At 63.7% G+C, this 57,099-nt stretch carries 49 protein-coding genes and 1 tRNA gene (2 of these 50 running past the window's edge); 19 read left to right on the plus strand and 31 right to left on the minus strand.

Annotation, left to right across the window (positions count from 1 at the left end; genetic code table 11):
* From ACDK93_RS09045 to ACDK93_RS09070, 6 genes are all read right to left on the minus strand, one after another.
* Positions 1–1,089, minus strand: the start of a protein-coding gene (locus ACDK93_RS09045; protein ID WP_458072407.1) for a M1 family metallopeptidase. The gene continues 1,551 nt to the left of window position 1, outside the view; 1,089 of the gene's 2,640 nt are visible here — the first part of the coding sequence; the start codon lies at positions 1,087–1,089; its stop codon lies off the left edge, out of view.
* Between the two features lie 104 nt (positions 1,090–1,193).
* Complete coding sequence (locus ACDK93_RS09050) at positions 1,194–2,966, minus strand: ABC transporter transmembrane domain-containing protein (RefSeq protein WP_458072243.1); 1,773 nt, start codon at positions 2,964–2,966, stop codon at positions 1,194–1,196.
* Between the two features lie 191 nt (positions 2,967–3,157).
* Complete coding sequence (locus ACDK93_RS09055; protein ID WP_458072244.1) at positions 3,158–3,754, minus strand: IMPACT family protein; 597 nt, start codon at positions 3,752–3,754, stop codon at positions 3,158–3,160.
* Positions 3,751–4,983: a hypothetical protein gene (locus tag ACDK93_RS09060; protein ID WP_458072245.1), complete on the minus strand. Its 1,233-nt coding sequence runs from the start codon at positions 4,981–4,983 to the stop codon at positions 3,751–3,753. Before ACDK93_RS09060 ends, ACDK93_RS09055 begins: the two co-directional genes overlap by 4 nt.
* Positions 4,980–5,534 (minus strand): RNA polymerase sigma factor, encoded by a 555-nt coding sequence (locus ACDK93_RS09065; protein ID WP_458072409.1) that lies wholly within the window; start codon positions 5,532–5,534, stop codon positions 4,980–4,982. Before ACDK93_RS09065 ends, ACDK93_RS09060 begins: the two co-directional genes overlap by 4 nt.
* A 132-nt stretch (positions 5,535–5,666) precedes the next feature.
* Positions 5,667–7,520, minus strand: coding sequence for a vWA domain-containing protein (locus tag ACDK93_RS09070; RefSeq protein WP_458072246.1), 1,854 nt, complete (start codon positions 7,518–7,520; stop codon positions 5,667–5,669).
* A 145-nt stretch (positions 7,521–7,665) separates the two neighbouring features.
* On the opposite strand from ACDK93_RS09070, the gene ACDK93_RS09075 reads away from it, so the two are divergent.
* A complete protein-coding gene (locus ACDK93_RS09075; protein WP_458072247.1) occupies positions 7,666–8,136 on the plus strand; it encodes a DUF1456 family protein in 471 nt (156 codons plus the stop codon).
* Between the two features lie 42 nt (positions 8,137–8,178).
* On the opposite strand, the gene ACDK93_RS09080 is transcribed toward ACDK93_RS09075, so the two are convergent.
* Entirely contained in the window at positions 8,179–8,652 is a 474-nt protein-coding gene (locus ACDK93_RS09080; protein ID WP_458072248.1) for a hypothetical protein, read from the minus strand.
* A 341-nt stretch (positions 8,653–8,993) separates the two neighbouring features.
* Between ACDK93_RS09080 and ACDK93_RS09085 the strand changes: the two genes are divergently transcribed.
* On the plus strand, positions 8,994–10,520 hold the full coding sequence (locus ACDK93_RS09085; protein WP_458072249.1) for a DHA2 family efflux MFS transporter permease subunit: 1,527 nt from the start codon (positions 8,994–8,996) through the stop codon (positions 10,518–10,520).
* Between the two features lie 71 nt (positions 10,521–10,591).
* Here ACDK93_RS09085 and ACDK93_RS09090 read toward each other — a convergent pair whose 3' ends face one another.
* Entirely contained in the window at positions 10,592–11,506 is a 915-nt protein-coding gene (locus tag ACDK93_RS09090; protein WP_458072250.1) for an SPFH domain-containing protein, read from the minus strand.
* Between the two features lie 367 nt (positions 11,507–11,873).
* Between ACDK93_RS09090 and ACDK93_RS09095 the strand changes: the two genes are divergently transcribed.
* A complete protein-coding gene (locus ACDK93_RS09095; RefSeq protein WP_458072251.1) occupies positions 11,874–12,239 on the plus strand; it encodes a response regulator in 366 nt (121 codons plus the stop codon).
* Between the two features lie 96 nt (positions 12,240–12,335).
* Here the strand turns inward: ACDK93_RS09095 and ACDK93_RS09100 are convergent, their stop codons facing one another.
* Positions 12,336–13,172: an alpha/beta fold hydrolase gene (locus ACDK93_RS09100; protein ID WP_458072252.1), complete on the minus strand. Its 837-nt coding sequence runs from the start codon at positions 13,170–13,172 to the stop codon at positions 12,336–12,338.
* A 149-nt stretch (positions 13,173–13,321) separates the two neighbouring features.
* A complete protein-coding gene (locus tag ACDK93_RS09105) occupies positions 13,322–13,873 on the minus strand; it encodes a VOC family protein (RefSeq protein WP_458072253.1) in 552 nt (183 codons plus the stop codon).
* A 137-nt stretch (positions 13,874–14,010) separates the two neighbouring features.
* On the opposite strand from ACDK93_RS09105, the gene ACDK93_RS09110 reads away from it, so the two are divergent.
* On the plus strand, positions 14,011–14,787 hold the full coding sequence (locus ACDK93_RS09110) for a YdcF family protein (protein WP_458072254.1): 777 nt from the start codon (positions 14,011–14,013) through the stop codon (positions 14,785–14,787).
* A 40-nt stretch (positions 14,788–14,827) separates the two neighbouring features.
* On the opposite strand, the gene ACDK93_RS09115 is transcribed toward ACDK93_RS09110, so the two are convergent.
* Positions 14,828–16,258, minus strand: coding sequence for an aldehyde dehydrogenase family protein (locus ACDK93_RS09115; RefSeq protein WP_458072255.1), 1,431 nt, complete (start codon positions 16,256–16,258; stop codon positions 14,828–14,830).
* Between the two features lie 168 nt (positions 16,259–16,426).
* Here ACDK93_RS09115 and ACDK93_RS09120 point away from each other — a divergent pair, with 168 nt between their 5' ends.
* The gene (locus tag ACDK93_RS09120; RefSeq protein WP_458072256.1) at positions 16,427–17,197 is read left to right on the plus strand and encodes an SPFH domain-containing protein; all 771 of its coding nucleotides are present in this window, start codon (positions 16,427–16,429) and stop codon (positions 17,195–17,197) included.
* A 49-nt stretch (positions 17,198–17,246) separates the two neighbouring features.
* Here the strand turns inward: ACDK93_RS09120 and xseA are convergent, their stop codons facing one another.
* The 6 genes from xseA to ACDK93_RS09150 form a co-directional block, all read right to left on the minus strand.
* Positions 17,247–18,593 (minus strand): exodeoxyribonuclease VII large subunit, encoded by a 1,347-nt coding sequence (gene xseA, locus ACDK93_RS09125; RefSeq protein WP_458072257.1) that lies wholly within the window; start codon positions 18,591–18,593, stop codon positions 17,247–17,249.
* Between the two features lie 180 nt (positions 18,594–18,773).
* On the minus strand, positions 18,774–19,475 hold the full coding sequence (locus tag ACDK93_RS09130; protein WP_458072258.1) for a PspA/IM30 family protein: 702 nt from the start codon (positions 19,473–19,475) through the stop codon (positions 18,774–18,776).
* Between the two features lie 25 nt (positions 19,476–19,500).
* Complete coding sequence (locus ACDK93_RS09135) at positions 19,501–20,322, minus strand: heavy metal-binding domain-containing protein (RefSeq protein ID WP_458072259.1); 822 nt, start codon at positions 20,320–20,322, stop codon at positions 19,501–19,503.
* Entirely contained in the window at positions 20,319–21,284 is a 966-nt protein-coding gene (locus tag ACDK93_RS09140; RefSeq protein WP_458072260.1) for a heavy metal-binding domain-containing protein, read from the minus strand. Before ACDK93_RS09140 ends, ACDK93_RS09135 begins: the two co-directional genes overlap by 4 nt.
* A gap of 52 nt (positions 21,285–21,336) precedes the next feature.
* A complete protein-coding gene (locus ACDK93_RS09145; RefSeq protein ID WP_458072261.1) occupies positions 21,337–21,723 on the minus strand; it encodes a hypothetical protein in 387 nt (128 codons plus the stop codon).
* 317 nt (positions 21,724–22,040) lie between these two features.
* Positions 22,041–23,492, minus strand: coding sequence for a phospholipase D-like domain-containing protein (locus ACDK93_RS09150; RefSeq protein WP_458072262.1), 1,452 nt, complete (start codon positions 23,490–23,492; stop codon positions 22,041–22,043).
* Positions 23,493–23,608: 116 nt separating this feature from the next.
* On the opposite strand from ACDK93_RS09150, the gene ACDK93_RS09155 reads away from it, so the two are divergent.
* The gene (locus tag ACDK93_RS09155) at positions 23,609–25,561 is read left to right on the plus strand and encodes an acetyl-CoA hydrolase/transferase C-terminal domain-containing protein (RefSeq protein ID WP_458072263.1); all 1,953 of its coding nucleotides are present in this window, start codon (positions 23,609–23,611) and stop codon (positions 25,559–25,561) included.
* A 16-nt stretch (positions 25,562–25,577) separates the two neighbouring features.
* On the opposite strand, the gene ACDK93_RS09160 is transcribed toward ACDK93_RS09155, so the two are convergent.
* Positions 25,578–26,783: a sensor histidine kinase gene (locus ACDK93_RS09160; RefSeq protein ID WP_458072264.1), complete on the minus strand. Its 1,206-nt coding sequence runs from the start codon at positions 26,781–26,783 to the stop codon at positions 25,578–25,580.
* Between the two features lie 156 nt (positions 26,784–26,939).
* Here ACDK93_RS09160 and ispG point away from each other — a divergent pair, with 156 nt between their 5' ends.
* A complete protein-coding gene (ispG, locus tag ACDK93_RS09165) occupies positions 26,940–28,199 on the plus strand; it encodes a flavodoxin-dependent (E)-4-hydroxy-3-methylbut-2-enyl-diphosphate synthase (RefSeq protein ID WP_458072265.1) in 1,260 nt (419 codons plus the stop codon).
* 73 nt (positions 28,200–28,272) lie between these two features.
* Entirely contained in the window at positions 28,273–29,103 is an 831-nt protein-coding gene (locus tag ACDK93_RS09170) for an aldo/keto reductase (RefSeq protein ID WP_458072266.1), read from the plus strand.
* Positions 29,104–29,110: 7 nt separating this feature from the next.
* Here the strand turns inward: ACDK93_RS09170 and aat are convergent, their stop codons facing one another.
* The 3 genes from aat to trxB all read right to left on the minus strand — a co-directional run bounded on the left by aat (position 29,111) and on the right by trxB (position 31,994).
* Positions 29,111–29,824: a leucyl/phenylalanyl-tRNA--protein transferase gene (aat, locus tag ACDK93_RS09175; RefSeq protein WP_458072267.1), complete on the minus strand. Its 714-nt coding sequence runs from the start codon at positions 29,822–29,824 to the stop codon at positions 29,111–29,113.
* Positions 29,821–30,954, minus strand: a complete 1,134-nt coding sequence (locus ACDK93_RS09180) for a GNAT family N-acetyltransferase (protein WP_458072268.1) — start codon at positions 30,952–30,954, stop codon at positions 29,821–29,823. The genes aat and ACDK93_RS09180 overlap by 4 nt, the downstream gene beginning before the upstream one ends.
* A gap of 74 nt (positions 30,955–31,028) precedes the next feature.
* On the minus strand, positions 31,029–31,994 hold the full coding sequence (gene trxB / locus ACDK93_RS09185; RefSeq protein WP_458072269.1) for a thioredoxin-disulfide reductase: 966 nt from the start codon (positions 31,992–31,994) through the stop codon (positions 31,029–31,031).
* 230 nt (positions 31,995–32,224) lie between these two features.
* Here trxB and ald point away from each other — a divergent pair, with 230 nt between their 5' ends.
* The 3 genes from ald to ACDK93_RS09200 all read left to right on the plus strand — a co-directional run bounded on the left by ald (position 32,225) and on the right by ACDK93_RS09200 (position 36,730).
* The gene (ald, locus tag ACDK93_RS09190) at positions 32,225–33,289 is read left to right on the plus strand and encodes an alanine dehydrogenase (protein WP_458072270.1); all 1,065 of its coding nucleotides are present in this window, start codon (positions 32,225–32,227) and stop codon (positions 33,287–33,289) included.
* Between the two features lie 122 nt (positions 33,290–33,411).
* On the plus strand, positions 33,412–35,643 hold the full coding sequence (locus ACDK93_RS09195) for a DNA translocase FtsK (RefSeq protein WP_458072410.1): 2,232 nt from the start codon (positions 33,412–33,414) through the stop codon (positions 35,641–35,643).
* A gap of 22 nt (positions 35,644–35,665) precedes the next feature.
* The gene (locus ACDK93_RS09200) at positions 35,666–36,730 is read left to right on the plus strand and encodes a hypothetical protein (protein WP_458072271.1); all 1,065 of its coding nucleotides are present in this window, start codon (positions 35,666–35,668) and stop codon (positions 36,728–36,730) included.
* A 39-nt stretch (positions 36,731–36,769) separates the two neighbouring features.
* Here ACDK93_RS09200 and ACDK93_RS09205 read toward each other — a convergent pair whose 3' ends face one another.
* Complete coding sequence (locus tag ACDK93_RS09205; RefSeq protein ID WP_458072272.1) at positions 36,770–37,798, minus strand: oxidoreductase; 1,029 nt, start codon at positions 37,796–37,798, stop codon at positions 36,770–36,772.
* 37 nt (positions 37,799–37,835) lie between these two features.
* Positions 37,836–38,426 carry a histidine phosphatase family protein gene (locus ACDK93_RS09210; protein ID WP_458072273.1) on the minus strand — a complete coding sequence of 197 codons (591 nt, stop codon included), beginning with the start codon at positions 38,424–38,426 and terminating at the stop codon, positions 37,836–37,838.
* Between the two features lie 226 nt (positions 38,427–38,652).
* Between ACDK93_RS09210 and lolA the strand changes: the two genes are divergently transcribed.
* The 8 genes from lolA (at position 38,653) to ACDK93_RS09250 (ending at position 47,561) form a co-directional block, all read left to right on the plus strand.
* Entirely contained in the window at positions 38,653–39,321 is a 669-nt protein-coding gene (lolA, locus tag ACDK93_RS09215) for an outer membrane lipoprotein chaperone LolA (RefSeq protein ID WP_458072274.1), read from the plus strand.
* A 27-nt stretch (positions 39,322–39,348) separates the two neighbouring features.
* Positions 39,349–40,017, plus strand: coding sequence for a YoaK family protein (locus ACDK93_RS09220; RefSeq protein WP_458072275.1), 669 nt, complete (start codon positions 39,349–39,351; stop codon positions 40,015–40,017).
* 127 nt (positions 40,018–40,144) lie between these two features.
* Positions 40,145–42,856, plus strand: coding sequence for a DUF2339 domain-containing protein (locus ACDK93_RS09225; protein WP_458072276.1), 2,712 nt, complete (start codon positions 40,145–40,147; stop codon positions 42,854–42,856).
* On the plus strand, positions 42,846–44,234 hold the full coding sequence (locus tag ACDK93_RS09230; RefSeq protein WP_458072277.1) for a DUF3999 family protein: 1,389 nt from the start codon (positions 42,846–42,848) through the stop codon (positions 44,232–44,234). The genes ACDK93_RS09225 and ACDK93_RS09230 overlap by 11 nt, the downstream gene beginning before the upstream one ends.
* A 48-nt stretch (positions 44,235–44,282) precedes the next feature.
* Positions 44,283–45,611 carry a replication-associated recombination protein A gene (locus tag ACDK93_RS09235; RefSeq protein ID WP_458072278.1) on the plus strand — a complete coding sequence of 443 codons (1,329 nt, stop codon included), beginning with the start codon at positions 44,283–44,285 and terminating at the stop codon, positions 45,609–45,611.
* Between the two features lie 84 nt (positions 45,612–45,695).
* Positions 45,696–46,976 (plus strand): serine--tRNA ligase, encoded by a 1,281-nt coding sequence (gene serS, locus ACDK93_RS09240; RefSeq protein WP_458072279.1) that lies wholly within the window; start codon positions 45,696–45,698, stop codon positions 46,974–46,976.
* Positions 46,973–47,395 (plus strand): LrgA, encoded by a 423-nt coding sequence (locus ACDK93_RS09245; RefSeq protein ID WP_458072280.1) that lies wholly within the window; start codon positions 46,973–46,975, stop codon positions 47,393–47,395. The genes serS and ACDK93_RS09245 overlap by 4 nt, the downstream gene beginning before the upstream one ends.
* A gap of 76 nt (positions 47,396–47,471) precedes the next feature.
* A tRNA-Ser gene (locus ACDK93_RS09250) sits at positions 47,472–47,561 on the plus strand.
* A 292-nt stretch (positions 47,562–47,853) separates the two neighbouring features.
* On the opposite strand, the gene ACDK93_RS09255 is transcribed toward ACDK93_RS09250, so the two are convergent.
* The 8 genes from ACDK93_RS09255 to ACDK93_RS09290 all read right to left on the minus strand — a co-directional run.
* Positions 47,854–49,488, minus strand: coding sequence for an FGGY-family carbohydrate kinase (locus ACDK93_RS09255; protein WP_458072281.1), 1,635 nt, complete (start codon positions 49,486–49,488; stop codon positions 47,854–47,856).
* Between the two features lie 92 nt (positions 49,489–49,580).
* Positions 49,581–50,309: an SDR family oxidoreductase gene (locus ACDK93_RS09260; protein WP_458072282.1), complete on the minus strand. Its 729-nt coding sequence runs from the start codon at positions 50,307–50,309 to the stop codon at positions 49,581–49,583.
* A gap of 24 nt (positions 50,310–50,333) precedes the next feature.
* Positions 50,334–51,593 (minus strand): sugar ABC transporter permease, encoded by a 1,260-nt coding sequence (locus tag ACDK93_RS09265; RefSeq protein WP_458072283.1) that lies wholly within the window; start codon positions 51,591–51,593, stop codon positions 50,334–50,336.
* Entirely contained in the window at positions 51,590–52,369 is a 780-nt protein-coding gene (locus ACDK93_RS09270; protein ID WP_458072284.1) for an ATP-binding cassette domain-containing protein, read from the minus strand. Before ACDK93_RS09270 ends, ACDK93_RS09265 begins: the two co-directional genes overlap by 4 nt.
* 109 nt (positions 52,370–52,478) lie before the next feature.
* Positions 52,479–53,432, minus strand: coding sequence for a substrate-binding domain-containing protein (locus ACDK93_RS09275; protein ID WP_458072285.1), 954 nt, complete (start codon positions 53,430–53,432; stop codon positions 52,479–52,481).
* Between the two features lie 256 nt (positions 53,433–53,688).
* Positions 53,689–54,585, minus strand: a complete 897-nt coding sequence (locus ACDK93_RS09280; RefSeq protein WP_458072286.1) for an AraC family transcriptional regulator — start codon at positions 54,583–54,585, stop codon at positions 53,689–53,691.
* A 740-nt stretch (positions 54,586–55,325) separates the two neighbouring features.
* Positions 55,326–55,766: a MarR family winged helix-turn-helix transcriptional regulator gene (locus ACDK93_RS09285; RefSeq protein ID WP_458072287.1), complete on the minus strand. Its 441-nt coding sequence runs from the start codon at positions 55,764–55,766 to the stop codon at positions 55,326–55,328.
* Positions 55,763–57,099 carry the 3' portion of an MFS transporter gene (locus ACDK93_RS09290; protein WP_458072288.1) on the minus strand. Its footprint extends 106 nt past the window's final position, so 1,337 of the gene's 1,443 nt are visible here — the last part of the coding sequence; its start codon lies off the right edge, out of view — the gene reads right to left on this strand; it ends in the stop codon at positions 55,763–55,765. The genes ACDK93_RS09285 and ACDK93_RS09290 overlap by 4 nt, the downstream gene beginning before the upstream one ends.

Consider the following 57,099-nt stretch of genomic DNA (forward strand, 5'->3'; position numbering starts at 1 on the left):
CCACGAGGCAAAGCCTTCGTTGAGCCACAGGTTGTCCCACCAGCGCATGGTCACCAGATCGCCAAACCACTGATGCGCCATTTCGTGGGCGGCGGTATTGAAAACTTCCTGTTTGTCGGTCTGCGTGGCGATGGCTGGATTCAGCAGCAGGCTGTATTCGAAGGTAAAGATCGCGCCCCAGTTTTCCATCGCGCTGAAGAACTGGCTCTGACCCGGCGCGGCGATATTGTCCAGCTTGGGCAGCGGGTAGGGCACGCCGAAATACTGGTTGTATTCGTGCAGCACGTCCTTGGCGGACTTCAAGGCGAAATCGGCCTGACCCACCGAGCCCTTCTGCGCGATCACGCCGATCTCGGTGCCATCGGACGTGGTGGTGGCACGATCGAACTGGCCGGTGCCGAAAAACAGCAGATAGGTCGACATCTTCGGCGACGGCTGGAACGTCACGCGGCTCAGGCCGTTGGCCAGCTTGGTGGTGGAGGCCGCCGGCATGTTGCTTACTGCCATCTGATCCGAAGGCACGGTCACGTCGAGGTTGAAGGTGGCCTTGTAGGCGGGCTCATCCCACGAGGGAATGAAGCGGCGTGCGTCGGAGTTCTCGAACTGCGTGTAGAGCGCACGCTGCTTGCCGGCCTTGGTGTCGTAGTCCAGCGCAAACAGGCCGTTGGCCTGGGTGCCGATCTTGCCGGTGTAGGTCATCGCCAGCTTGTAGCTGCCGGTGGCCAGCGGCTTGGCGAAGGTGAAGGTGGCGGTCTGTGCGTCGGCATCGATGCTCACCTTCGGCGTCGCCACCGGCTTGCCGTCGACCGAGGTCAGGCTGACTTTCGAGAACGCCATATCCTCGGCATTGAGGGTGATGCTGGCGGTCGGCTGCTGCACGTCGATGGTGACGGTGACCTGACCATCGAAATTCATCGCCGCCGCGTGCGGCACGATGGAGACGTCGTAATGGCTCGGCACCACGCCTCGCGGCAGCTGGGTGGGTGCCAGCGCGGATGCGTCGACTGGTGTTTTAGTCGGCGCTGCGATGCCAGCAAGGCTGGCGCCGCTCAGGGCCAGGGCAATACCCGATACCAGCAACCGGCGCATATAGAGTCTCCGCATGACGATCTGCTCTCCCCAAAACCGTTGATGCTGGAGGGGATGCGCTCCGGCTGACACTGCCGAAAGTCATGCCTGCGGCGCTGGCGGCCTCAGGCGACGAACTGCAGCTTCGCGAGTTCCGAATACAGCCCACCCTCGGCCAGCAGGTCGTCGTGCGTGCCTTGCGCCACAATCCGGCCGCCGTCCATCACCACGATGCGGTCGGCTCGTTTGACGGTGGCCAGGCGATGGGCGATGACCAGCGTCGTGCGGCCCTTCTCGAGCCGCTCCAGCGCCTGCTGGATGGCCGCTTCGGACTGCGCATCCAGCGCGGAGGTGGCTTCGTCGAGCAGCAGCAGCGGCGCGTCGCGCAGGATCGCGCGGGCAATCGCGATGCGCTGGCGCTGGCCGCCGGAAAGGCGCACGCCGCGCTCGCCCATTTCGGCCGCGTAACCGTCGTTAAGTGCGCTGATGAAACCGTCTGCTTCCGCGGAGCGCGCGGCCTCGCGTACTTCCTCGTCGCTGGCCTCCTGTCGGCCGAAGCGGATATTGTCCGCCGCGCTGCCGCTGAAGATGATGGTTTCCTGCGGCACCAGCGCAATGGTTTTGCGCAGGTCGTCCAGCGCCAGCGCGCGCAGGTCGACACCGTCGATGCAGATGCGTCCGGCCTGCGGGTCGTAGAAACGCAGCAGCATCGACAGCACCGTGCTCTTGCCGGCGCCCGATGGGCCGACCAGCGCGACCGTCTCGCCCGGGTTGATGACGAGGGTGAAGTCATGCAGTGCCGCAGCGTCCGGGCGGCTGGGGTAGTTGAACGTGACGCCTTCGAAGCGGATTTCGCCGCGCACGGGCTGGGCCAGCCGTGTCGGGTTGGCCGGTGCGGTGATGCTGGCGCGCTCGGCCAGCAGTTCGCCGATGCGCTCCATCGCGCCGGCCGCACGCAGCACGTCGCCCCAGACTTCAGACAGCCCGGCAACCGAACCGGCAGCAAAGATCGCGTACAGCACGAACTGCCCCAGCACGCCGGCGTCCATCGTGCCCTGCAGCACGTGACGTGCGCCTACCCACAGCACCAGCGTGATGGCGCCGAAGACCAGCACTATGACGGCCATGGTCAGCAGCGATCGCATGCCGATGCGGCGTCGTGCGGTGGCCAGCGCGCGGTAGATGGCCGAACCGTAGCGGCCGCTTTCGATGTCCTCGCGGGCATAGGCCTTGACCGCCGTGGAAGCGTTCAAGGTCTCGTTGGCGATGGCCGCGGCGTCAGCCAGCCGGTCCTGGCTGGCACGCGACAGCTTCTGCACGCGCCGGCCGAAGATCAGGATCGGCAGCATGACGCCGGGGATCACCAGCGCGGTGAGGCCAGCCAGCGAGGGTGCCGTCCAGACCATCGCTACGGCCGCGCCCAGCAGCATCACCGCACTGCGCAGCGCAATCGACACACCCGAACCGATGAGGGCCTGCACCACTTCGGTATCGGCGCTCAGGCGCGAGGTCAATTCACCGACGCGACTCTTTTCGAAAAAGCCGACGTCCAGACGGATCAGATGCGAATACAGCTTGTCGCGCAGCGACGCCAGCGCGCGTTCGCTCAGCAGGGTGATGCAGAAGTAGCGTGCTGCCGTGGCAAAGGCCAGCACCAGCGCCACGCCGAACAGTGCGATAAAGGTGGCGTTGATCACGCCCAGACTGGAGTGACCAAAACCCTGGTCGATGATGTGCCGAAAAGCCATCGGCAGCACCAGCGACGCGCCCGACGAAAGCGCCAGAAAGAACAGCCAGCCAATGGCCAGCGCGCGATGCGGTTTGATAAAGGGCCAGAGCTGTCGCAGCGCACCCACGCGGCGGACGGAGCGGGGTTTGTCAGTCGAGGAGTCGCTCATGAGTTCTCGCAAGATGGATCGATAAAATTTGGCTGTGCGAAGTGCGCAGATCGGGTCAGCCAGCCACCGTCGCCGTCCACCCTCCGCGCGCCAACACGAAGTCGAAGGGCTTTGGGCCTGAACTTTCAACGATTCAGCGCCCGCTGTCGAACGCAGACGCTGCCATTGAAGTGGGGCACATGATCGCCGATTCAATCCAGCCGCATGGCCATGTTGCGTCCGCGGCTGATGTCGATGATGCGCGCCTGCGCCTCGGCGACGCGATTTTCCGGCAGCTGCAACTGCAGCTGCACGCCATCGGCGTCGAAGGTCTCGCTGCGAATATCGGCCTGCCAATCCTTTAAACGCGCTTTCAGCAAGCTCAGCTCGGCGAAGTCGCAGTGCAGGCCGAGGCGCACCATCGATACGATCGGCAGCCGCTCTGCGCGCCGCAGGCACTCCGCCGCCGTACCACCGTACGCTCGCATGAGACCACCTGCACCGAGCTTGATCCCGCCGTACCAGCGCGTGACCACCACTACTACGCCGTCCATGCCCTGACCTTCGATCGCCTGCAGGATCGGTCTCCCAGCGGTGCCCCCGGGTTCGCCGTCGTCGTTGAAGCGATAGTCCTGGCCGATGCGATACGCCCAGCAGTTGTGCGTGGCCGCGGGATAGGCCACCTCCTGCACAAACGCCAGCGCGAGCGCCGACGTTTCCACCGGCGCGGCCAGCGCCAGGAAGCGGCTCTTCTTGATCTCGTCCTGATGTCGACAGCGCTGCGTCAGCGTTTCCAGTGGCCCGCTCACGGCTCGCCCAGCCGCGCACGCAGCGACGGGTCGAGATGCCACGTCGGGTGATCGCGATGAAACTGCAGCAGCCGGCGCTGCGCCTCGGCGTCATCGTGCTGAGCGAACAGCGCGGTGATCTTGGCGAGTTCCTGTGCGGGCGTGTCGTCTGGTTGCTTCGTCGTATCGATGGGGCTGGTCGATGGTGCTGGTGCTGGTGCAGGCGGAGTAGGTGGGGCGGGCATCGCAGGCATGGGCGCGGGCATGCGCATCGGCATGACCACGGGTCGTTTCGCATTGACAACGACGTGTTCGCGCGGGGGCGCGGCCAGCGCTACTGACGAGGCGTTGGCGGGAACGCCTGCGATGGCGGCAGCCGGCGCAGGCGGCGCAGGAGCCGGCGCAGGCGGCGAACTCGATGGCATCGCAGCAGGCGGTGGCGCCATGGTTTTCGCCCCAGACGCGATGGCATTTTCGACTATCGGAGCCGGTGGCGAAGGAGCCGCCGGCAGCTGCTCGGCTGTTTGCAGTGGCGCTGGATTGGCCAATGTATAAGCCTGGCGGCTGGCGGATGCCTGCGCGCTTGAGGATATTTCTTCGACCGGTGGCGGCATGCTGGTGGCTCGCGATGGCGTCACCAGCGCTGTTGGCGGAACGACATGGTGCGGCTTGCGTTGTGCGCGGGCGACGACGTTCGTATCGCCCGGATTCGCGCGCTCATTTTTTGCTTGTATCGCACGCACTGCTGACACGCCCAAATTTTCCTGTTGCGGCACGACGGCGCTGGCGAGCGGAGCCATGGGCGCATTCTCGCGCGCGGCCGGAGCGGCTGTGGCCGCCGCCGGCGGATCGGCGTTATAAACGGCAGTGTCTGCAGCTGTCGGAGCGCCGCTCGGCAGTTCGCGCATACGCCACGTCACGCCGGCCACCAGCACCAGCGTGGCGGCGCTGGCCAAGCCGACCAGCCAGCGTGGTGCTTTTCCTGGGCGTGTCTTGCCAATCGGTATCACCACGCGCGACGAATCCGTTGCGGCGGCAGGCTTCGCCGCCAGCGTTTGTGCATCCGCGCGAGGTTGGTTCTGGTGGGTTTCGGAGGCGATCGCCGCTGCGGCGGCACGCAGCACCGCGGCATCCAATGTCGGCCCGGGTTCCTCGCGCGGCAGCTGGCGATATAGCGCCGACAGCTCCGCTTCGCCGGGCAGCGCGTCGTCCGGTTCGATCGGGTCTTGCGGTGGCAGATGCGTGCTCATTCGGACAGTACTTCGCGTAATCGATTCATGGCGTAGCGCAGGCGCGACTTGACCGTCTCGCGGCCGGCGCCGGTGACTATGGCGATTTCCTCCAGGCTCAGTTCCTGTTCCAGACGCAGAAGAATCACCTCGCGCTGCTCGTCGGGCAAACGGTCGATCGCCAGCTGCAGGTTGCGGCGACGCTCGAAGTCGGACAGCGCGTGTTCGGGCTGCTCGCGCTCGGGCATCGCGACCTGGGACAGCGCGGCTTCCGCTTCGTCGCCAACGGCCATCGGTTTTTGCCGGCGCAGGCTGTCGACCATCAGATTGTGCGCGATCTGCAGCAGCCAGGTGCTGAACTTCGCCTGCGCTTGATAGCTCGCGCGGGCGTTGATCACGCGGCTCCAGGTTTCCTGAAACAGCTCGTCGGTGCGATACGGGTCGCGCAGGCTGCGCAGCAGGTAGCGATACAGCGTGCCGCGATGGCGCGCATACAGGCTCTCGAACGCGGCAAGGTCACCGCGCGCGTAGGCCAGCATCAGCAGTGCATCGGGGTCGACCGCCACATCCATGGCGGTCGAGGTTAATGCCACGGCCCCGAGCGGGAAAGTGTTTGTCGATAAGGACATCGTTGCGGGCTAAAGTGCGCGGCGTTCGGTGCAACTGGGGAGCCGATATCGCCGCCGCGCATGAGGATCAGCCGCTCATCGCGCGGCCGCGGCGGCTTCTGCCTGCGTGCGGGTCGACAGGCCGTCGGCCAGATTCACCAGCTGCACAAAGCCGGCGCGATAGCCCTTGGGATCATCGCCGCGCGCGCTGGCCGCCAGCTTTGCAATCTGCGCGTAGCCAAAGCCGTCCAGATATTGGCCGCCGCGCAAGGCATCGGCAAACGCGGCCACGGCGGCGGCGTAGCGCAGACGGCTGCTTGCAGAAGCTTCCGGCTGCGCGGCGATCGGCGTTTCGATCAGCCGGCTCTGCGACTGGTCGGGCAGCTTGTAGCGCAGGCGCAGAAAGGCCAGCTCGCTGCCGCGTGAGGCAGATGGCTTTTGTTGGACGTCCTCGATGTAGCGCAGGGCATCGACGCGAGCAGCGTCCGAACCTTTGGGCGTGATCTCGTAGATGGCCGTCACGTTGGCACCGGCGCCGATATCGCCCGCATCGACCTTGTCGTTATTGAAGTCCTCACGCTTGAGCATGCGTTTTTCGTAGCCGATCAGGCGATATTCCTGCACCTGCGTAGGGTTGAACTCGACCTGGATTTTCACGTCCCTGGCGATCGTCAGCAGCGTGGATGACATTTCGTCGATCAGCACGCGCCGGCCTTCCTGCAGGCTGTCGATGTAGTGGTGGCTGCCGTTGCCGGCGTCGGCCAGCATCACGGCCATCGCGTCGTTGTAGTTGCCTTCGCCGAAGCCGAGTGTGGTGAGCGCGATGCCGCTTTTGCGCTTGTCCTCGATCTCGGTTTTCAGCGACTCTTCCCTTACCTTGCCGACGTTGAAGTCGCCGTCTGTGGAGAGGATGACCCGATTCACGCCCCCATTGATGAAGCCCTGCTCGGCCTGCGCATAGGCCATGTCGATACCGGCGCCGCCGTTGGTCGAGCCGTAGGCCTGGAGGTTGTCGATGGCGGCGTCGATCGTGGCGTGCTGGTCACCGGGCGTGGAGGGCAGGGCGATGCCGGCATTGCCAGCGTAGGTGACGATGGCCACGCGATCCTGCTTGCGCAGCTCGCGCACCAGCTGTTTCAGCGACGCCTGTAGCAGCGGCAGTTTGGCCGGCTCGTTCATCGAACCGGAGGTGTCGATGAGGAAAACCAGATTGGACGCGGGTATCGCCTCCTTCGGCACGCGATAACCCTGGATGCCGACCAGCAGCAGCTGCCGTTTCGCATTCCACGGCGCCGGAGCCAGCTCGGTGGTGACGCTGAACGGCTGCGCGCGATTGGCTGGCGGCGTGTAGCCGTAGTCGAAGTAGTTGATGAATTCCTCCGCGCGCACCGCGTCAGCCGGCGGCAGCTGGCCTTCGTTCAACATGCGTCGCACGTTGGTGTAAGAGCCCGTATCGACATCGATGCTGAAAGTCGACACCGGCTGTTCGCTGACCAGCTGCACGGGGTTGGTATCGCGGTGCGTGTAGTTCTCGCGGTTGATATCACCCGGCATCGGTTGCATCGGCATGTAGGCCATGCGCATCGCATTGCCGCTGACGGATTGCATCGCGATGGAGGGAGCCGGCATCGACATCTCCTGGACGGCAGGCGGTGGACTCGGCGCAGGCATCATCGGCGGGATTTTTCGTTGAAGGCGGTCCAACGCGACCGCCTTGTCGCGCGAGCTTGTCGGCGTCTGCGTTGGCAGGGTTGCCGTAGTGGATGGCGACGTGGCCACGTTCGACGGTCGCGATGAATCCGCTGGCGTGGTTGGCTGGGTTTGTTGAGGATGCGCCGGCGGCGTCGCGGGCATCGGGCTCTTGTCTGGTTGGGGCTTGGATACGTCGCAGCCGGCCAGCCAGACCAGCAGGGCGATCAGCAGAGTGCGCAACAGGGTTTTCAGGTGCATGGGACGGTCCTCCTCCGGTGGTGTGCCAGATGAAACGCAGCCACGGCGAAAAAGGGGTTGATGACGCCGGAGATGTGTCCCGCTGAAGCCCGGCAGGCTCGCCGGCGCGGTAGCATGTCGGTTTTGGCGACACCTTCGGAACGACATGATCAACAACGACGTACTGCGCAGCATCCGCTACATGCTCGACCTCAGCGACGGCAAGGTGGTGGAGTTCACCAAACTGGCCGACGCCAGTTTTCCGATCGAGAAAGAGGACGTGCAGGCCTTTCTGAAAAAGGACGGCGAGGCGGGCTACGTCGAGTGCAGCAAAACCGTGCTGGTCCATTTTCTCGATGGCCTGGTGGTGCAGCGGCGTGGGCGGGACGAGAGCCAGCCGCCGCGGCCGATCGAAAAGCGCGTCACCAACAACGTCGTGCTGAAAAAACTGCGCGTGGCATTCGAATTGAAGGACGTCGACATGCATCAGATCCTGGCTGACGCCGGCTTCCCGATTTCGAAGCCCGAACTCAGTGCGCTGTTCCGCCAGCCCGATCACAAGAATTTTCGCCTCTGCGGCGACCAGCTGCTGCGGAATTTTTTGAAAGGTCTGACGCTGCGCGTGCGCGGCGGCTGAGGCTTCGGCCCAACGGCCAGCGACAGCCGCACAACGCGCCGGTTATTCCGTCAGCACGAAACCCTTGGGCACGTTCGCATCGATCCAGTGCTCGATGAAAACCTCGATCGCGACGCGCTTAGGCACGTCGATACCGACTTCGCGCACAAAGGCCGCGGCCGCCTTGACGAATGACTGTTTCGCCACGTTGCTGGCCTGTCGCGCGGCGGCCTGATTCTGCCGAAGCCCGACGATATGCGGCGAGGGCTGTCCCGGTTTGGAGAATTTCTGGTATCGGCGAAGCTCGTCGGCAACCCGTGCAGTGTCGAACGTTGCCTGGAGTACGGCTTTGCGGGCTTTCAGCAGCGCAATCAGTTCGCGCGCCGCTCGGGTCGGGTTACCACGTCCATCGGCGCTCAAAAGCAGCGTTGTCACTGATGAATACAGCTGCGCGTCAGCACCTGCGGTCGGGTCATGGACAAGATGTTCCAGGTAGTCGAGAAATTCGCTTTGCGCGAAGGGCTGCAGTGTCGTCATGGCGTATGTCTTCAGGCTCGGATCCGAGGCGTGGACGATACGCGCTAACCGGCGTCCCGCGCGCTTTATAACGATGGCGGACGGTGACGTGGCCTGATTCCCCGGCTTGGGAACGCCTGACGCATTCGCGCAAGTAATTCAAATATGTATTATTGCTTTGACATATATGTTCTAAGCATCTAGCATGCCGGCCGTTCGAAGCGTCGCTTGTCCAAGGTGCTACCGGCGCCCCGTCGGCGCCCGGAGCTGCTGGCGAGAAGTTTTCGAATCGCATGGTGTGGCGTCCTGCTGCCGGCTGGGCGTCCGCTGTGCACCTACCGATCGTCCTCGCATCGAGTGTCATGACCGCATCGTTTCGCCCGCCCAATTTGGCATTGAGCACTGTCGGGCTCTCCTTGGCGATCTTCATGCAGGTGCTCGACACCACCATTGCCAACGTGTCCTTGCCGACCATCGCCGGCAATCTCGGCGTCAGCAGCGATCAGAGCACGTGGGTGATCACCTCGTTCGCCGTAAGCATGGCGATTTCGCTGCCGCTGACCGGCTTTCTCACCCGCCGTTTCGGCGAGGTCAAACTTTTCGTCTCGTGCACGTCGCTGTTTGTGCTGGCGTCGTTTCTTTGCGGCGTGTCCCAGAGCATGGGCATGCTCATCATGTTCCGTGCGATTCAGGGCGCGGTGGCCGGTCCGATGTATCCGGTCACGCAGAGTCTGATGATCGGCATCTATCCCTCGGACAAGCGCGGCATGGCGCTGGCGTTGCTTTCGATGGTGGCGGTGGTGGCGCCCATCGCCGGTCCGATTCTCGGCGGCTGGATCACCGACAATTATTCGTGGCCGTGGATTTTCTTCATCAACGTGCCGATCGGAATTTTTGCCAGCCTGGTCGTGGCGAGCCAGATGAAGGGCAGGGTGGAAAAAACGGAAAAGCCGAAGATGGACTATGTCGGCTTGATATCGCTGATCATTGGCGTAGGCGCGCTGCAGATCGTGCTCGACAAAGGCAACGACGCCGACTGGTTCGATTCCAGCTTCATCGTGATAACCAGCATCGTCTCGGCGATCAGCATCGCCGTATTTCTGATCTGGGAGCTGAGCGACACATCGCCCATCGTTGACCTTAAGCTGCTGCGTCACCGCAACTTCAAGTACGGCACGCTGGCCCTGGTGCTGTCTTACGCGGCGTATTTCGCCATCAACTTATTGTTGCCGCAGTGGCTGCAGCGCAATCTCGGTTATACCGCGACGTGGGCCGGGTTTGCGGCGGCGCCGCTGGGCGTGATTCCACTGCTGCTGACGTTTGTCGTGGGCCGCTACGCCATGCGCTTCGATTTGCGTATTCTCGCCACGGTGGCCTTCGTGGTGATGGGCAGCACGTGTTTTCTGCGTTCGGGTTTTTACCTGGACATCGACTTTGAACATGTTGCGCTGATGCAGCTGATGATGGGGCTGGGCGTGGCGCTTTTTTTCATGCCGGTCACCGTCATCCTGCTTTCCGACCTCAATCCCAACGAAATCGCGGCGGGCTCTGGACTCGCGACTTTTCTGCGTACGCTGGGTGGCAGCTTCGCCGCGTCGTTCACCACTTTCATGTGGGATCGTCGTGCGGTCGTGCATCATGCGCAGCTGGCCGAGAGCATTACCGCGTACAGCCCGACGGCGGCCGATGCGATGAGCCAAATCGGCCACGGCAACGCACCGCTCGCGGCCAGCGTGATCAACAACATGATTACGCAGCAGGCCTATCAAATCTCGTTCAACGAGCTGTTCTACGCGCTGGGCTGGATCTTCTTTCTGCTGATTGGCGCCGTGTGGCTTGCCAAGCCACCGTTTGCCGCCAAGGCTGGAGCGGCGGCGGCAGGGCACTGATGCCGCCGTCGCTCCACCGAGAGGGCGAGCTGAGACTTCCCTTTCGAAAGTTGGCGCTCATCGCGCGATGCCTACTTCCCCACGTCCCCACTCTTCAAGTCGATCATAGGAATCGAGCCTGTGCCGACGACCTGGGGCAGGATGCCGTTCCAGCGCTGCATGCCATAAAAGTGGACGTAGTCGGGGTTGGTTTTCAGCGCATTGCCGACGGTGGCAATAGCCTTGGCCTGGGCGTCGGCCTGCAGCACGGTCGCCTGGGCTTCGCCGTTGGCGCGCTCGACGGCGGCCTGCGCTTCGGCGGAGGCGGTGACGGTTTTCTGCTGGCCTTCGAACTTCTTCTGCGCGACGGTGTTTTCGGCCTGCACGGCGAGGTTCTTGGCGCGCACGGCTTCCTCGATGGACTGATCGAACACGGGCGAGTAGTGGATGCCGGTGAGCTGCACGTCGATGGTCTGGACGCCGAACAGACGCAGCAGTGCTTCGCTGACGTCCTTGCGCATCTGCAGTGTGATCTGCGAACGCTGGTCGGAGATGGTCAGCGTGTTGTAGCGGGCGAAAGCGGCCAGCGCGCGGTCGCGCACCACGGGCAGAATGGTGCCGTCGATATCGAAAGCACCGGCACGGCCAACGTGATACAGCAGGTTCATCACCGCGGCGCTGGGGATCTGGTAGATGATGCTGACGTCGATGGTGACTTTCTGGTTGTCGTTGGTATAGACGTCCAGCGAGTTGAGGGTATAGACCGAGCGGCTGGTCTGGATACGGTCGACGTTTTCGAAGAACGGCACCTTGAAATGCATGCCGGTGGTCAGCGGCGCGGTGGTCATCGGCGTGCCGCCGAGCCAGCGCGTGCCGGCCTCTTCGCTGGGCGAGATCACGAAGACGCTGTTCAGCAGAAGAACAATCACGATAACGGTGACAACAATCGCGCCGATCGAAAATTTTCCGGCGGTGCTCGTGCCGCCGTTCAACAGCAGATTTTTCATGTGCCTTCCCTTTCCCCTGGCTATCGCTCGCGCGGATCGCGGCGAGGGGGTGGAGCGTACACCGGCGCGGATGGGGTAGCTACCGAGCGGACGCCGACAACCTTCTGGCCTTGGCGCCCATCCCCCTCGGCGCTTTTTACGGCGCGAACTGTTCGGCGGCGCCCGCACGAAAGCTCGTCGATCCCGTCCCGAATGCGGCGTTTGGACGCCGCGACTGACGGTACGCGAGATTTATGAACAGCATGCGCCCCCTTCACCGACGCCACACAGGGTCGTCACCGCCACGCGTTCATGTTGCCGGCGTCGTTTTGGAATTTCTTTCGCCGCAGGAAATCGCGAGTAATACGAGTAATAAAGGAGGCGCTTCATGACTTACAAACCGCGCGTGCTGATGGTCGAAGACGAGGTGTTCATCGCGATGGTGCTCGACGACCTGCTTTCCGATGCGGGTTATGAAGTCCACGGCGTGACCAGCCTTGCCGAGGGACTTCGCGTATCGCAGGCTGACGGTTTCGACGCCGCCATACTGGATGTGAATCTTGGCCGTGATCTGGTGTTTCCTCTGGCCGAGCAGCTGCGCGAGCAGGGCGTGCCATTCGTTTTTGCATCCGGTTACGGCAAAGAGGAGATACCGCGGGACTTTCACAACTACGAAACCCTGCTGAAGCCGTACGACTCGAAAACGATGTTGAACGCCATCGCCACGCTGCTGCGAGACCGCGAAAGAGCCTGAGTCATTTCACGCAGCGGCTCGAGTGCAATGACCGTGACTCCACGAAAAAGGCGCCGATCAGGCGCCTTTTTCGTGTCCGCTCGTTAGCCGTCAGGTTTATGCGCCAAGGAAGGCCAGCAAATCCTCATTGAGCTTGTCCTTGTGGGTGATGTAGAGCCCGTGCGGCGCGCCGTCGTAGGCTTTCAAGGTGGCCGACGGGATCAGCTTGGCGGTGAGCTCACCGCTGGCCTCGAACGGCACGGTCTTGTCGCTCTTGCCATGGACGATCAGGGTCGGAACGCTGATCTTTTTCAGATCGTCGCGGAAATCGGTTTCGCTGAAAGAGCGTACGCAGTCGAGCGTTGCCTTCAGTGACGCGCGCAGTGCCAGCGACTGGTTCCAGTCGAGCACGGCCGAACTCACGGAGTGATGCAGGGCACTGACGCCGAAAAAGCCCTTGGCGAAGGCTTCCAGAAAATCGGGGCGATCTTTGGTGATGCCCTCGACCATGCCGTCAAACGTGCTTTTATCGACGCCGTGGGGGTTGTCGTCGGTCTTCAGCATGAACGGCGTGACCGCGCTGATGAAGGCCACTTTGCTGACGCGCTCGCCGCCGTGCCGGCTCATATAGCGGGCGATTTCGCCACCGCCCATCGAAAAGCCCACCAGGGTGACGCCGGTGAGGTCCAGACCCGTCAGCAGGCCTTTCAGATCGTCGGCCAGCGTATCGTAGTCATAGCCGTCCCACGGTTTGGACGAGTCGCCGAAACCGCGGCGGTCGTAGCTGATGACGCGAAAGCCCTTGTTGGCTAGCGTAAGAATCTGGTTTTCCCACATCTGCTGGCTGACCGGCCAGCCGTGGATAAGAACCACCGGCGCGCCGCTGCCGACGTCTTCGTAAAAAAGCTCGACCGGTTCGCCGCTGCGGTCCTGATTAACGTTGATTGTTGCCATCGAATGCTGCCTTTATCGGGGAGGGAGACCCTTGATATCAGCGCGTCGATGAAAAACGCGGCAATGAAACCCAGGTGAGTAAACGACCCGATCATGGCCATTTTCGGCACACACGGTACCCTTGCATCGTCGATAGACGAAGCAGCGGCCTATTGCACGGCGACTCGGGAAACGGTCGTGGAAGACTCCAGCAAGTCGTCGGCTTTCATCCGGCTGACCAGACGCAGCGGCTGGCCCCAGGGCGTAAGAAAAGTCACGGCGAGTTTGCCCGCGTCCTGGCCGTTGGTCAGACGCGTCGGAGAACCGACTAGCTGGACGTGGTTGGCGCGCAGCCAGCCGGCGACGGCCGATGCGTCGTCGATGTCGAGCGTGAACGTCTGCGACGAAGCACCGGCACGCGGTGTTGCATGTGTGGATGCCTGGGTGATTTCGACCGTTGTCTCGCGTCCGCAGGCCATCAGCGAAGTGGTGGCGGATGCGGTATAGCCGCTGTCGCTGATCACGCTGCAGTTCATTACGTCGCGGAAAAATGTGACGGCCAGGGTCAGATCGGGCACCTGTACGGCGACATAGTCACCTCCGTCGGACGCTGCATGGGCGAGCGTGGGCAGTCCAGCCATGGCCAGGGATAGAGCGGCAAAGAGGTGCAGCAGTAACTTGTTCACGACAGGTGTCCGATTGAGTGACAGCAACGTGGTCACGGCAGGTTGTCCGTTCAATAGGCCAATCGTCACCAGTGTGTTTCCTGCAAGGAACGATCCACGGATGGCCGCCATGTACGCTGACAGACGCTGGCTGCCGCCTGCGTTACGCTGCAAACCCCGTTCTGGATCACTTCATGACGCTTAGCCTGATCGGACTGCTTGTGCTTTTTTCGTTCGCAGCCAGCTGCGTGGAGAGGCGCTGGCTGGCGCGCAGCACGTGTGCGATCGCCGTTGTGCTGTTTCTGGCCGTTGGCTGCGGACCGGTGCCGGCCTGGTTGCTGGACAGCCTCCAGCAAGACTATTCCAACGCGCCCCGCATCCACTGGTCGACGCGCAACGTGATTGTGCTGTTGGCGGCGGGAACCACCCGCTCCAGTCGCGACCTCGCACTGCAGCCTGCACTTTTTGCCGACGGTCGCATCATCAGGGCGGTGACGCTGTATCGACAATGCAAACTCAGCGGCCAGCAGTGCCTCCTGCTGGTCAGCGGCGGCGATTCGCAGCACCACGGTTCGGCCGAATCGACGGTTTACGCCCGCGTGCTGGCCGGACTTGGCGTGTCCCCGCAGGATATTCAGACCGAAACACTCAGCATGAATACCTTCGAGAATGCCCGCTACAGCCGCGCGCTGGCTCTGATTTACGATCCGCAGACCCTAGTATTGGTCACATCGGGCTTTCATCTGCGGCGCAGCCTGATCGACTTCAAGCATTTCAGCATGACGCCGATACCGGTCGCCAGCGATCAGCTGGAGGCGACGCTGGCGCTCTGGCCTCAGGCGTACAACCTGGAGCTTTGCGACGTGGCGCTTCATGAGTACATCGGTATCGCGCAGTACTACGTCTACGAGGCGTTGGGATGGAACAGCATGCCGGTGCTCGGGCCGGCAAAAGCGTCGGGCGGCGCCTGAACGGGTCGCAGCCTTCCTCCGCGCGTAACCGTATTCCTGCCTAGCGCTCGCGCATCACCATCAGCCGCAGTTCGGTCATGTCCTCGATCGCATAGCGCACGCCCTCGCGGCCCAGGCCGGAGAGCTTTACGCCGCCATAGGGCATGTTGTCCACGCGAAAGCTAGGGACATCGTTGACTACCACGCCGCCTTGCTCCAGCTCGTTCCACGCGCGCATGGCATGCGCCAGGCTGTCGGTGAAGATGCCCGCCTGCAGGCCAAAGTCCGAATCGTTGACCATGGCCATGGCGTCGTCGAATCGGCTGAAGCGGGCGAGCAGGGCGAAGGGGCCAAACGCCTCCATCCGATTGGCCTTGGCGTCGAGCGGCACGTTTTCCATCAGCGTGGCGTCGAGCATGTTGCCGTTGCGCTTGCCGCCGCACAGCAGCTTGCCGCCGGCCTTGCGCGCCTCCTCGATCCAGCTGTGCAGGCGATCGGCTGCGGCCACATCGATCATTGGGCCGAGAAAGGTGTCCTTGAGTTTCGGATCGCCGGCCTTGAGCTTTTTCACGGCGGCAACCAGCTTCCTTTTCAGGGCGTCGTAGATGTCGTCGTGCGCGATGATGCGCTGGACGCCAATGCAGCTTTGGCCGGACTGGTAAAACGCGCCGAACACAAGCCGCTCGACCACGTAGTCCAGCTTCGGCCCCTGATCGGCGTCCACGATGCACGCCGCGTTGCCGCCCAGTTCCAGCGTCACTTTCTTGTGGCCGGCGCGCGCCTTGAGGTCCCAGCCAATCTGCCCGCCGGTGAACGACAGCAGCTTGAAGCGCTCGTCCTCGACCAGCGCATTGGCGTGCTTGCCGTCGAGCGTGAGGATAGAGAACGCGCCTTTGGGCAGGTCGGTTTCGGCCAGCACTTCGCCGATGATCAGTGCGCCGATCGGCGTTTTCTCCGAGGGTTTCAGCACGAACGGGCAGCCGGCCGCGATCGCCGGCGCCACCTTGTGCGCGACCAGGTTCAGTGGAAAATTGAACGGGCTGATGAGCGAGATCGGCCCCAGTGGTACGCGCCGCGTGTAGCCGTGGTAGCCGTCTAGGCGGTTGGCCAATTCGAGGTTTAACGTCTCGCCAGTGGTGCGAACCGATTCCTCCGCGGCGATCTGGAACGTTTCGATCAGCCGGGTGACTTCGCCGGCGGCATCCTTGATCGGCTTGCCGGCCTCGATGCACAGCGCTTCGGCCAGCTCGTCACGACGCTCGGCGAAGCGCTTCGCACAATGCTGCAATACCGCCTGGCGTGCCCACGGCTTGAAATCGCGCATCGGCTTGGTCGCCTTCACCGCAGCCACGATCGCCTTTTCGGTCGCCTTGGCATCGGGCACCGCCACGCGCGTGGCTACCTTGCCGGTGTACTTGTCCAGCACGGCAAGATCGGTGTTCGGCTGCTGCGGCTGATTGGCCAGATAGTAGGGATAGCTTTTCTTGAGCATGGGCAGAGTCCTGCAAAAGGTAATCCGCCAAGCATAGAAGAGCAGCGTGTTCAGCGATCGTGAGAAGTGACAGGCCGCCCGAGGTCGTTAACGATAGAGGGATTTGTCTGGATAGGGCAGGCGTACACTAGCGGTCTGCAACTTCCTCATGTCGTGGGTGCAACGTCCATGTCTGCGCTGATACCGATCGTCTTTATCCTCTTTATGTTTATTTCCGGCCTGCGGGTTCTGCAGCAGTATCAGCGCGGCCTGGTGTTTCGGCTCGGCAAGTATCAGACCACCAAGGGGCCGGGTCTGACCTGGATCATTCCGCTGGTGGATCGCATGCAGATGATCGACATGCGCGTGGTCACGCAGGACATCGAGCCGCAGGAAACCATGACCAACGACAACGTGCCGGTGAAGGTGCGCGCGGTCGTCTGGTACAAGGTGATCAACCCCGAGCGCGCGATCATCGAGGTGGCCAACTTCGAGGATGCTGTGCGCCAGACTGCGCTCACCAGCCTGCGCAGCGTGATGGGTCAGCACTCGCTGGACGAGCTGTTGAAGGAGCAGGAGAAGCTTTCCAGCATGCTGGGCGACATCATCGACAAGGTCACCGAGCCCTGGGGCGTGATGGTCGATCGCGTACAGATCAAGGACGTGGAAATTCCCCAGTCGATGCAGCGCGCGATGGCGCAGGAAGCGGAGGCGCATCGCGAAAAGCGCGCCCGCATCATCAAGGCCGAAGCCGAGCACGATGCCGCGCTGATGCTGACCGAAGCGGCCACCAAGATGGGCCAGACGCCGATGGCGATGGAGCTGCGCCGCATGCAGATGCTCACCGAAGTCGGCGCCGAGCAGAACACGATGACCATCGTGATGATGCCGTCGGAGTTTGTCAGCGCGGCCAGCGCGCTGGTGCGGCTGGCGGACAGGGCGACGGACGCCCCGGGCTAGTCAAAGCTTGGGCTAGTCAACGCTCATGCGCACGCGGTGCGGAGCCTGATCAGTCGTCTCTGACCTTGACGCGCAGCTCGCCATCGGCGAGCCGCGCGGTCAGTCGATCGCCCGGTCGGGCGGCGGCAACCGAGCGCAGCACGCGCCCGGCGTCGTCGAACACGATCGCGTAACCGCGCTCCAGCGTGGCGAGTGGGCTGACCGCATGCAGCGCGCGAGCGATATGGCGTATGGACGTCTGTTTGCGTTCCAGCGTGAGCGCCATGGCGCGCCGCAAACGCTGATCCTGTTCGGCCAGCCGACGCGCCAGCAGCGGCAGCCGCGTGCGTGGATGCTGGGCGAGCAGGCGGTTGTGCAGTCGTTCCAGTCGCGTATGGCGCTGCTGGCTCTGTTCGCGCAGCACGCCGGCGAGGCGGCTGCGCAAATGGATCAACCGCTCGCGATCGCGCGCCAGACGCGCCTGCGGACGCTGGGCCTGCAGTCGAGCCAGCAGATGATCGACACGCTGCGAATGCGCCTGCAGCTTGCGCTGTTGCAGCGTCAGCAGACGCTGCTGCAGCTGCTGCAGATGCCGGGCAATGGCCACGGCATCGGGCACCAGCAGCTCGGCCGCGGCCGAGGGCGTAGGCGCACGCAGGTCGGCGACGAAGTCGGCGATGCTGAAGTCGATTTCATGGCCAACCGCTGAAACGACCGGTATGGCGCTGGCATGGATGGCGCGCGCGACCGCCTCGTCGTTGAACGCCCAAAGATCTTCCAAAGATCCACCGCCACGGGTCAGCAGCAGCACGTCGTAGCGCTGGCTGGCGGAGGCTTTCTTCAGCATTCTCACGATGGCCGGCGGTGCCTCGCGGCCCTGCACGGGCACAGGCAGCACCTCGACATCGGCAAGCGGCCAGCGCCGGGCCAGCACGCTGAGCACATCGCGCACCGCCGCGCCGGTGGCGGAGGTAATTACGCCGATGCGGCGGGCGTAGCGCGGCAGCGGACGCTTGCGCCCCGGCGCGAACAGGCCTTCGGCATCGAGCCGCGCCTTGAGCTGTTCGAACTCGCGCTGCAGCGCGCCTTCGCCGGCCGGCTCCATCGACTCGGCAACCAGCTGGAACTCGCCGCGCGGCTCGTACAGGCCGACCTTTGCGCGCAGCAGCACCTGCATGCCGTCAACCGGACGAAAGCGCAGCGACGCACTTTTCGGTTTGAACATCGCGCAGCGCACCTGCGCGCCGCTGTCCTTCAGAGTGAAGTACAGATGCCCCGACGCCGGTTTCGCGACATTCGACAGCTCGCCTTCGATCCAGATGAAGGGAAACACGTCGCCCAGCAAGTCGCGAACCAGCCGGTTCAGCGTGCTGGGCGTGAGAATTGATTTGGCGCTTTTTTCTTCAGGTACAAACATGGGAGGGCGAGCCTAACATGCGTGCGCTTGAAGAAATGAACGATTGCGGGCGGTCGAGTTAGGTCGGCGCAAGACGCGACATTGCCGTGCCGGTGTCGATGGGATCGTCCGGCACGGCCGATATGGGCAGGCCCGTTGCGTATTGGACCGTCAAAAGAGCTCTTGCCCTTCTTACTCTACTCAGGATTTGCCGAGCTCTGCCTTGAGCTTTTCCAGTTCGGCATCTACGGCGTTGTTGCTGCGCAGGGTCTGAAGCTCTTTTTCCACATTGCTTCGATGATCCAGCGGATCGTTGAGCACCCCCGACTGCAGCAGTCCGTCCATAGCTTCCGCCTTGGCCTGCATGCCGTTGACCTTGTCCTCGGCGCGGCGCATCGCGTCGGTTACATTGCCCAGGCGATTGCCGATGCCGGTGAGCGACTCGGTCACCTTGACCTGCGCCTGAGCGGCGGCGTAGCTGCTTTTCATCACGTCTTTCTGGGTGCGAAACTGCTCGATGCGATTTTCCAGTGTGCTTTGGTAATCGATCAGCTTCTTCGCCTGCGCGGAGATGTTTTCATGCGCCTTGTTCAGCGTCACTTGTTTCTCCAGCGCCGCCTGCTGCTGCGCCAGCGCGGCCTTGGCAAGGTCTTCGCGAGATGACTGTAGCGCCAGTCGCGCATTGTCCTGCGCGGTATCGGCTTCCTGCTGGATCTGGGCGATCTGTCGTTCGAGCAGCTTTTGCTCGGTTACCACGTCAGCCAGGTGATGCTTGGTTTCCTGCAGGCCAGTGATCATTTTTTCATAGGACAGATCGAGAGTCTCGTTGGGATCCTCCATCTTGTCCAGGAGCTTGTTGGTCTTGGCATGCAGCAAATCAGCCATGCGTTCGAAGATGCTCATCGGTGTTCTCCGGATGTGACGGGCGTTAACTGTTGACGGACAGAACCAGTTGTGGGTCAGGGATGGTCGATGCATCCAGCTCTTTCGAAATGGGCACGACGGCGGTACCAACGGCAAAAAATTCGATGATGTGCGGCTGCCAGTTGTGCGAGCCCTCGTGCAGGTCGACTCCCACCACGCCTTCGGCTTCCGCCTCTATGGCTTCGTGCTGCATCCGCTCCATGGCGATCTCACGGGCGTCGTACAACGCTTGCGAAAAATTGGTCAGCTCCACATTGTTGCCGGCGTTGCCGAGCGTCTTGAACATGCTCTGGTGGGCTACGTGATACACGCACGATCCCATCACCATTTCCAGCGGGCGGTAGCCTGCCTGAAGCAAGGTCCAGAAATCCTGGCCGGAAAGATCCGAGGTGAACGGCTGGCCCTTGGGTCCCTTGAATCCGCCATGGCCCTTCGCGTGCACGACACCGGTGCCGATGGCCATGAACTCGAGCACATCACTGTCCCACTCCAGCCGCTTCACCGTGAGATCGACGCCAACAATGCCGTCGGCGCCCATGCTCTTGGCCTCCTCGCGCATGCGCGTCATGGCAAGTTCGCGTGCCTCATACATCGCTTGCGACAGCACATCCATTTCCTGATTTTTGCTCCAGCGTCCGTACTGTATGCCCAGATGGTAGATGCAGGTGCCAACGCAAAGCCCGACCGGCTCGAAGCCCGCCTTGCGCACCAGCAGGAACTCATTGACCGAGAAATCGGAGGTAAAGATGCCGCCCGAATGCCCCTCGCTGCGCAATCCCTTGAGTCGCTCCAGCGCGTGCTGCGGAATGGAATTGATGTCGGTCATATCGAGCCTTCTTCCTCATTGGTGGCGTAGACGTTGTGTCCGTTCGGTGCTGCATTGAGCAGCGGCGATTCGCCGCCGCACATATCGACCACAGGTCGGATCGCGTGATGGAAGGAATCCATGCTTTTACAATCAACCACGGTGCCGACCACAATATGGCGCCCGAGATAGCTGCGGTTCTGTTCATCGCCTGCTTCGACCAGTTGCCCGAAATGCGTGTGCGCAAGAATGCCGTTGCCCATTGATCGGGCGCTATTGCGCAGATCCTGCATCGCTCGGCGTCGCACGCTTTCCCAAAAGTGCCCCAGTTGCGTCAGCGGCTGGTTATACCAACTCGCCTGGCCGGCTAGGCTGCGGTTCCACGAGTTCAACCACTCGTAGTGCGCGCCGATGGCGATGCCGGCAGGAACGATGTCGGCCTCCAGCAGACGCACGAATTCAAGCGCATCGACGGTAGCCACGATGGGATTGGGACTGGGCGGCAGATCCTTGATACGCACCGCGGTGCCGATGACGGTAAAATCCATGCTCGCTTCGAACTCCATGCTGATCTTTCGCATGCGTACGTCGACGATGGCATTGGCTCCGGCCGCGGCGGCTTCCATCTGCATGCGCTTGATCGCCGTCTGCCATCCGGCGGCGTGTCCCTTGGTCCAGGAAAAACCGTAGTGATACCAACACGTGCCCGAGACCATCGCAATCGGCTGCATGCCATGGCTGCGAGCTGTCAGGAGCTCGACCGGCGTCATGGTGGCAAGCCATGGCGTTTTGCCAGTGGCGGCGGCGGTTAGGCGATCCTTGACGAATGGCGGCAACTGCTTTTTCTGCAGCGCTTCTTCCCATTGCGCCAGGCGCTCCGCATCGCTGAGTCCAGCGTCGTGCTGTGTCCTTCCATCACTTCCGGAAAGCGCAGAATCGTGGCGGTTATCGCGCTGACTTTTGAACCGATCAAACCAGGACATCCAGATCTCCGATGAAGCCTATTGTGAATTTTTATGAGCTTTGCTGTCGAGATCAGGACATCAGAAAGTCATGCAGCACGTTTTGTGCGGAGCCGCTGTGATTGGCGAGTGCTTCTACGTCTATGCCAAGCGACTGAAGCCAAGCCGGAACTTCCATCGGCTCGTTCTTCAACGTAACGCCGCGCACGACCTTGCTTCGTTCGGCCGAAAGACGGCCGGCCTGGAAGCTCAGCGCATAGCGATGATTCACCGTTTCGATGGAAACGTTCACAACGTGGCTCTGTTTCGAAAACAGGCCATCCTTTTTTCGCTGCACTACGGTGTGCGAGGGAAGGGCGCTTTCCATACGCACGGCAAAGGCTTCCATGAAGGCGCGAAGATCGCTTTCGGACCGGCGAAAGCCCGCTGCGCTCAAATCAAAATCGTTGGGGCCGCTCAAAGCGATATCTTCCTTGGATCACAGTTGCAAAACCGGCTCAGAACCTCGGCCGTGCAAAGCCCGGAAACGTTCCAGTCTCGTTGGAGGGCTTGGCGAATGTGGGAATCCTAGACCAGCCGATAACCGTTTCGCACGCTAAAAATTTAAGCGAAAGAAGTTGCGTCTTTTGTGTTTTGGCCGACTGTCCAAATTGTTGTATCTGCAACTGATTATCTGAGAATGCCCAACTTGGCGTGCGCCAAGGCGAAATTTATCGCGATAACGACGTTCATTGGCGAATGAAGCAAATAGTTATGCATGCTTCGGCCCGACTGGAGTCAATTAATTTGAGGTCGGCGACGCGCATGCACACGCCAGCTTCGAACCCCTAGATTGAGAGCGAACCAGCCGGCCAACACAGCAAACGGCCACGCGATCACGGCAGGCCAAATCATGGCCACGATGCCCAACACCACCAGCACGGCGGTTCCGGTCAGCATCGGACCGATCGAGGCATCGCCGAGCACGCGGCGATTGGTCAGCACGGCGCCGACGCTGTTGGCGATACGCAGAGCACCGACGGCGGCGCGGCTGGAGCTGCCGCCGCCGCGGCGCACGCGCGGCGGTCGCTCTTCGCTGCTGCGCACTTTTTCGGAGGTGCGGTTGCGGCGCTGGCGGGGCACCAGCACGATTTCGGTGGCGTTTTCCAGATCGCGCTCGTATTGCGCGGCGAGCTGGCCGGCGAAGGTCTCATCCTCCACTGCCACGTCGATTTCGTGGTTGCTGAGCCAGCTGGCGATATTGAGGTTGGACGACCCTACGCGCGCCCACTGGCCGTCGGCCACGGCGGTTTTGGCGTGCAGCATCGAGCCGTTCCACTCGAATACGCGGATGCCGGCCTTCAGCAGGGGCCGGTAGCCGGCGCGCGACATGCCGGCTACCACCGGGATATCGCTGCTGCCGGGCACCAGCAGGCGCACGTCGACGCCGTCGCGCGCCGCGGAAACCAGCGCCTGCACGTAGGGCGACACGCCGACGAAATATGCGTCGGTGAGCCACAGGGTCTTGGTCGCCATGGCGGCAATCAGCTGATCGAGCCGGTACATGCTGGCGCTGGCCGGTTGCGTGGCGATGATGCGCACATCGGTGGAGCCTACCGGATCGATCGGATCGGCAACGGCGGCAAATTCCGGCAGCGCAGGGCTGACCACGCCGCTCCAGCTCTGCTGAAACGCCGCCTCGATTTCCGCCACCGCAGGGCCGCGTATGGCCACGCCGGTATCGCGCCACGGCGGCACGTTGCGCGAGGCATCGCCCAGCCACTTCGCGCTGATGCACACGCCGGAAACAAAGCCCTGCACGCCGTCCACCACCAGCAGCTTGCGATGATCGCGGCTGAGCCAGCCGAACGATTCGCCCAGCTGCGGCGGGTTGAACAAGTGCACATGCCCGCCGGCCGCTCGCAGCGGTGCCCAGAACGAACGACGCGACTGGCCCAGGCAGCCGGCCCAGTCGGTGATGACGGCGACCATCACGCCGGCTTTCGCTCGCTCGGTCAGCGCGTCGCGAAATTCGCGGCCGACCTCGTCGTCGCGGATGATGTAGTTCTCCAGCAGCACGCGCCGGGTCGCGCCATGGATCGCCTTGAGCCATGCCTTGTAGTGCGCAGCGCCGTCGATCAGCAGTTCGACCGCGTTGCCGGTGATCAGCGGCGCGCCGGCGGCACGGCTGAGCGCCTGCTGCGCCAGCAGGCGGTGTGTCGGTGAGGAGAGAAGTGGTTTGACGGTCATGCAACGAGTCTAGGCCATGCTTCGTCAACGGCGTGCGTCCGACGCCGGCTGCATTGGACAAGAGTCGCGTTTGCTGGCGTGGCTTAATCATCGACGCGTCTGGCATGATTTGGTCCATGCCGATCGAGCACCGTTATGCCGACCCCGAGGCGTGCGCCAAGCACGTGACTGATCGCGTCGGCGCCGATCTGCGCGTGGCCGCGCCGCTTGGTCTGGGCAAACCGCATGGCTTGCTCAACGCTTTATACAAGCGCACCGCCGACGACAGGTCGCGTTCGATGCGGCTGTTTACGGCGCTGTCGCTGACGCGGCCGCAGCCGAAGCCGGGGCTGGAGGCGCGTTTTTTGAAGCCGTTTCTGGAGCGCCACTTCGGCGCCGATCAGGTCGACCCGCAGTACGCGCTGGACCAGGCGCGCGACGCGCTGCCGTCGAATATCGAGGTGCATGAGTTCTACATGCAGTCCGGCGCGCTGCTGCATTCGGGTTCGGCGCAGCGGCAGTACATCAGCCAGAACTACACCCACGTGGCGCGTGACCTCGCGCTGCAGGACATCAACCTGATCGTGCAGCTGGTGGCGCGGCGCGAGGGCACGGATGGCGTGCACTACAGCCTGTCGTGCAACCCCGATCTCACGCTCGACCTGTTGCGCCAGATCGAGGCCACCGGCAAGCCGCGGCCGCTGTGCGTGGCGGTGGTGCATCCCGACTTGCCGTACATGAGCGGCACGGCCCAGGTGGCGGAAGATTTTTTCGACGTCGAGCTGCGGCCGGCATCGTCGCCCAAGCTGTTCGCGCTGCCGCGCCTGCCGGTCGATACGGCCGAATACGCGCTCGGCCTGCATGCCAGCGCGCTGGTGAAAGACGGCGGCTGTCTGCAGATCGGCATCGGCGCGCTGTCCGATGCGCTGGTGAAGGGTCTGCTGCTGCGCCAGCAGGAAAACGAACGGTGGCAGCGCGCGCTGGCGGCGCTCGATACCACCGGTCATACGCGGGCGATGGCCGAGCGCATCGGTGGTTTGACGCCGTTTGCGCAAGGCCTTTACGGCGCCAGCGAAATGGTGCTCGACGGATTTATGCATCTGCAGCGCGCCGGCGTGCTCAAGCGCCGCAGCTGGGACAATCTCGCGCTGGAGCGCGCTTCTGCGCAAGGTCGGCTTAACCCGGCAACGCCGGGCGGTCACTATCTGCGCGGCGCATTCTTTCTGGGCACGCGCGAGCTGTACGAGTGGCTTGCCGAAACCGAACGCGTCGATCCCGATGCGATCGACATGTGTCCGGTGTCCAACGTCAATCACCTGTACGGCGATCATCAGGCGCTGGCGAGCCTGCAGCGGCGCGGCGCGCGTTTCTTCAATACCTGCATGATGGCGACAGTGCTCGGTGCGGCGGTTTCGGAGACGCTGGACAACGGCAGCGTGGTCAGTGGCGTCGGTGGCCAGTACAACTTTGTGGCGATGGCGCACGAGCTGCGGGACGGCCGTTCCGCGCTCTTGCTGCGCGCCACTCGCCAAAGCCGCGCGGGCGTGGAAAGCAATATCCGCTGGAACTACGCGCAGGCGACGATTCCCCGGCATCTGCGCGATCTGTACATCACCGAATACGGCGTCGCCGACCTGCGCGGCAAGACCGATAGCGAATGCATCGCCGCGATGCTGTCGATCAGCGACGCGCGCTTTCTCGATGCGCTGTGCGCGCAGGCCAAAGCGCAGCGCAAGCTGCCGCTCGACTTTGCGATAGCTGACGCGTGGCGACGCAACACGCCGGAGCATTTGCGCCGGGCGCTGGCGCCGTTTCAGCGCGAAGGCCTGCTGCCGCGGTTTCCGTTCGGCAGCGATTTCACCGAGATCGAGCTGCGCCTGCTCGATGGTTTGAACTGGCTGAAATCATTGCAGGTCGGCTGGCGCGGTCGCTTGCAGCTGCTTCGCGCAATGTTGAATCCGGGCGCGGCCGTGTCCGATGAGCCGGCCGCGCTGGCGAGGATGCAGCTGAAAAATCCGCAGACCTTGGCCGAACGCGTGGAGCGACGGCTGTTGCTGGCGGCGCTGCGGCGGAAATCATCGCCTGGCTGATGGACCCCAACGCGGATCAAGCCCGCGGCATCTCCACCGAAAACCGGCTGCCGCGTCCCGGTGTCGATTCCACGCGCACCTGATGGCCGAGTGATTCAGCCGTGCTGCGCACGATCCACAGGCCCAGGCCCAGACCTTCGCTGCGCGGGTCGACCTGGTGAAAAGCGCCGAACATGTCGCCGGTTTGCCGATCGTCCATGCCCAGGCCGCTGTCGATGATGTCGACCACCGCGCGATCGCCGCGACGGCGGCAGCCGACCAGCACCGAGCCTTTTTCGGTGTACTTCACCGCGTTGCCCAGCAGGTTGCCGAGCAGGGTGGACAGCAGCGCCGGGTGGCTGCGCACACGCAGCCGCGTCGGCACATAGCGCAGGCGCAGGCCCTTGGCCAGCGCCGTCTCACGCCACTGATCGAGCAGCGGCTGCAGTACATCGGCCAGCGCAACGTCGGTTTCATCAGGCGCCACCAGCGCGCCTTCGGTACCGGCCATCGCCGCCAGCTGGGAGAATTCGCGATCGATGCGCGCCAGTGCTTCGGTGGCCACGTTCAGCGGCGCGCCCTGCTCGGGCGTGAGCGTGCGCTGCACTTTGCGGATGGCGTAGGCGGCAGTGCGCACCGGGGTTTTCAGATCGTGGCCGGCGATGGCCATCAGCTGGCGTCGGTAGTGGTTCGACTCCTGCGACTGCGCCAGCAGCTGGCGCAGTTCGATCTGCGCCATGGTCTGCCGAGCCAGCGCCTGCAGCGCCTCCGCTTGTTGGGCGCTGAGCGAGCGCGGCTGGCTGTCCAGCACGCAGACCGTGCCCAGCGGCACACCGTCGGCAGTGTGCAGCGGTGCACCGGCATAAAAGCGCAGGTTAGGATCGCTGGTAACCAGCGGGTTGTGCACGAACCGCGCGTCGGCCAGGGTGTCCGGCACGACGAACAGGCCGTCCTGCTGGATGGCGTGCGCGCAGATCGAACTGCCGATGGGCGTTTCGCTGACGCCGAGGCCCAGCTCACTCTTGAACCACTGACGGTCCTGGTCGACAAGGCTGACCAACGCCATGGGCGTGCCGCAGATCAGCGCCGCCAGCCGGGTAATGTCGTCAAAGGCTGCTTCGCGCGCCGTATCCAGAATCTGGTAACGGTGCAAGGTAGCCAGCCGATGGCGTTCGGCGAGCGGGGCAGGCGGGGCGGGGTAGTCCGCCGAGGGCGAGACGGCGGAGGGTTCAAGTGGGGTCATGGGCAACGGTGGCAGATAGGGAAGGTACCGGCTCACGAGCCGCATCATTTTGCGAAGCTTAAGCGACGGACATGCCCCTGTCTTGGTGCATGCGGAGCATCGGGTATCCTTGACAACTATCGCGCGATGTTGCGCCCGTGCTTGCCGGTTACCTCTATGAGCCACGAATCTCCGTACCAGCCCCTTCCGGCGGAATCCGCCCCACGCCGCCCCAGCGTCAGCGTGCAGATCGGCAAGATCATCGTCGGCGGCGGCGCGCCGATCGTGGTGCAGTCGATGACCAACACCGACACCGAAGACCCGATCAGCACGGCCAAGCAGATCGCCGAACTGGCCCGCGCCGGCTCCGAGCTGGTGCGCATCACGGTGAATACGCCTGCCGCCGCTGCGGCGGTACCACGCATTGCCGACCGGCTGGCGATGATGGGCGTGGACGTGCCGATCATCGGCGACTTCCATTACAACGGCCATCAGCTGCTGGAGAGCGAGCCGGCCTGCGCCGAGGTGCTGGCGAAGTACCGCATCAATCCCGGCAACGTCGGTTTTGGCAAGAAGAAGGACAACCAGTTCGCGGCGATCATCGAAAAAGCCATCCAGTATAAAAAGCCGGTGCGCATCGGCGCCAACTGGGGCTCGCTCGACCAGAGCATGGTCGCCACCCTGATGGACGAAAACGCCAGACGCGCCGAACCGTGGGATGCCTCGCACGTGGCGCGCGAGGCGCTGATCCGTTCCGCGCTGGATTCCGCCGCACGGGCCGAGGAACTCGGCCTGGCACGCGATCGCATCATCCTGTCGTGCAAGGTTTCCGGCGTGCAGGAGCTGATCGCGGTGTATCGCGACCTCGCCTTGCGATGCGATTACGCCCTGCATCTGGGCCTGACCGAGGCCGGTATGGGCTCCAAGGGCATCACCGCATCCAGCGCGGCGCTGGCCGTGCTGCTGCAGGAAGGTATCGGCGACACCATCCGCATCTCGCTCACGCCCGAGCCCGGCGGTGCGCGCACCGGCGAAGTGATCGTGGCGCAGGAGCTGCTGCAGACCATGGGCCTGCGCTCGTTCACGCCGCTCGTTACCGCATGCCCGGGCTGCGGCCGCACGACGAGCGAGTTTTTCCAGGAGCTGGCCAAGACCGTGCAGGAGCACGTGCGCGAGCAGATGCCGGTGTGGCGCATCAAGTACGACGGCGTGGAAAACCTCACGCTGGCGGTGATGGGCTGCATCGTCAACGGCCCGGGCGAATCCAAGCACGCGAATATCGGCATTTCGCTGCCCGGCAACGGCGAGTCGCCGGCCGCGCCCGTGTTTATCGACGGTGAGAAAGCGATGACCCTGCGCGGCGACAATATCGCCAGCGAGTTCGTCAGCATCTTGAACAACTACGTCGAAACCCATTACGCCTCGCGAACGGATTGATCACGCCGCTTTCAGGGGCGGATAGTGCAAGGTGGCTCCCTCGTTTTTCCGAATCCGATGGGAGCAATACCGCATGACCGACAAGCAACCCCTGTTGAAGCTCAACGACGGCATCTACGCGCCGCAGCTTGGCTTCGGCGTCTATCAAATCGATGATGCAAAAGCGACGGAGGCCGTTGGTACGGCCCTTAAAACCGGCTACCGCTCGATCGACACCGCGGCGTTCTACAAGAACGAGAAGGGCGTGGGTGAGGCGGTGCGCAACTCCGGCCTGTCGCGGAGCGATATCTTTGTCACCACCAAACTGTGGAATGGTGACCAGGGCTTCGACGCGGCGCTGAAAGCGTTCGATGCCAGCATGGACAAGCTCAAGCTCGACTACGTCGACCTGTATCTGATCCACTGGCCGTGCCCGGCCAAGGACCTGTACGTCGATACGTTCAAGGCGTTTATCCGCCTGCGCGACGAGGGCCGGATCAAGTCGATCGGCGTCTCCAACTTCCAGCCGAAGCATTTGGACAAATTGATCCAGGAAACCGGCGTGGTGCCGGCGGTCAATCAGATCGAGCTGCACCCGGATTTCGCCCAGGTGGACGTGGCCGGTTTCAACAAATCCAAAGGCATCGTCACCGAAGCCTGGAGCCCGCTGGGCCAGGGCGGCGAGCTGCTGAAAAACAAGATCATCCAGGACGTGGCCGATGCTCACGGCAAGACGGCGGCGCAGATCATCATCCGCTGGCACCTGCAGCTGGGCCATATGGTGATACCGAAATCGGAAACGCCCTCGCGCATCAAGGAGAATTTCGACGTGTTCGACTTCGAGCTGAGCGACGAGCAGATGAAGAAGATCAACGGTCTCGACGGCGGCAACCGGCTGGGTCCCGATCCCGACGAACTGAACTGAGCCGCGCTCAGTTCAGGAACGATGGCTTGGCATCGCGCCAGGGTCCGGAAGGAACGTCGATGGCAGTTAGCGCTGCAACCCGCGCGAGAAACGACTCGCGAGGCATTTCAACGGCGCCCATGCTGACCAGGTGCGGATTGGTTACCTGAGCATCCAGAAGTGGGTAGCCGCGCTCGGCCAGCAGGGCGCACAGCGCGATCAGTGCGGCTTTCGAGCCGCCGCTGACCGCGCTGAACATCGACTCGCCGCAAAACAGCTTGCCGACCGCGACGCCGTAAATGCCGCCGACCAGATGCTCGTCATCCCAAATTTCCACGCTGTGCGCGTCGCCACGATCATGCAGCGTTTGATAGGCCTGCATCATGTCCAGGCTGATCCATGTGCCGCGCTCTTTGGCCCGCGCGCCGGCGCAGCCACGAATCACCTGATCGAAAGCGTGATCGACAGTCACCGTCCAGCCGCAGCTTGCCAATGAACGCCGCGTGCGCCGGCTGACGTGCGGGGCGTCGGTGCGAAACACGCAGCGCGGGTCCGGCGACCACCAGAGAATCGGCTCGCCCTCGTTGAACCAGGGAAAGATGCCGTGGCGATAGGCGTTGAGCAGGCGCTCGGCCGATAGGTCGCCGCCGAAGGCGAGCAGCCCGTTCGGCTCATGCAACGCACGCCTTGGGTTGGGGAAGGGTTCAACGGCGCCGGCCTGAAGTCGCGGCAAAACAATCATGGTTGAACGGGCGTCGCAGCGTACGGCGAATGCTCCATCAGCTCCGCGTAATACGCCTCGCGCGAGCGCGCCTCGTGCACCAGCGCGTTGCGCACCGCGAGGTCGAAGCTCTCGTTCATCAGATAGTGGCGTGAGTGCGTTCGGGTCGGCAAAAAGCCGCGGGCCATCTTGTGCTCGCCCTGCGCGCCGGGCTCGAAGGTCTGCAGTTTGTTGGCGATGCAGAACTCGATGCCGAGGTAGTAGCACAGCTCGAAGTGCAGCCCCTGCACCTCAACCAGGCTGCCCCAGTAGCGGCCGTACAGCGTGCTGTTGCCGACCATGAATAGCGCCATCGCCACGATGCGGCCGTCCATGCGCGCGGTCGCGACCTGCACCCGATCGCCCAAGGTGCGGCCGAGATGTCGGAAAAACGGCAGCGTCATGGCCGCGTGGTTGCCCTTCATGTCGAACGTGGTTTCGTACAGCGCGTGCAGCTCGCGCCAGTCGCCGTCACTGAGCGTGCTGCCGGCTTCCATCGCGATCTGCAGACCCGACTCGCTGGCCTGACGCCGCTCCTGCCGAATATTTTTCCTTTTCTTGCCGGTGAGGCCGGCGAGAAACGCTTCGAAATGCCGGTAGCCGCGGTTGTGCCAGTGAAACTGCCAGTCGAAGCGCTGCAGCCAGCGTTCGTCAAACGCAGACAAATCGGCCTCGCGCAGAAAATTGACGTGCACCGACGACAGCCCGAGCCGCTCGGTTTCCGCGACCAGCGCGGCGACTAGCAGCTTTTTGGTTTCCTCGCTGCGCGCCAGCAGCCGCGGTCCGGGCACGGGCGAGTAGGGCGCGGCACACAGCAGCTTGGGGTAGTAGTCGCCGCCGGCGCGTTCGAAGGCGTTGGCCCAGGAAAAGTCGAACACGAACTCGCCGTGCGAGTTGCCCTTCAGATACGCCGGGGCGGCAGCGATCAATTGATCGCCCTCGACGATGACCAGATGATGCGCCTGCCAGCCGTAGTCGCGCCGCAGGCAGCCGTGTTCTTCCATGCCGCGCAAAAAGGCGTAGCTGACGAACGGGTTGCCGTCGTCGATCAGCACATCCCACTGCGCGGCATCGACGCTGGCCAGATTGTCGAGCACGCGAAGTTCGCTCATCGATCTACTCTACGACAGCGCTGATCAACGAAGCGTCCAGCGCGACGCCGCGACGCCGCGACGCATGAGCGAACTCAGCCGATCAGATTCTGCTGATCCAGCCAACGCTCGGCGTCCAGTGCGGCCATGCAGCCGAAGCCGGCCGAGGTGATGGCCTGGCGATAGACGTGGTCGGCCACGTCGCCGGCGGCGAACACGCCCGGTACCGAGGTCGATGTGGCCATGCCGTGCAGGCCGCTCTGAATCTTGATGTAGCCGTCGTGCATCTCGAGCTGGCCGTCAAAGATGCCGGTGTTCGGGGTATGCCCGATCGCGACGAAGAAGCCGGTGGCCTCGATCTCGCGGGTGGCGCCCGATTCGATGTCCTTCACGCGCACGCCGGTGACGCCGGAGTCGTCGCCCAGCACTTCATCGATGCCCGAATTCCAGACCAGCTCGATCTTGCCGGCAGCGGCTTTCTCGAACAGCTTGTCCTGCATGATCTTTTCCGCGCGCAGCTTGTCGCGGCGATGGATCAGATAAACCTTTTTCGCGATATTGGACAGGTACAGCGCTTCCTCGACGGCGGTGTTGCCGCCGCCGATCACCACCACGTCCTGATCGCGGAAAAAGAAGCCGTCGCAGGTGGCGCAGGCGGATACGCCGCGGCCCTTGAACTTCTCTTCCGAGGCAATGCCCAGATACTTGGCCGTGGCACCGGTGGTCACGATCAGCGCGTCGGCGGTGTAGGTGCCCGAATCGCCCTTGAGCACGAACGGGCGCTGCTGCAGATCCACCGAGTGGATGTGGTCGAAGATCATTTCGGTGTGGAAACGCTCGGCGTGCTCGGCCATGCGCTTCATCAGATCCGGGCCCTGCAGTCCTTCCACGTCGCCGGGCCAGTTGTCCACCTCGGTGGTGGTCATCAGCTGGCCGCCCTGCTGCAGGCCCGTGATCATGGTCGGCTTGAGGTTGGCGCGCGCGGCATACACCGCCGCGGTATAGCCGGCGGGGCCGGAGCCGAGGATCAGCAGGCGGCTGTGTTTGGTGGCGGTGCTCATGGGTATAATCCTTGGGTTTGCTGGACGCTTTGATCGCAGCTTGATAGTCGTTCGTGTCGCCCGCGTTTCCGTCCAAGAGACGGTTGGGGACGACAACTTTCCATCCGCAAGGATGGGGAACGCGGGCCCGCGATTCAAGCGCTGCGGCAATGGATATTCACCAATCCCGCCCCCAACCCCTTCGGCGCGTTCCCATAGCGCCTGCCATGACAACCACAGGACTGCCTCCCATGCGCATCGGTATCCCCTCCGAAACCAAGACCCTCGAAGGTCGTGTCGCCCTGGTGCCCGCCGCCGCCGCCGATCTGGTGCGCCGCGGCCACGAGGTATTCATCCAGGCCGGTGCCGGCCTGAAAAGCGGCTTTGCCGACGAGGCCTACAGCAGCGCCGGCATCAAGATCGTGGCCGACGCCGCGGCGCTCTACGAAGCCGGCGAGCTGATCGTCAAGGTGAAGGAGCCCGTCGCCGGTGATCTGGCTCTGCTGAAGAAGCATCACCTGCTGTTCTGCTACCTGCACCTGGCGGCCGAGCCCGCGCTGACCAAGAGCCTGCTCGATATCGGCCTGACCGGCATCGCGTTCGAGTCGGTGGACGAGAACGGCGTGCTGCCGCTGCTGCTGCCGATGTCGGTGATCGCCGGCCGTATCGCCACGCAGATCGGCACCACGCTGCTGCATCGTCCGCAGGGCGGCAAGGGCAAGCTGCTCGGCGGCATGGCGTCCACCCCGCGCGGCAAGGTCGTGGTGCTGGGCGCCGGTGCGGCCGGTGGCAACGCCGCCGCGCTGGCCGCCGCGGCCGGTGCCAACGTGGTGGTATTCGACAAGCGCCAGGATCGCCTCGCCGAAATGATGGCGATGGGCCCGAACGTCACCGCGCTGTACGCCTACGAGTCGTCCGTGGCCGAAGAAGTGCGCAATGCCGACATCGTCGTCGGCGCCGTGCTGATTCCCAGCGCCAAAGCGCCTCGCGTGGTCACCGAGGCGATGGTGAAGACGATGGAGGCGGGCAGCGTGCTGGTGGATATTTCGATCGATCAGGGCGGCTGCTTCGAAACTTCCAAGCCGACCACCTGGAAAGAGCCGACCTATGACGTGCACGGCGTGACGCATTTCTGCGTCACCAATATGCCGGGCGCGGTGCCGCAGACCTCGTCGGTGGCCATATCGGCGGCGATCCTGCCGTACGTGCAGCGTCTGGCGGCCGGCAACGAGTGGCGCGAGTTTGCGCCGCTGAGCGGCGGCATCAATATCGACGGCGGCAAGCTGGTGCATCCGGCATTGCAGGGTATGCTCTGAGCAAGTCCGCGAAAGGGAAGCCTTCCAAGGTGGCGCGCATTGCAACCGCAAAACAGCAACCCAGGGAAGGCCTCAGCGACGAGCTGAAGCGCCGGCTGCGTGAAGCCGGCGCTCTGCTGCTGATGCCGCTGGCGCTGTATCTGCTGGTCTGCCTGCTCAGCTACGACGCACGCGATCCGAGCTGGACCAATGCCAGCCAGATCAACATCGTGCAGAACTTCGGCGGCACGTTCGGCGCGCATATCGCCGACCTGCTGCGCTGGATCTTTGGCTACGTCGCCTACTGCTTTCCGCTGCTGCTGCTGTTGCTGGGCGTGCAGGTGCTGCGCCAGCGCGGCGAGCGGCGCGTGCAGGCGTGGGAGCCGTCGCTGCGGCTGATCGGCTCGGTCTTCTTTTTCATCACCGGCCCCGCGCTGCTGTATCTAAACTTTGGCGATGATCCCGTGCCGCCGCAGGGCGCCGGCGGCATCATCGGCCTGTGGGTCGGGCGTCCTCTTTCGCAGGCTTTGGACAAAGGTGCGCCGCTACTGCTGCTGGCGATGTTTCTGGTCGCCGTGACGCTGGCCACGGGCCTCTCGTGGTTCAAGCTGATGGACTGGACCGGCCAGACCGTGCTTCGGCTCGGCGGCTGGTTCAAGGGCAAGATGCGCGAGGCGCCGCAGGCGATGGCCGCGCGTCAGGCCCGCACCGAGCGCGACGTGGTGAAGAAGGCCGATGCGATCAAGCAGGCCAACCGCGAACCGGTGCGCATCGAGTCGCCGCCGGCGCCGGTGGTCAAGAGCGAGCGGGCCAAGCTGGAAACGCAGATTCCGCTGTTTGCCGGCGCGGCCACGCCGGGCGAACTGCCGCCGCTGTCGCTGCTGGACGAAGCGCCGCCGCAGGGGCCGGGCTACTCGGAAGAAACGCTCGAGGTGCTCTCGCGCCAGGTCGAGTTCAAGCTCAAGGACTTCAAGATCGAGGCCAAGGTCGTCGGCGCCTATCCGGGCCCGGTGATCACCCGCTTCGAGATGGAGCCGGCCGCCGGCGTGCGCGGTTCGCAGGTGTCCAGCCTTGACAAGGACATCGCCCGCGGCCTGTCGGTGGTCAGCGTGCGCGTGGTCGACGTGATTCCGGGCAAGAACGTCATTGGCCTGGAAATCCCCAATACCAACAAGCAGATCGTCTATCTGTCGGAGATTCTGCGCTCGGACAAGTACGACCAGCTGAAGTCGCCGCTGGCGCTGGCGCTGGGCAAGGACATCGGCGGCAAGCCGGTGGTGGTGGATCTGGCCAAGATGCCGCATCTGCTGGTGGCGGGCACTACCGGCTCGGGCAAATCGGTGGCGGTCAATGCGATGGTGCTGAGCCTGCTGTACAAGGCCAGCTCGAAAGACGTGCGCATGATCATGATCGACCCGAAGATGCTGGAGCTCTCGGTGTACGAGGGCATCCCGCATCTGCTGGCGCCGGTGGTCACCGACATGAAAGAGGCGGCCAACGCGCTGCGCTGGTGCGTCGCTGAAATGGAGCGCCGCTACAAGCTGATGGCCGCGGTCGGCGTGCGCAACCTCGGCGGTTTCAACAAGAAGGTGAAGGACGCCGAGAACGCCGGTCAGCCGCTGCTCGATCCGCTGTTCCGACCGAACCCCGAAATGCCCAATCTTGCGGCCGAGCAGCTGGAGCCGCTGCCGTACATCGTGATCATCATCGACGAATTCGCTGACATGATGATGATCGTCGGCAAGAAGGTCGAAGAATTGATCGCGCGACTGGCGCAGAAGGCGCGTGCCGCCGGCGTGCATCTGATACTCGCCACGCAGCGTCCGTCGGTCGACGTGATCACCGGCCTGATCAAGGCGAATATCCCTACGCGCATCGCCTTCCAGGTTTCCAGCAAGATCGACTCGCGCACGATTCTCGACCAGTCCGGCGCTGAAGCCCTGCTGGGTCACGGCGACATGCTTTACCTGCCGCCGGGCACGGCCACGCCCGAGCGCGTGCATGGCGCCTTCGTCGACGATCACGAGGTGCATCAGGTCGTCGCGTGGCTAAAATCGCAGGGCGCGCCGCAGTACATCGAGGGCGTGCTGGAAGAAGTGCAGGCCACCAGCGACGGCAAGTTCATCAACGACTCCGGCCTGCCGCAGGATGGCGAAGAAGGCGGCGGCGACGCTGAAACCGTGCTGTACGACAAAGCGGTCGCCATCGTCACGCAGACCCGCCGCGCGTCGATCTCCGGCGTGCAGCGTCACCTGCGCATCGGCTACAACCGCGCCGCCCGACTGGTCGAGCAGATGGAAGCCGACGGCGTCGTCAGCGCCCCCCAGCACAACGGCAACCGCGAAGTGCTGGCGCCGCCACCGCCGAAGAACTGATCCGATGCGGCAACCCATCAGCATGAGTCGCCGCGACTTGCTGCAAGCCAGATTGAGTTCGCTGGCTTTTGCTGCCGCGCTCTACGCGCTTGCTTGGTGGGTGCTGCAGCATGGCGCCAGCCTGTCGCCACGCCTGGCAAACTTTCCCCGCGGGCCTGTGTTGTTTGATTTTCTTCTGAGCGCGCCGGCGTTCAGCTGGTGGATGTTTCGGCGCGATCGAAAAAGAGCGTGGCGAAGTGCGGTCGGTGTCGCTGCACTGGGCCTCTTGGTCGCCAGGTATCTGATGCCGGCACTTTCATCGGAAGCGACCCATGAACTGTCGGTGTTGCGTGTGCTGCTGCTGTTCGGCGTGGCGGCAGCCGAATGTTTCCTGATCGTGCAGATGTTTCGTTACGCGGGGTCGGCGGTGCGCGTGAGCCAGCCGGATTACGCGCTACAGGAAGTGATCGCCCAGCGTTTTGGCACGGGTGCCTTCGGTCGAGCCGTCGGTTTCGAGGCGCGCATGTGGCTTCACGCGCTGATGCCTCGCCAAGGAACATGGCGTTACTGCGGCGATCAACATTTCAGCTATCACCTGAAGGATGCCTACGCGGCGAACCTGCAGGGATACCTCGTGCTGCTGCTGATTGGAATGCCGGCGCAGCATTTTCTGTTGCAGCTCTTCAGCCATCCGCTGGCCTGGATCACCGATGGGCTGACCGCTTACGGCTTGCTCTTTTTGTGGGCGCACTATCGGGCCTGCCAGGTTTGCCCGGTATCGATGGATGGCCAAAACCTGTATCTGCGCCACGGTCTGCGCGTGCATGAGCGCGTGATTGCGCTGCATTCGATTGTCGCGGTAGAGCGCGTCGCTGAGCCGGTGAACTACCGTGCTCGAGGACATCTGAATCTCGCCGGCGCGGGTCAGCCTAACGTGTGCCTTCGTTTGCAACATCGGGTGCAGGTCGAAGGCATGTATGGCGTAGTCCGACCGGTCGACACGATCTATCTAGGCATGGACCGTGCGTCCGCCTTCGTCACGGCGCTCGACGCGCTTCGCGCGGAATGTTGCTCCTCGAGCGAGTGCGCCAGCCGCATCGATCTCTGAACAGTCGTATGAGGGCGATGCCGCAGTCGCTGCAATCCGCTAAAGCGCGATCGTTCTTTCTTCGCTTGCACTTCGCTGCGCCAGTTCGATAACGCGCATAACGTCGAGCGCCTGGCGCGGCGGCACCGGCACGTCGCCTTCGCCCTCGATGGCGGCGGCCATGCCGCGATAGAAACTGGGATAGTCGCCGGCAGCGACTTCAATAGCTTCCTTTTCGTCGGCGCGGATGAGTATGGCCGTTGAGGTGCAGGTGCTGCTGCTCCAATCGTTGCTGTTCGGCGTTTTGCCGGCCTTGAGCGCAGCCTCCTGTCCATCAAGGCCGGTGATCACCAGGCTGCCCCGCGAGCCGTGCACGGTGAAGCGCGGCCCCGGCGCCGCGGCCAGCGTCGAGGCGTGCAGCACCACCCGGCGTCGGCCGTAGCGCAGCACCACATGAAAGTAATCGTCGATCTGCGCCTGCTCGCGCTGGATCGCGATGTCCGCGGTGATCGCCTCCGGCATTCCGAACAGCTGCAGCGCCTGATCGATCAGATGCGCGCCCAGGTCGACGAAGACGCCCGAGCCGGGCTTGGCCTGTTCTCGCCAGCCCTGTTTGATGACCGGACGAAAGCGGTCGAAGTGCGATTCGAAATAATTGATCGAACCGAGCACGTCGCGCTGGATCAGATCGGTGACGGTGAGGAAATCGCCATCCCACCGCCGGTTCTGAAATACGCTGAGTTTCAGGCCGCGCTTTTCCGATTCCGCGACCAGCGTTTCCGCTTCCGCCACTGTCACGGCAAATGGCTTGTCGATCACCACATGCTTGCCGGCCTGCAGCGCTGACAACGCAAGCGGGTAGTGGGTTTCGTTCGGCGTGGCGATGACGACGAGGTCGACCTCGGCGCTTTCGATCAGCGCCTCGGGCGAGGCATCGATTTGCACCTCGGGAAAGGCGCGGGCGATATCCTCGCGCCGGCTGCTGGCGACGCGCGCCAGCCGCAGGCGCGGCTCGACCGTGATCAGCGGCGCGTGGAACGTGGCGCCGGCGGCGCCGTAGCCGATCAGGCCGGTACGATTAGGTTGCATGCTAATGCCTAGTGGAAGATACAAAGAGGTTTCGCGCTCAGCTATGCAGGGCGTTCCACTGGGCAATAACGCGCTCGTCGCGCTCGAAGCCGAGCTTGCTGATCGACGCGGTGCCCAGCACCAGATGCGCACCGAGGCGGGCATCGTCGACCATCCAGCAGCCGGCCAGCACGCGCAGGATATGCGCATGGGCAAACAGGGCGATGCGCCCGTCGAGCGTCAGCAGATGGCCGATCAGGGACTCGGCACGCTGCTGGATCGCCGCCACATCCTCGCCTTCGGGCATCGGCGAATCCCAGACCGACCAGCCCGGCGTTTCCTGCCGGATATCCTGCGTCTTGCGGCCCTCGTAGATACCGTAGTTCCACTCCAGCAGGCGCGTTTCCAATTCCATCTGAGCGCCCAGGCCGGCCAGTCGGCACGTGTCCTGGGCGCGGGTCAGCGGGCTGCACAGCACGTGGTCGAACGGCTGTTTTGCGAGCACCGGCTCCAGCGCTTCGGCCTGGCGTCGGCCGTTTTCAGTGAGCGGGATATCGGTGCGGCCGGTGTGTTGCCCGGACAGGCTCCACTCGGTTTCGCCGTGGCGGATCAGCCAGATTTCAGGGTGTTTCGTGGTTTGGTCATTCATGGAGCAAGCTTGCCGATGCAGTGGGAAAGTGGGTGTGAATGGGCGGGTCGATCATGCGCTCGGGCGGTCAACCAGCCGATCGGCAAGCGCAAGACTTGCGGCTTGGGATGGTCAACAGGGCGCCGAAAGTATCGATACCGGGCCTACCGCCTTAGACTAGCTGCCATTAAGTCGACGATGCGCAAACTGCGCGTCGACCCGCCCACTTATCGTTGCAGGAAATTCCATGAAGCGCCTGACCCTTGTTCTATCCGCCGCCGCTCTCGCTTTGGGAGTGATGGGTGCGGCCCACGCGGAGCAGGCCGGCGCGGCGCGCGCGCGGCTGGACGCGTTTGCGCAGAACCTGCATTCGCTGACCGGGCAGTTCAACCAGTCGCTGACCGACATCAACGGCAAGTCGACCAAGACCAGCGCCGGCACCCTGGCGATGGAAGCGCCGCGCGAGTTTCGCTGGGACACGCTGACCCCGTACACGCAGACTATCGTCGCCGACGGCAGCCGGGTGTGGATCTACGACCCGGAGCTCGAGCAGGTCACCGTGCGCGTGCAGAGCAGCGAAGAGGCGCACAGCCCGCTGACCGTTCTCACCGACGTCAAGCAGATCGACAAGAATTTCAAGGTGAGCGAGCAGGGCGAACGCGACGGCCTGCAGTGGCTGCGGCTCACCTCGACCAGCAAGGACCCGCAGTTCGACTATGCCGACTTAGGCTTCGACGCCAACGGTCTGGCGCGCATGACGTTCCGCGATCAGCTCGGCTCCACCACCGACATCCGTTTCTCCGGATGGCAGCGCAATGCGGCCGTCCCCGCATCCACGTTCAACTTCGTGCCACCGAAGGGCACCGACGTAATCGGCGACGCGCCGGTGATCACCACGCAGCCGCTGAAAGACTGACGCGATGAGCGTCTATCGACCCTGCGCATGATTCGCCAGCTGCCGCGCTGGGCCTGGTTCGGTGGCAGTCTGCTGGCGTGTATTGCGGGGTCGATCAATACAGTGGGTTATCTGGGTTTTCGCCATGAGGCGATTTCCCATCTGACCGGCACCACCACCTTGCTCGGCATTGCGGTGGCTGGTTCCGACCTCGGCGATGGGTTGCACTGGTTGCTGGTGCTGCTGTCCTTTCTGCTTGGCGCGATGCTCAGCGGCTTTATCGTGCAGCACCATACCCTGCAGCTGGGCCGGCGATATGGCGTCGCGTTGCTGGTGGAATCGGGTTTGCTTCTTATCGCTGTGCCGCTGCTGCATGCGCGGATGGATATGGGCCTTTATGCCGCCTCCGCCGCGTGCGGTTTGCAGAATGCGATGGCCAGCACGTACTCCGGTACGGTGCTGCGCACGACGCATCTGTCGGGGACGTTTACCGATCTGGGCATCGCGCTGGGCCAGCTGCTGCGCGGTCTCAAGGCGGACATGCTGCGCCTGCGGCTGTGCCTGATGCTGATCGGCAGCTTTCTGGCGGGTAGTCTGCTTGGTGGGCTGGCCTACCGCTGGCTGCAGGAATACACCCTGCTGATTCCCGCCGCCCTGACCGGGCTCACCGGCCTCGGCTATCACGTGTATGTGAGCCGGCACCAACCTGAGTCTTAGCGAGCCCGGCGGGTGATGCACCTGCTTTGCAGGCATCGGCTTCCGTGACAGACTCGGCGCGCGTTGATTGACGCCCGGCGAAAGAGCGCGGGTGCAGGGGAATCGATACGTTATCCACGGAGCGGCCATGTATATCGTCTGGGCAGTCGCAGGTTTCCTACTTTTTGCGCTGATCGCCAACGGCAGCGCGGTATTCGCGTGCATGGCGCTCGGCGCGATGCTGGGTTTGCTGTGGGCGCGGCTGTCGCGCGTGAGCCGCGACCTTGAGAGCACGCGGCGGCAGCTCGACGAGCTGATCGCACATCGCGTTGCCGGGTCGCCGCCGCTCGCCTCGCCAAAAATCGTCGGTGCGCCGCCGCTGCCGGCGTCGCCCTCAAGCGACATCGATCGCGCTGATATTGCAGCGCTGGATAACGCGTTTCGTTCAGCGCCGGTTGCCGCAGGCCCCGCGCCTGCGTCAGCAACGACGCCCGCGCGCCCGCCTGTCGTGATGCCGCCATTCGAGCCCTCGGCGCCCGACTTTATCGAACGGACGGCGGCGCGCATCAGGGGCTGGTTCACTGAAGGCAATGTGCCGGTGAAGATCGGCATGCTGGTGCTTTTCGCCGGTGTGGCGGCGCTGTTGAAATACGCCTCCGACAACGGCCTGCTGCGCCTGCCGATTGGTCTGCGCGTGACGTTTGTCGCGCTGACTGCGATAGCCGCACTGGCCTTTGGCTGGCGTCAGCGTGACGTGCGTCGCGGGTTTGCGCTATCGCTGCAGGGCGGCGCGATCGGCGTGCTGCTGATCACCGTGTTTGCCTCGTTTCGCCTCTATGGCCTGCTGCCGCCGGTGGCCGCGTTCGGACTGCTGATCGTGCTGGTGGCGGGCATCGGCATGCTGGCGGTTTTGCAGGATGCGCTGGCGCTGGCCGTGCTCGGCCTGGTCGCCGGTTTTGCCGCGCCGATTCTGGTGTCGACCGGTAACGGCAGTCAGGTCGCGCTCTTCTCCTACTACGCGCTGTTGAATCTGGCGATTCTCGGCATCGCGTGGAAGCGATCGTGGCGGGTGCTGAATCTGCTTGGCTTTGTGGCGACCTTCGGCATCGGCACGGCGTGGGGCGTTCTGAAATACGAGCCCGCGCTGTTCGCGGGCACCGAGCCGTTTCTCATACTCAACTTCTTTTTCTATCTGGTGATTCCGCTGCTGTACCTGCTGCGCGCGCCGTCGGAGCGAAGCAGTCGCATCATCGACGGCTGCCTGCTGTTCGGCAACCCGCTGATCAGCCTGCTGCTGCAGGGTGCCTTGTTGCATTGGCAGGCGAAACCGTTGGCCATCTCGGCACTCGCAGCGGCGGTTATCTATCTGACCATAGCGTGGCGCATCCGCGATCGCGACGGACTTGGTGTGTTGCGCGATGCCTGGGCGGTGCTGGCCATTGCATTGGCGACGCTGGCGGTGCCGCTGGCCCTTAGCGCGAGTCTTACCAGCAGCGTGTTTGCGCTGGAAGGCGCGGGGCTGATCTGGCTGGGCCTGCGCCAGCAGCGCTGGCTGTCGCGCTGGGGTGGTATCGCGCTGCAGCTGTTTGCGGCTATCGCGCTGGTTATCAGTCTTCTGGACAGCACGTTGGCCGACTTTGCGCCCTGGACCGATCGCGATTTTATCGGCTTGCTGCTGCTGGCCGCGGGAGCATTTGCCAGCAGCGGTTTTTATGCGCGCCTTGGCAGTGGCGCTGTGCAGAAGCTTGCATCGATCCTGCTGTACGCCTATGGCCTTTGCTGCTGGCTGGGCGCCAACAGCGTCGAAATCCATCGCTATCTTTCGGGCCACGACGACGCGGCCGCCACGACGCTGCTGTTTGCGTTCACCGCCTGGATCGCCGCCGAGGTGGCGCGGCGAGTCACGCAACATGGGTTGGGCCGTGCCCTGGCGTTTACTTCGCCGCTGATGTTTCTGCTGATGCTGCCGCTGCAGTTTTTCTGGTGGCCACGCAACCTGCTGGCCGTGCTGGTCGGTGGGGCGATCGGCTGGCGCACGCTGCAGTGCCTGCGCGATCGGCCGCTGGAAGCAACGCTGGCACAGTGGCTATGGCTGTGGCGTTGGCTGCTGTTGGTGGTTTTTGCGGTGCACGTATGGCTGGCGCCGCGGCTGCAGTTGTCCGACAGCTGGGTGCTGCTGATAATCGTGGTGCCGATGACGGCGGTGCTCTGGTTGAGCCTGAGCAGGCCGCTGTGGATCGCGCAGCCGCTGCCGGAACACTGGGCGCGGTTGCGTGCACCGCTGCAGTATTCGTTGCTGCTTGGGCTAGGCTTTCTCTGGATCGGCGCGCTGTTCATGGATGGCAACGCGCTGCCGCTGCGCTACGTGCCCATCCTCAACCCAATCGACCTGATGCTGCTGCTCGTGCTTTTCTGCGCCGCGCGCTGGTCTGGCCAGGGCGCTACGTCGCAGGCGATCCGGCAGCAAAGGCCGATGGTGCTGGGTCTGCTTTTCATGGCGTTGGCCACCAGCGCCACGCTGCGCGCGGTGCATCAACTCGCTGGCGTGCCGTGGGACGATGCGCTTGGCCACTCCAGCCTGGCGCAGATGTCGCTCACCGTGGTGTGGAGCGCGCTTGGCCTGCTGGCCTGGGTCTGGGGCTCGCGCCGGGGCCAGCGCGGCGTGTGGCTGGCGGGCGCGGTGACCATGGCGGTGGTGCTGGCCAAGCTGCTGCTGATCGATCGCGGCCATCTGGGCAACCTGTTCGGTATCGGCTCGTTCATTGCGTATGGCGTGCTGTGCACCGTGATCGGTTATCTCGCACCGGCACCGCCGAAGCGCGTCGAGGCCGAGCCCGCGGAGGCCGCCGATGCGTCGTGAGATTTGGCCGATTCGGCGCGGCCTGCTCGCTGCCGTGCTGTTGCTGCTGTCCGGTTACGCCGCGGCGCTCAGCACTTCCGATTACGCCTATCGCTTCGCGCTGAACACCCACGGCGCCAGCGCGGCATGGCGGGTCGAGCTGACGCCGGCGGTGTATGCGGTTTCCAATCGCGCGGCCGACTTGCGCGACATCGTCGTGGTCAACGCGCAGGGGCGCGAGGTGCCGTTTGCACTGCTGCCCCCTGCGGTACTTCCATCGCATGCGTACACTCTGAGCACGCATCTGCTGCCGCTGCCCGCCGACAGCACAAACGTGGCGGGCAACGTGCGCGTGCAGCGCAGCGCCAACGGCGACATCGTGATCGGACAATCGACGGTGGGCGGCGCGACACGACCCAGCCAGTGGCTGCTCGATGCGCGCCGTTCGGTGAGTCTGGACAGCATCGAGATCGATCCGTCTGCATTCACGCAGGACTTGCGCATTCGACTCGCCGTGGATGCCAGCAACGATCTGCAGCAATGGCAAACGCGCAGCGAGGACAATGCCATTGTCAGCCTCAGGCGCGGCGGCGATGCGGTCGAGCAGCGCAAGATCCGCGTCGGCGGCGCGCCGGCGCGCTACTACCGGCTGCGCCTGATCGACGGCGACAGCCCGTGGGACAGCCAGCAGACGCCGGCGGTGCTGTTGAGCGGAAGCTTGGCCGATGCATCGGACGATCGCGCGAAGTCACGCCAGTGGCTGACCGTACCGTCGTCACCGGCTGCCGCTTCGGCAAGCGGTGCTACCGACTATGACTTTATTCTGCCGGCCGCCTTGCCGATCGACGCCGCGCGCGTCACTCTCGCCGATGCGAACACCGCCGCTCGCTTCGTTTTGCTCGATCACGACGGCAGCTACGACGTGCCGCTCACCACCATGCTTGCGGTGCAACTCGGCGGCAGCCAAGCGATTGACGGGGGCGCCGTATTCGACCCCGTGCGGGTGCAGCGACTTCGCCTGCATACCGATACGCCGTTGTCGCAGCCGCCGACACTCGCCGTGGGCTGGCACGCCGACGCGTTCGTTTTTCTGGCCGAGGGTGCAGCGCCATACAGCCTGCTGGTCGGCAGCCATGCGGCGCGGCGCGGCGTTTATCCGGTCGATGCGGCGCTGGCGCGCATGCGTCCGGCCGGCTCGGCCATGGACTGGCAGCCGCCGCTGGCGACGCTCGGCGCGCGCAGCGATGCCGGCGGTGCGGCCGCATTGCAGCCACCCGCGCCATCCTACGACTGGAGCAAGATGCTGCTGTGGCTGGTGCTGGTCGGCGGCGCGCTGCTCGTGGCGTGGATGGCGTTGAGCCTGCTTAAACAATCCAGGCGCGATAATGACCGATCCTGATCGACGTCTCCTCGGACGTTCCCGCTGATCGCCACGGTCGCTGTCGCCATGCCTCTTTCTTCTTCACCGGGCCTTTTCCCCGAATCCGACGCGCTCAAGCCGCTGGCCGAGCGCATGCGTCCGCGCAGTCTCGACGAGATTGTCGGCCAGCAGCGCCTCGTCGCGGCCGACAAGGCGCTGCGCCGCGCGCTGGAGGCCGGCAAGGTGCATTCCATGGTGCTGTGGGGGCCGCCGGGCTGCGGCAAGACCACGCTCGCGCTGCTGGTGGCGCGCTATGCGGACGCGGATTTCCGCGCGATTTCCGCCGTGCTTTCCGGCCTGCCGGACGTGCGCAAGGCGCTGGCCGAAGCCGAGGTGAACTTTGCCCAGGGCCGGCAGACCGTGCTGTTTGTCGACGAGGTGCACCGCTTCAACAAGACCCAGCAGGACGCCTTTCTGCCGCACATCGAAAAGGGCGTGATCATTTTTATCGGCGCCACCACCGAAAACCCGTCGTTCGAACTGAACTCCGCGCTGCTGTCGCGCTGCCGCGTGCACGTGCTGGAGCCGATTTCGAAAGACGACATCGTCGCCGCGCTGAAGCGCGCGCTGCTCGACACCGAGCGCGGCCTGGGCGATCAACACCTGCAGGTAGCCGATAGCTCGCTCGATTCGATCGCGCAGGCCGCGGATGGCGACGCGCGCCGCGCGCTGACCCTGCTGGAAATCGCCGCCGAACTCGCCGAGGAAGGGCGCATCGACGACGCCACCCTCAGCCAGGTGCTGGCCGACCGCACGCGGCGCTTCGACAAGCAGGGCGAGCAGTTCTACGACCAGATCTCCGCGCTGCACAAATCCGTGCGCTCGTCCGACCCCGATGCGGCGGTGTACTGGCTGTGCCGCATGCTCGACGGTGGCGTTGATCCGCTCTACCTGGCCCGCCGCATGACCCGCATGGCGGTCGAAGACGTTGGCCTGGCCGAGCCGCGCGCCTGGCGCATGGCGCTGGACGCGTGGGACACCTACGAACGCCTGGGCAGCCCCGAGGGCGAGCTGGGCCTGGCGCAGCTGGCGATCTGGCTGGCCATCGCGCCGAAGAGCAACGCGGCTTACGTGGCCTACAACAAGGCGCGCGCCGCGATCAAGGAGCAGGGCACGCTTGAGGTCCCCATGCACCTGCGCAACGCGCCGACCAAGCTGATGAAAGGCCTTGGCTACGGCAAGGGTTATCAATACGACCACGACGCCGAAGGCGGCATCGCCCTGGATCAGCAGTGCCTGCCCGACGAGCTGGCCGGCAGCGTGTTCTACGAGCCGGTCGAGCGCGGGCTGGAGCTGCAGCTGCGCGAAAAGCTGCTGGCGCTGCGTGCTGCGCGGGCGCAGGCGCGCGGCAAGTAGCCGCGCCGCCCGAGCGATCGTCATTGCGGGCATTGCCGCCCGGCGGCGATAATTCGCGGTTCAAGCCTCACTCTGGACTCGATCATGCTGGATCCCGCACTGCTGCGTTCGCGCCTCGCCGAAACCGCTGCACGTCTGAAGGAAACGCGCGGTTACTCGCTGGACGTGTCCGCCATCGAGGCGCTGGAGAACATCCGCAAGCAGCTGTCCACCGAAACGCAGGATCTGCAGAACCTGCGCAACACCCGCTCCAAGGCGATCGGTCAGGCCAAGGGCAAGGGCGAAGACGTTGCGCCGCTGATGGCCGAGGTCGCCGGTATCGGCGACAAGCTCAAGGCCAACGAGCAGGCGCTGGCCGAGGTGCAGGCCAAGCTGTCCGAGATTTCGCTGGTCATCCCCAATATTCCGCACGAGTCCGTACCGATCGGCAAGGACGAGAGCGACAACCTCGAAGTAAGCCGCTGGGGCACGCCGGCGACGTTCGATTTCGCCGTGAAGGATCACGTCGAGATCGGCGAAAAGCACGGCTGGCTCGATGGCGATGCCGGCGCCAAACTGTCCGGCGCGCGCTTCACCGTGCTGCGCGGGCAGCTGGCGCGCCTGCACCGCGCGCTCGGCCAGTTCATGCTCGACCTGCACACCGGCGAGCACGGTTACCTCGAATGCAACGTGCCGGTCATCGTCAACGCCGAGAGCATGCTGGCCACGACCCAGCTGCCGAAGTTCAAGGACGACCTGTTCGCGACCGAGATCGGAGACACCACGCGTTACCTGATCCCCACGGCCGAAGTGTCGCTGACCAATCTGGTGCGGGACACCATCCAGGACGCCGACGCGCTGCCGCTGCGTTTCACCGCGCACTCGCTGTGCTTTCGCGCCGAGGCCGGCAGCTATGGCCGCGATACGCGCGGCATGATCCGCCAGCACCAGTTCGAGAAAGTGGAGATGGTGCAGGTGGCACGCGCCGCCGACTCCTACGACCAGCTCGAGGAAATGGTCGGCCATGCCGAGACCGTGCTGCAGAAGCTTGGCCTGCCATATCGCAAGCTGCTGCTGTGCACCGGCGACATGGGCTTTCAGTCGACCAAGACCTACGACCTCGAAGTGTGGCTGCCGAGCCAGCAGACCTATCGCGAAATCTCCAGCTGCTCCAACTGCGAAGATTTCCAGGCGCGTCGGCTGCAGGCGCGCGTGCGCAACGCCGACACCGGCAAGCCCGAACTCGTGCACACCTTGAACGGCTCCGGCCTCGCCATCGGCCGCGCCCTGATTGCCGTGATGGAAAACTTCCAGCAGGCCGACGGCTCGATCATCGTGCCTGAGGTTCTGCGCCCGTACATGGCCGGGCTGGATCGCATTGCATGAACGCACCGGTGCAGGGCGGGCTGACGCAGGGTATTTCGACGCCGAGCAGCCAGCCGCAAGGACGCTGGAGCAAGGTGGAAAAGGTTACCAGCATCTGCCTGCTCGTCGTGCTCGCTTCGTTTATCGGCACGCGCCTCGCCTTTGCCACGGTATGGCAACTGCCCACGCTCGACCTGATCCTCTCCATCGCCGCCTTGGTACTGGTGCTGGCCAGCTTCTGGTTCGGCCGCCACAGCCGCCGCTGGCGCCTGTGGGTGATCGCCCTCGCCAGTGCCACGCAGATCGTGCCGATGGTCTGCCGCGAACCGGTACTGCTGTTTCCGCTGCTGGCCGCCGCCATTCCTATTGCCATCGTGGTCGGCTGCCTGGTCGCGCTCTCAAAAAAAGACGCCCCGGTTCGTCCCATGCCAGGTTCCTGATAAACTGCGACGCTCAGTTAGCACTACAGATCTAAACCGATGGAGTCCGCTAGGCGACCATCGATTACAAGTTCATGGAGAGATGGCCGAGTGGTTTAAGGCAGCAGTCTTGAAAACTGCCGTAGGTGTGAGCCTACCGTGGGTTCGAATCCCACTCTCTCCGCCACTGCCCGCACAAGAAAGCCCCTGCATACAGGGGCTTTCTTGTGCGGGCATTTTTTTTATCCATTCTTCTACCCAAGTTGGCAGTGCCGCCTCGCAACAAGATTCAAACAGCTCGAAGCTTGTCTCGATGGGTGCGAATCAGCGAACCGATTTTGAAATCCCTGCCAGTGCCTGCAGAGCAAAAAAGTAGATGGCTTTTCGCGCAGAGGTACAGGCCGTGTGCTTCATGGCGCGACCGGGTGGGTGGTGGCAGCAACGGCGCCCCGCACTGGGAGAGCCGAAGAACGATCGGGTTACCGAATCTCTCTGGCCACCTTCTGCAGTTGCTGAAAAGCGTGAAACCTCGCCTCATGCAAGTCCGCGATGTCTCCGGATTGTGGATCGAAGGTTTGGCTGATGGAGGACATGCTGGTCATCGCCGAGCGCACGTCGTCGAACAGGCCGGCAGCGACGCCTCCCAACATCGCGGCACCGAGCAGCACGGGTTCTTTCGCTGCGGTGGCCTCCAAGACCTTTCCGGTGGTATCCGCCAGCAGTTGCCGAACCAGGTCGAGTTGACCGGCGCCGCCGCTGATCACCACCCGCTCGACCGGCGCGCCAGCGATCGCCTGCGCCTCGATGATCTGGCGCAGGCCGTAACCGATGCTGCAGATGCCGGCGATGTAGAGGGCAACCAGACTGTCCAGATCATTTTCCATGCCGAGACCCGCGATCACCGCCCTGGCGTGAGGATCGGCGAGCGGCGCGCGGTTGCCCAGGAATTCCGGCACGATATGCAGGCTCTTGGCCAGCCACACCGTGTTCGACAGGCTGTTGGCTGCTTTCGCGGCAAGCCCGGCAAGCATGACGGGCAGCGGCTGGCCCAAATGCTCCGCCCGGCGTAGAGCATCCGGCGTTGCCGGGTGCATCGCAAGCAGGCGATCAATCGCAGCCCCTGCCACCGATTGACCGCCTTCGTTCAGCCACGCACCGGGGACCATGGCCGAGAAGTACGGCCCCCACACGCCGGGCACGTAGACCGGACTCAGGGTTGTGGTCATGGTGCAGGATGACGTGCCGAAAACGTAGCCAAGGCAGCTCTCGGGCGCACTCCCGGCGCCGACGGTGCCGATGCCTCCGGCGTGGGCGTCGATGATGCCCGCGCCGACCGGCGTTCCAGCGAGCAAGCCCATATCTGCCGCTGCCTTCGACGTCAGCCCGTGGCCGAGTGACGTTCCGGGATCGACCACCGTTTGACCGATACGGGCGAACGCCTCCTCTGCCAGCACGCCAAGTCCGACGGTGCGGAAATAGCTTTCGTCCCAGCGCCGCTCGTGTGCGAGATAGGTCCACTTGCAGGTGACTGTGCAGGTGGAGCGGGAGAGATCGCCGGTCGCGCGCCATGTCAGGAAATCGGTCAGGTCGAAAAACTGCCATGCCGATGCGAATACGTCCGGCTTGTTCTCGATCAGCCAAAGAAGTTTGGGCGTTTCCATCTCCGGCGAAATCCTGCCACCGACAAATGCCAGTACATCGTGGCCGGTCGCATTGATGCGTTCTGCCTGCGCCACGGCACGATGGTCCATCCAGACGATGATGTCGCGCTCGGCTTGTCCGGTGGGGCCGACGGATAAGGGCTGCCCGCCGGCACCGAGAACGACGAGCGAGCAGGTGGCATCGAAGCCGATGCCGGCAACCTGTTCTGGCGAAACCGCCGCCAGCGCCAAAGCGGCCTGCACCGAATGGCAAACGGCAGTCCATATCTCGCTACTGGACTGCTCGACGATCGATCCGCTTTCCCGGAAGAGCGTGATGTCACGGCTGGCCGAGGCCAGCATGCGGCCGGTGAGATCGAAGATGCCGGCACGGGCACTACCCGTACCGACGTCGACGCCGATGACATAACGCTCGCGCTCGGCCGTGCTGGAGGTCGGGTTTTCAGAAGTCATAACTTGCCGTCTCGATGGCGTGTTGTCCTGACAGATCGCGGCTGCGCCGACGCGAGCGCCACGTTTGCCATGCAGAGCGTCCGCTGAGCGAGTCAGAGATCGACATTGTTCGGAAGGATGACCAGATCGCGAATGGTCACGTTGCGTGGCCGGGTAAGCATGAAGAGCACCGCATCGGCGACTTCCTTGGGCTGCATCAGGCTGCCCGAGGCGAGCGCCTCGTCCATCTTTGCCTTTGGCCAGTCGTCGAGCAGCGCCGTAACGACTGGACCCGGCGCCACCGCACCGACCCGCACGCCATGTTTCGACAGCTGGCGGCGGATCGTATGGACGAAAGCCTGAACCGCGAATTTGGACGCGGTGTAGATCGGCTCCCACACGACCGGGACGATACCCGCGATAGAGCTGGTGAAAATGATGTCGCCCGATTTCTGCGCGACCAGATGCGGCAACACGGCGTGAACCGATCGGAACGCGGCGTTGACATTGAGGTTGAGCACGCGATCCCACTCGTCCGGATTCCCTTCCAGCACATCGCCGCCGACGTAGGCACCGGCGTTGGCATGGAAGATGTCCAGACCACACGCAAGCTCGAGGATTTTCGGCAGCAGCGCGGAAACTTCCGCGGGCTGCAGCAGGTCAACCACCAGCGGCAGCGCGTTCGGCCCCAGTTCGGCGCACAGTTGCCTGAGCCTGTCACCGGCGCGATCAATCAGCACGACCTTCGCGCCCCCGGCGATCAGCGTGCGCGCGCATTCCAGGCCGATGCCGGACGCCGCACCAGTGATGGCGGCAATTTTTCCCTTCAACATGTCAGTCATTTGATGCTCCAGATTTGCTGCAACTCATGCGCGGCCGTGTGAAACTCGTGACTGCCTGGCGAGGGAGTCCACGATGACCGCGATGGCGAGTACCGCGCCGGTGATCATGAAGCGCAGCGACGACGACAGGTTCAGCAACGTCAGGCCGCTGGCAATCGACTGGATCACGATGATGCCGAGCACCGCCGAATACGCGCTGCCGCGGCCGCCGAAAAGGCTGGTGCCACCGATGACCGCCGCCGCAATGGCATTGAGGTTCACGTCGCCGGTGCCTGCCTGCTGGCTGGCCGACGCCAGCCGTGCCGCCGTCAGCACACCGCCGAGTGCGGCGAAACTCGCGCACAGCACAAACGCGCTGGTGTAGATGGCGGTGACATTGATACCGGCCCGTCGGGCAGCCTCGTGGTTGCCGCCCACGGCACTCATCGAGCGGCCCCAGCGCGTCCGCTTCAGCGCATAGTCCATCGCCACGGCCAGGCCGAGAAAAATGCCGAACATCAGCGGCACGCCGCGGCCGTGGTTGAGATACGCAACGACCGCTTCCAGCAGCACGGTCAGGGCAACGCTGCGCAGCAGCAGGCTACCCAGCGACGCCGCCGAGAGATGGGACGCCCGCCGACGCTCGCGGGTGCGCCAACCCAGCATCATCATCACGGCCCCCGGTGCCAGCGCGAGCAGATACGAAACGACCGCGGGAATGATGATCAGCTGCCCGAGGTTGACCAGCGCCGAGTCGTACGGCAGGTTGATCGAGCCATTGTCGCCCAGGATGTATAGCTGCATCCCCAGGATCGCGAGCAGCCCTGCCAGCGTCGCGACAAAGCTCGGCATGCCGAGGCGGTTGAGCAAAAGCGCGTACACCGCGCCAAACAGCGCACCCACGGCAATGGCGGCGGCAATCGCCAGCGGAACCGGCCAGCCATGATTGACCCAGAGCACGCCGACCAGCGCCGACGCGAAGCCACTCAGTGAGCCCACCGAAAGGTCGATCTGTCCCACCATCAGTACGCAGACGATGCCCAGCGAGATCACGCCGACCGTCGAGCAGTCGAACAGCAGATTCACCAGGTTGTTGGCGGACAGGAAGACCGGGTTCAGGCTGGCGAATACGGTCCAGATGATGACCAGGCCCGCGATGACCGGCAGGGAGCCCAGGTCGCCCGAGCGCAGCCGGTCAAAAAAAGCGGCGATGGCGCCGCCGATTCCGGCAACGTGCTTGACGCGGACATCGCTGCGGTCGAGCAGGGTGGACACCTGCGTAGCGCCTTGTGGTTCGTTGCTCATGACGGTTCCCCTGTGCCGGCGCTCTGTTCGGCCCGGCGTCGCACGGCACGGCGGGACACGGCGTTTTCGTCGGCACCGGTGATCGCGGCGACCAGTTCCTGATTCGATGAGTCGGGGTAAAACACGCCGTTGTTGCGACCCAGCCGCAGCACGACGATCCGGTCGGCGACGGCGCGCACATCCTCCATGTTGTGGCTGATCATGATCACCGCGTGGCCGCGGTCGCGCACCCGCTCGATCAGGTTCAGCACTTCGGCAGTCTGGGCCACGCCCAGCGCCGCGGTGGGCTCGTCGAGCATGATCAGTTTGGGATCGAGCAGCAGCGAGCGGGCGATGGCCACCGTCTGGCGCTGCCCACCCGACAACGAGGCGACCACGTCGCGGACGCTCGGAATGCGCGCCGACAGCTCGTTCAAAAGTGTCCATGCCTTCACTTCCATGGCGACTTCGTCCAGGCGCAGAGGACTGAGCTCGCGCCCGAGATAGATGTTCGCCACGACATCGAGGTTTTCGCACAGCGCGAGATCCTGGAATACCGTGGCGATGCCAAGGTCGAGCGCCGCGGCAGGGTTCGGCAACGTGACCGCCTTGCCGTCAAAGGTGATCGTGCCGGTGGTGGGCTGATGGACGCCGGCAAGAACCTTGACCAGCGTCGATTTTCCGGCGCCGTTATCGCCCACCAGAGCGACCACTTCGCCCGCGTGGACGTCGAGCTCGATATCCGTCAGGGCCGACACGGCCCCGAAATTCTTCGAGACGCCGCGCAGGCTGAGCACGAGCTTTCCGGCGGGCGATTGTGTTGTCGAAGCGCTAGTCATGGGACAGATACCTGATGATGCGTAGAACAGCCCAGCGCAAGCTGGGCTCCATGCCCTTCGCGTCGAATCAAGGGGCGATTCCCAGCTTTTTGCACCCGTCGGCGTACCGGCCGGTGCACAGATCCCTGGCGCTCGCGATTTTCTTGTCGACAATTTCGCTCTTGAGATTCTTTGCCGTCACCACGGCTGGAGTGAACAGCTGGGAAGGCGTATTGAAGAGGGTGGTCTGCGCCTTTGGCGTCTGGCCGGACAGAAAATCGACGGCCACCTTCGCCGCGGCGGCTGCCACAATCTCGCTAGGTTTGGAAATGGTGTTGTACTGATCGCCGGCGATGATGAGCTGCAGCCCGGCGAGGGTTGCGTCATTGCCCGTCACCGGGGGCACCGGATTCACGCCGGCAGCCTTGAAGGCCGCCACAGCCGCGCCCCCGGTGCCGTCATTGGCAGCCACGACACCCACAATCTGGGCAGGAAACCGGGTGATCTGCCCGCTGACCCACTGTTGAGCTTTTGGAGGAGCCCATTCCGGCGTGTCGTATTCGGCAAGCGTCTTGTAGCCACTGTTCGCCAGTCCGGCATGGATGCCCTTCTTGATCAGCCCGGCCGCTGCATCGGTGGGCGAGCCGTTGACTTCAAGCACGCCACCCTTGGCCGGCGATACGCCGGTGTCTTTCAGGTGCTGGACGAGCGACTGCGCGATTGCTTTGCCGATGCTTTCGTTGTCGAAAGACACGTAGTAATTGGCTGGCGTCGAGGGTACCGGTCGGTCATAGGCAATGACCTTGATGCCCTGGCTCTGCGCCAGATGGACCAGCGACGCGGCCGCGGTCGAATCCACCGGGTCGAGCACGATCACCTTGGCGCCCTGCGAGATGACCGAATTGAATTGCTGTTGCTGCATGGCGACGTCAGCGTTGGCGTTCTGGTAAAGCACCTTGCAGTTGGGACAAATTTTGGCCATCTCGGCCTTGAAACCGGGAAAATCATGTTGTTCGTAACGCGTCGACGCCTGATCCGGCATAAGAAATGCGACGGTGCCACCTGGCGCTGCGGCGGATGCGGCGGCACTCATCACGGTCAGAGCGATGGCGCCGATCAGTTGGTTCGAAAGTGTGTTCATCGATTTCTCCGTATGTGAAAAAGGCCGGCACTGAATTGCCGTCGGTTGGGTGACGCGTGTTGTAACCCTTCATGCATTGAGCGGTGGCATCCCGGACATGTCCCCGCAGTCGCCGCAACGCGAATGCTGTGGTCTGAGGTATTGTTTGAACGGGCTTTCAGCCGAACGCCTGAAGGGTGCGTTCGACTCTGTTCGGCCCCGCCGCGCTTGCAGCATTGAGTTGTTGGTAGGCACGCCAACGCGAAGGAGCCATGCCCTTTTGCAGCAGAAACTGGCGATGAAAGTTCGAGAGGTTGTTGAATCCCACCCGATAGCAGATATCGGTGATGGTCAGTTCGCCTGATGTCAGCAGCTGGCACGCGAGATTAATGCGCAGCCGGTTCACGTACTGGACGAAAGGCACACCTGTGTGTCGACGAAAATATCGCGAAAACGCGCTCGCACTCTGGCCCGCGATTTCGGCCAGCTCCGTTTCGCGCAATTCTCGCGACAGATTCTTGCCGATATAGGCAAGAATGAGGTTGATGCGCGACTCCGCGTAGCGTTCGGGGTCTGCGCGATAGGTCGCGCTGGATAGACTTACCCGTTCCACGTTTTGCATCAGCAAATCGAGCAGGGTGACGAACAGCGTGATACGCCGCAGTCCTCGCGCGGACAGCATCTCCCGCATAATCGGCTCCGCCGCGGCTGCGATTTTCGGCGTGAAGAGGAGCCCTCGGCTGGAAGCATCGAGCAGAAACTCGACGTTCTTGAATTCGGGAAATACGGCGATGGCGCGAGCAACGAAATCAGCATCGAACTGCAGTACGAGACAGCGTTCATCAATGCGAATGCCGTCCGGAACGTTGCTCACCCAGTTGTGCGGCAGGTTGCTTCCCGTCATCACGAGATTGCCCGGCTCGAAACTACCGATGTAATCCCCCACGAAATAATTCCCTGTCGTTGAAGTGATCAGGTGGATTTCGTATTCGGGGTGGTAGTGCCAGCGCACCGTGCGATACGGATAGCCATGCGACCAGATCTTGAACGATTCATCCCGCGGGACGGCGACCAATTCCAGATCCGGTTGCGCACTCTCGACGCTGCGAGCATCGGAGCGGACGCATCGGCAGCGAGCGCACGTCCCACACTGACATTCACTTGCGATGAGAGCAGATGGCATCGTCGTCCTCCTGACGCGCTTTTTGTTTCAACTGGTAATTCAGATGAAACGATTACGAGCCGTCAGCGCACGACAGTAGCGCCATCGCTGATCTTCAACTACCGAAATTGGGACACGAAACAGATACTTTTTTGCGTCCGGCAAGCCCTCAAAAGGTAAATAGATCAAAAATTGTGCATTGCAGCAGCGAGTGTTGAGCCCGGAGCCCGGCAGGATTGCTTCATGGTTCCGGTCGCCAGGTCAGTGCTCTGTTGCAGTGCATGTCAGATGACGAGTGTCGTAAATCGCAATCGACGCAACCTGTGCCAATCCAGGGGCCGAGCATCGTTCGCGTCGAGCAGACCGTTTGCGCGGATATCCACCAGCAATGGCGGAGAGCATTGGGTCAGTCTTCCGGCTACTCCTGCTGTCAGGCTGTCTCCGCCGCGCGACCGTGGCGCGTGGTTTTCAGCGGGTCGGACATTGCCGTTATCTCCAGGCGAAGGAGAGCTCGCGGCGCGTCCAGGGATTCTCCTGTCGGCCGTCATGGCGACGTGCGTTTGGACGTGCCGTCTTTGCATCGGTCACTGGCCATGACGATTTCGAACGCGATTCCGGCCCATCGCATTCGACGGGCCATCTTTGCCCGATCGTCAGCGCTCAGCACGTTCGATCCGCTGCAGGATGCGGCGAAGGTGGGCGAGGTCGGTCTTGGAAAGATCATGGACGCCCGGCGGCGCATCGTCGCGCACGGTGCGTTGTACCAGCTCGATCATTTTTTGACCGGCGGGGGTGAGCGACACCAGCTTGGCGCGCTTGTTCTCTGGATGCGGCTTGCGTACGACCAGGCCACGATCTTCAAGATCGTTGACGGCGACAGTGGTGGCCGGCGCATCGCTGTCGGTCACCTCGGCCAGCTGGGTCAGGGTCATCGGCGCGGCGAACAGCCGCCGCAGCACGCGCGTGCGACTGAAGGGGAGGCCGGTGGCCTCGCTGACTTTGCGGCGCCATTCGCCGCGGGTTTCCCAGACCAGGCCGACCATCATCTGCCAGATCTGATCGGCTTCGCTGCCGCGCTGGGCTGGGGCCATCATGCCGGCGCTCCCGTCGGCGCTTCTTCCAGCAGATGTGCGGCGTGACGCGTCGTGTCTTTCGCCCAGGACGTGTTGGACAGCCAGGCGAGAAACAGCACCGTGATGCCGCCGCCGGTGATGATCCACCAGAACGGATGCGATGCCTCGGCGAAGCCGCTGTGCACATGCCCGGCCAGGATGGTGCCGGCCAGCGCGACGCCGAGCGAGGCGCCGATCTGCCGGCTGGTAGACGCGACCGCGGCCGCCAGCCCGGCCTGTGCCTTGGGCATGCCGGATACGGCGGTATTGGTGATCGGCGCATTCACCATGCCGAAGCCGATGCCGAAGATCACGTAGGTCAGAAGCAGAAATGGCAGCGGCGTGGTGGCGGTCAGCTGCGTCATCATCAGCGCGCTGATGACCGTGGCGGTGCCCGAGGCCAACAGCGAAGGCCGTGTGCCATACGTGCCGACCAGTCGCCCGGAAAGCGGCGAGCAGAGAATCGTCGCCAGTGCCAGCGGCAACGTGCACAAGCCGGTGTGGAAGGCCGACAGGCCTCGCACCTCCTGCAGGTACAGCGCGTTGAGGAACAGGAAGCCGGAGAACGCCGAGAAACTGCATATTGCAATCAGGGTAGCGCTGCTGAAAGGCGCACTGCGGAAGAAACGCACGTCGATCAGCGGCTCGTGGCGCTGCGGCTCGTACACCAGCAGCGCGATCAGCGAAAGCGCCGCGGCGGCGAACAGCCCGATGATCGTCAGAGAGCCCCAGCCGTCGTGCGGGCCTTCGATCACCGCATACGTGACGGTGGCAAGCATCACCAGCACCAGCAGTTGGCCCACGGGATCCACCCGCCTTGCGCGCGGCGCCCTGGATTCGGGAATGTAGCGTGCGGCCAGCAGCATCGCCGCCGCACCGATGGGCAGGTTGACCCAGAAGATCGAGCGCCAGCCCACGCTTTCAGTGAGCGCCCCACCGATCACCGGACCCAGCGCCATCGATACGCCCGCCACCGCGCCCCAGACGCCGATGGCCCGCGCGCGCGCCTTGGGTTCGGTGAAGGTGTTGGCGATGATCGACATGGCCACGGGGTTGAGCATCGTGGCGCCCAGCGCCTGCACGACGCGAAACGCCACCAGGCCGTGGATGCCCGGCGCCACACTGCACAGCAGCGAGCCCAGCATGAATAGCGCCATGCCCAGCTGAAACACGCGACGCCTGCCGAAGCGGTCGGCCATCGAGCCGGCCAGCATCAGCAGGCTGGCCACCACCATGGTGTAGGCATCAATCACCCACTGCAGCCCCGACACCGACGCGGCGAGATCGTGCCGGATCGACGGCAGTGCCACGTTGA

Source organism: Rhodanobacter sp. BL-MT-08, from assembly GCF_054161255.1.

Bases quoted from the DNA above. Each gene is read 5' to 3' on its own strand.
- ACDK93_RS09120 (WP_458072256.1), top strand. From the start codon at position 16,427: ATGTCTGCGCTGATACCGATCGTCTTTATCCTCTTTATGTTTATTTCC.
- ACDK93_RS09195 (WP_458072410.1), top strand. From the start codon at position 33,412: ATGCCGCTGGCGCTGTATCTGCTGGTCTGCCTGCTCAGCTACGACGCA.
- ACDK93_RS09075 (WP_458072247.1), top strand. From the start codon at position 7,666: ATGATCAACAACGACGTACTGCGCAGCATCCGCTACATGCTCGACCTC.
- ACDK93_RS09155 (WP_458072263.1), top strand. From the start codon at position 23,609: ATGCCGATCGAGCACCGTTATGCCGACCCCGAGGCGTGCGCCAAGCAC.
- ACDK93_RS09110 (WP_458072254.1), top strand. From the start codon at position 14,011: ATGACGCTTAGCCTGATCGGACTGCTTGTGCTTTTTTCGTTCGCAGCC.
- ACDK93_RS09080 (WP_458072248.1), bottom strand. From the start codon at position 8,652: ATGACGACACTGCAGCCCTTCGCGCAAAGCGAATTTCTCGACTACCTG.
- ACDK93_RS09150 (WP_458072262.1), bottom strand. From the start codon at position 23,492: ATGACCGTCAAACCACTTCTCTCCTCACCGACACACCGCCTGCTGGCG.
- ACDK93_RS09235 (WP_458072278.1), top strand. From the start codon at position 44,283: ATGCCTCTTTCTTCTTCACCGGGCCTTTTCCCCGAATCCGACGCGCTC.
- ACDK93_RS09070 (WP_458072246.1), bottom strand. From the start codon at position 7,520: ATGCACCTGAAAACCCTGTTGCGCACTCTGCTGATCGCCCTGCTGGTC.
- ACDK93_RS09085 (WP_458072249.1), top strand. From the start codon at position 8,994: ATGACCGCATCGTTTCGCCCGCCCAATTTGGCATTGAGCACTGTCGGG.
- ACDK93_RS09255 (WP_458072281.1), bottom strand. From the start codon at position 49,488: ATGACTTCTGAAAACCCGACCTCCAGCACGGCCGAGCGCGAGCGTTAT.
- ACDK93_RS09205 (WP_458072272.1), bottom strand. From the start codon at position 37,798: ATGCAACCTAATCGTACCGGCCTGATCGGCTACGGCGCCGCCGGCGCC.
- ald (WP_458072270.1), top strand. From the start codon at position 32,225: ATGCGCATCGGTATCCCCTCCGAAACCAAGACCCTCGAAGGTCGTGTC.
- ACDK93_RS09160 (WP_458072264.1), bottom strand. From the start codon at position 26,783: ATGACCCCACTTGAACCCTCCGCCGTCTCGCCCTCGGCGGACTACCCC.
- ACDK93_RS09170 (WP_458072266.1), top strand. From the start codon at position 28,273: ATGACCGACAAGCAACCCCTGTTGAAGCTCAACGACGGCATCTACGCG.
- ACDK93_RS09285 (WP_458072287.1), bottom strand. From the start codon at position 55,766: ATGATGGCCCCAGCCCAGCGCGGCAGCGAAGCCGATCAGATCTGGCAG.
- ACDK93_RS09265 (WP_458072283.1), bottom strand. From the start codon at position 51,593: ATGAGCAACGAACCACAAGGCGCTACGCAGGTGTCCACCCTGCTCGAC.
- ACDK93_RS09245 (WP_458072280.1), top strand. From the start codon at position 46,973: ATGAACGCACCGGTGCAGGGCGGGCTGACGCAGGGTATTTCGACGCCG.
- ACDK93_RS09220 (WP_458072275.1), top strand. From the start codon at position 39,349: ATGATTCGCCAGCTGCCGCGCTGGGCCTGGTTCGGTGGCAGTCTGCTG.
- trxB (WP_458072269.1), bottom strand. From the start codon at position 31,994: ATGAGCACCGCCACCAAACACAGCCGCCTGCTGATCCTCGGCTCCGGC.
- ACDK93_RS09260 (WP_458072282.1), bottom strand. From the start codon at position 50,309: ATGACTGACATGTTGAAGGGAAAAATTGCCGCCATCACTGGTGCGGCG.
- xseA (WP_458072257.1), bottom strand. From the start codon at position 18,593: ATGTTTGTACCTGAAGAAAAAAGCGCCAAATCAATTCTCACGCCCAGC.
- ACDK93_RS09115 (WP_458072255.1), bottom strand. From the start codon at position 16,258: ATGCTCAAGAAAAGCTATCCCTACTATCTGGCCAATCAGCCGCAGCAG.
- ACDK93_RS09090 (WP_458072250.1), bottom strand. From the start codon at position 11,506: ATGAAAAATCTGCTGTTGAACGGCGGCACGAGCACCGCCGGAAAATTT.
- ACDK93_RS09100 (WP_458072252.1), bottom strand. From the start codon at position 13,172: ATGGCAACAATCAACGTTAATCAGGACCGCAGCGGCGAACCGGTCGAG.
- aat (WP_458072267.1), bottom strand. From the start codon at position 29,824: ATGATTGTTTTGCCGCGACTTCAGGCCGGCGCCGTTGAACCCTTCCCC.
- ACDK93_RS09140 (WP_458072260.1), bottom strand. From the start codon at position 21,284: ATGTCCTGGTTTGATCGGTTCAAAAGTCAGCGCGATAACCGCCACGAT.
- ACDK93_RS09200 (WP_458072271.1), top strand. From the start codon at position 35,666: ATGAGTCGCCGCGACTTGCTGCAAGCCAGATTGAGTTCGCTGGCTTTT.
- ACDK93_RS09230 (WP_458072277.1), top strand. From the start codon at position 42,846: ATGCGTCGTGAGATTTGGCCGATTCGGCGCGGCCTGCTCGCTGCCGTG.
- ACDK93_RS09135 (WP_458072259.1), bottom strand. From the start codon at position 20,322: ATGACCGACATCAATTCCATTCCGCAGCACGCGCTGGAGCGACTCAAG.
- ACDK93_RS09225 (WP_458072276.1), top strand. From the start codon at position 40,145: ATGTATATCGTCTGGGCAGTCGCAGGTTTCCTACTTTTTGCGCTGATC.
- ACDK93_RS09065 (WP_458072409.1), bottom strand. From the start codon at position 5,534: ATGGATGTGGCGGTCGACCCCGATGCACTGCTGATGCTGGCCTACGCG.
- ACDK93_RS09060 (WP_458072245.1), bottom strand. From the start codon at position 4,983: ATGAGCACGCATCTGCCACCGCAAGACCCGATCGAACCGGACGACGCG.
- ACDK93_RS09275 (WP_458072285.1), bottom strand. From the start codon at position 53,432: ATGCCGGATCAGGCGTCGACGCGTTACGAACAACATGATTTTCCCGGT.
- ACDK93_RS09095 (WP_458072251.1), top strand. From the start codon at position 11,874: ATGACTTACAAACCGCGCGTGCTGATGGTCGAAGACGAGGTGTTCATC.
- lolA (WP_458072274.1), top strand. From the start codon at position 38,653: ATGAAGCGCCTGACCCTTGTTCTATCCGCCGCCGCTCTCGCTTTGGGA.
- ACDK93_RS09210 (WP_458072273.1), bottom strand. From the start codon at position 38,426: ATGAATGACCAAACCACGAAACACCCTGAAATCTGGCTGATCCGCCAC.
- serS (WP_458072279.1), top strand. From the start codon at position 45,696: ATGCTGGATCCCGCACTGCTGCGTTCGCGCCTCGCCGAAACCGCTGCA.
- ispG (WP_458072265.1), top strand. From the start codon at position 26,940: ATGAGCCACGAATCTCCGTACCAGCCCCTTCCGGCGGAATCCGCCCCA.
- ACDK93_RS09180 (WP_458072268.1), bottom strand. From the start codon at position 30,954: ATGAGCGAACTTCGCGTGCTCGACAATCTGGCCAGCGTCGATGCCGCG.
- ACDK93_RS09130 (WP_458072258.1), bottom strand. From the start codon at position 19,475: ATGAGCATCTTCGAACGCATGGCTGATTTGCTGCATGCCAAGACCAAC.
- ACDK93_RS09050 (WP_458072243.1), bottom strand. From the start codon at position 2,966: ATGAGCGACTCCTCGACTGACAAACCCCGCTCCGTCCGCCGCGTGGGT.